This is a genomic window from Blautia segnis, assembly GCF_014287535.1.
GTDB classification, from domain to species: Bacteria; Bacillota; Clostridia; order Lachnospirales; family Lachnospiraceae; genus Blautia_A; species Blautia_A acetigignens.
Window position 1 is genome coordinate 1 of record NZ_JACOOT010000015.1, and the last position, 57,671, is coordinate 57,671.

The window sequence follows — 57,671 nt, forward strand, 5'->3', positions numbered from 1 at the left end:
ATGTTTGCTGATAATACCTACGCTGATGCGTGCCTTACACGAATCACAGATAAACATCATACATATCGTCTGGAAATGAACGGTATAAATATGCGTGAAACAGAATGATATCATCTAGCGGTACTTCGTACCGTTAAAAATGGAATAGCCGTTCCGCAGTAGCGGAACTGGCATTCCGTTTGAACGTAATTTGCAAGTCAAGTCAAGCTTCTGTTTACTTTTAGTAATATGAATGATATGATATTTAAGAAAAAATGATATCCAGCGAATATTATTTTACAGGAGGAATACTTATGTACCTGGACGGTTTAGATAAACTGGATCAGAAGATTATCCAGTTACTGATAGAAAATGCACGCATCTCTTACTCTGATATTGGTGAAGAAATCGGGATTTCCAGAGTCGCAGTAAAAGCCCGGATTCAGGCTTTGGAGAAAAAAGGCGTAATTGAAGAATATACAACGATAATAAATCCACAAAAAATCAGCGGTGCTGTGTCATGCTATTTTGAGATTGAAACAAAACCTGAGCATCTGCCACAGGTAACAAATCTATTATACCAAAATGATATAGTTACACAAATTTACCGTGTCACTGGAAGGGACAGGCTTCATGTACATGCCGTTGCTTCATCTAGTGATGAAATGGAGCTCTTTCTGCACAATGTCATTGATCCTCTGCCTGGTATTGTCAGCTGCAGCTGCAATACAATCTTATCACGTATTAAAGATATTAAAGGGTTACGCCTATAGAATATGTAAAAAAAGACACTCCCCGGCATACTGCGGACGTTTCCTTGAAGTAAAATCTATTGCAGTCACACGTCCTTGCTGTCCTTATTATAAGTCATGCCGGGGAGAATTGCCTATCTTAATTATTAAATTGTATGTCTTTTAAATACGGGCTACACCGGTTCTCTTTGCTGCCTCAGCAACCGCTTTGGCTACTGCCGGTCCTACTCTCTTATCAAATGCCTTCGGAATGATATATTCCGGAGAAAGTTCCTCATCTGTGATCAGATTAGCAAGTGCTTCAGACGCTGCCAGCTTCATCTCATCATTGATCTCTTTTGCTCTCACATCAAATGCACCACGGAAGATTCCAGGGAAAGCAAGTACATTGTTAATCTGGTTCGGGAAATCACTTCTTCCTGTAGAAACAACTTTTGCTCCGCCTGCCTTTGCGTCATCCGGGAAGATCTCCGGAGTCGGGTTTGCACATGCAAAAACAACTGCATCTTTATTCATGGTCTTAACCATCTCTGTTGTAACGGCACCTGGTGCGGAAACACCGATAAATACATCTGCGCCGACCAGCATATCTGCAAGAGAACCGGATTTTTTAGCCAGGTTGGTAACTTTAGCCATTTCATCTTTGATCGGATTCATACCTTCCGGGCGTCCCTCATAGATTGCACCCTTTCTGTCGCAGAGAGTGATATCTTTGAATCCTGCCGTCAGAAGGAGACGTGCGATAGAGATTGCCGCAGCTCCTGCTCCGTTCATAACGATACGAACATCTTCTTTTTTCTTTCCTACAACCTTCAGTGCATTGGTCAGACCAGCAAGAGTGATGATAGCTGTACCGTGTTGATCGTCGTGGAAGATCGGGATATCACATTTTTCTTTTAATTTCTTCTCAATCTCAAAGCATCTCGGTGCTGAAATATCTTCCAGATTTACTCCGCCAAAAGAACCTGAGATCAGATAAATTGTATTAACGATCTCATCCACATCATTGCTCTTGATGCAAAGAGGGAATGCATCTACATCGCCAAACGCCTTGAAAAGTACACATTTTCCTTCCATTACCGGCATTCCGGCCTCTGGTCCAATGTTTCCAAGTCCAAGAACAGCTGAGCCGTCAGTTACTACCAGACACATGTTCCATCTTCTGGTAAGATCATAAGATTTATCCACATCCTTCTGGATTTCGAGACAAGGCTGTGCAACACCTGGTGTATAGGCAAGAGACAGATCATCCTTATTTTCTACAGGTACTCTTGTTACAACTTCAATCTTACCTTTCCATTCTCCATGCAATCTTAAAGATTCTTTTGCATAATCCATTTCTATTGTCCTCCCTGATATCTTAAATTTTGTGAAAACGTATCATTCGACTCTTCTATTGTTGCTGTTCACTCCGTTCACAGTAATCTTCTAATCTATTAATAATTACCGGTAAAGAATTTGCTTTCTTTTGGAAGCTCATATCCGTCAAAATATTTATCAAAGTCAAGTTTGAGATATCCACACAGATTAGCAAGTTCGACCATCGTATTATCGTTTACAGGTAATCCATGCTCTCTTCTTTCTTTTTCTGCAAAAACTTCTTTTTCACCATGTGTATAAATACGGTCTTTGCCTTCTGCCTTCGGGCTTTCTCTCAAAGCTTCCAGGTATTCTGAAAAATGTCTGCGGATTGCCTGAGGATCACCAAATAAAGCCGGATCGATTGCCATAAATCCATGGCAGATTCCTGTTTTATCCGGGAATGTGCAGCAATGATCCGAAGTGACACCCATGGAAAGAATGGAACTGAACAGTTCACACAGCATACCATATCCATATCCCTTGTGGCTTCCTGTAACTTCTTCATTTCCACCAAGAGGCATGATTCCGCCACCCTTCTTTGCAACAATATTGGCAAGGACATCCGGTGCATCTGTGCTTGCATGACCATCTTTATCCAGCGCCCATCCATCAGGAAGCGGTTTCTCCATTTTGTTGTACATTTCGAGTTTTCCTCTTGTAACTACCGTGGTAGAACAGTCAAAGAAAAACGGATACGGGTCTGCCGGCATAGCTACTGCAATTGGGTTTGAGCCAAGCATGGCTTTTTTGCCAAACGTAGGAACCATAATAGCCTCTGAATTGGTGCAGGCCATTCCCAAAAGTCCCTCATCGCACGCCATCTTTGCATAATATCCGGCAATACCGAAATGATTGGACTCACGGACAGTTACAATTCCAACTCCGGTTTTTTTGGCTTTTTCGATGGCTTTTTTCATTGCATAAACGGAAATAAGCTGTCCCATTCCATTATGGCCGTCAATCACTGCAGATATCGGTGTTTCAAATACAACTTCAGGCTTCGCCTGCGGATGGATCGTTCCCTTTTCGATTCCCTTATGATAACGCACCATTCTCTGCATACCATGACTTTCTATTCCATAAAGGTCAGCCGTAAGAAGCACATCCTTGATCTGATTGCTTTCTTCCTCTGTAAAACCAAACGCCTTGAATACGTCTCCGCAAAAATGATTCAGTGTCTCATATGACCATTTCACATATCCCATTGTTTCGTCCCTCTTTCCGGCATTGCCAGTTTTGTTTATTGGCATTACCAATTTGTATTTTGATTATACCACTGGTATTACCAAAACGCAATAGAGGTCATATCAATTTATCCTGTAAAAATGCCCAAAATTTCTCAGGATTTTTTTTGCATTTCTTCCATATAGCGTTCAATCGTATCCATATGTTCGGACATACATCGTTCCGCCTGTTCTGCATCTCCGTTGATGATCGCCTCAACAAGCCGATGATGCTGGTCATCAACCTCTTTGGCAGAATTATTCTTTTTCATAATGTAGTCTCTCGTCCCGGAAACAATATTCTCAGTCAGCTGATCCGCTGCCGCAAGGACACTGTAAACCATCGGGTTATCTGCGATCTTTGCAATCTTCTGGTGAAGTTCGCGATCCAGTTCGCCCCGTATCTTTTCATCTTCTGCTACGTCCAGCCGTGCAAGAATCACCCTTAATTCTGCTGCATCCAGCGGTGTGCACTTTCTCGCTGCAAGAATTGCTGCTTCTCTTTCCAGTGCCGCACGGAACTGCTGATTCTGGCGCAGATATCCATGATTTAATTTAAAAAGTATGGATAAGGGTTCGATCAGCCAGGTATCCAGATCCTCCGTAATATAATTCCCGCCTCCCGGCACCGGCTTTACTATTCCCAACAGTTCCAGTGCTCTCAGAGCTTCTCTGACTGCCGGTCTGGACACTCCCATGGTCTCCGCCATTGTCCGCTCTGCCGGAAGGGCAGCTCCCGCTTTGAGATTGCCATTCTGAATGTTCTCTATGATCTGATTTAAAATCCCGTTAAAAGCCCGTTCATCCCCAATTTCTTTAAACATACTCCATGCCTCCACATCCCATTTCCGTCCGTATATTCTTACAGACGGTATTATTTTTACTGTCTTTCCCATACAATTTATTTTGGGTACAACTGCACAGTATGGCAGTTATTTCTTATTCATATACATTATCAAAATACAAAGGTGCTTATTCTTGCAACAACCAATCAGCTATGTCGTGAATCTTGATTCCTTCATAGCTATATTTTGGATGTTTGGTTCGAGCAATAATCATTTTCGGATAAGCACCTCAGATCTGAAGCAGACTGACCTTATTAGTAGAAATCAATGAAGATAATATTGATGTATTGTTTTCATATAGTCACCCACTTTCAAAAATTGAAAGTTCTTCATTTCTTGAAACTGCTCCAATGTATTTATTATATTGTCTGTTAATAACATATGCAAGATGCCTCTATAAAATAATAATACCGGTACTGGATATCAAGATCCCGCACTGGTTTATTGATTGCTCTCTGGTCTCCATTGCAATACTTCATAATCACTTCTTATTCCTGAGACAATGTTTCCAAATATATTTTTCTTATGTGAACGATTTTAAAATTATCAATATACATCAGTTTTTTTCGATTTCTCAACCAGCTTTACGGCAGAATCTCAAGCCAGTAGCCATCTGGATCTACGATGAAATAAATTCCCATTGCTTCATTTTCGAAGCAAATGCATCCCATCTCTTTGTGCTTTTTGTGTGCTGCCTCGTAATCCTCTGCCTGGAATGCCAGGTGGAATTCGCATTCACCCAGATTATATGGCTGTGGATGATCTTTAAGCCAGGTAAGTTCCAACTCAAAATCACTTACATCGTTGCTCAGATACACAATGATAAAATCATCTGTAGTCTTTCTTCTCACTTCGTGCAGCTCAAGAGCCTCGTTGTAAAATTTAATAGATCGCTCCAGATCTGACACATTGTAGTTTTCGTGAATCATCTTAAACTTCATAATTCTTCTTCTTTTGTACATTCTGTGTTTTTAATTCGTGACTTATATTGTGGGCATTCAGTAATAAACCGCTTAATTACACTGGCATCATTCCAGTAATGCATTGGAAAAATGACATTGCAATCTACATTTTTAAGGAAATACAGGATTCCGTCAGCATAGTGATCTCCCTGCCTCGGATCTAAGGGGACAAATGCAGCGTCAAAATGCATACCCTTGATTTTGCTGATCTCCGCACGATATGCTGAAGTAAGTCTCTGATTGTCAGCTTTCGGCTCACCATCCCAATACCAGTCGTTTAAGTCACCGGCATGATAAATGGTGCCTTCCTTTGTTTTAACAATAAATGCTACACCACTATCGTTAGATAGCAATGTATCGACTTGAGTGCCATTATCCAGATTATAAGTCTGATCATGATAAACATATGTGATCTTCATATCTGACAAATGTTTTCTTTTGCGTATATCTTTCGCCAAAATTGCCTGATATGTCATGCCCATATCATCAAGGATCTCAAAAATCACAGGATTAAAATGATCCTTATGAAAATGACTGCAAAAAACAATTACTTCTTTTTTCTTGTCAAGAAGTGGTAATTCACCCTTATAATAGTCAAAAATATAGTAGCAATCTTTAGTTTCAATTAAAAATCCACTGTGTTTAATGTAAGTAATTTTCATCACCTTTATAAAATAACTCCTTTTTCCCTATAAGCTTACAGACGAATACCTGGCGTTCATCCACAACCCAGAAGATGTCTAATATTCTTTTGAGATTTCCTCTGTTATCTCATATATCTCTTTGAATTTTTCTAAGTCTTCCGACGATCTGATCAGCATGATCTCTTCGATTTTTCCGGTCCGTATATCTTTAAATCCTGCTACTTCTTCTCCGGTGCAAATGCTTGCACGAATAACTGGTTTCATCTGTTCTCTGTCATATGTTTTTTTCACGATTTTCTTTTTGAATAATCCCATGCTACCTCCCCATCTCCGAATATCTTCGGTAACAAGATCAACTATTTAATTTCTGGAACATTTTTCTGCATCGATTGCCAGTACAAACATCAGCGCATCCAACGCATTTCCTGGATCCTGCACATCAATAACATATGTATCCGTCATATGAAACAGTTCTTTACTAACCCGTGCAATTGAATAACCGCTTCGATCAAGAATGCTATAGTCCCATTCCATAATGGTTCCATCAATATGCCATCCATTGTAATCAATATTATAATGTGGCGTCAGGAATGAGAATTCTTTGCTCAGGCATCCGATATAACTGCCGTTTTTATAAATTTCGAATTTAGGAAGAAAAGTAAGTACTTTCTGAACAACCATTCCCACTTCATTTCCATAGGCATCATAAATTACAAGTTTATGTCCCCAGGACAACTGACCTTTTACTACATAAACAGTGTTGCCTGCTTCATCATAGATATCATAGCTGTCAAACCATGAAAACAGCCTTTGTTTAAATAATAACTTCATAACTTTTCACCACTCTCTCCAACAGATATAATTGGTTCTTTACACTTCTTCGATATTGGCTACGTGGATTTTTCCATCAGGTTGTGTATGGCTTTTCCATTGCTCTTTTGTTATGACATTTGTATGGCCAACTCTTATCTCATTAAGCAATGGTACTGGAACCTCATCGCAAGTATGATGATAAATAAATCCAAGTTTCTCCTGTACTCTTTTGGACTTTTTATTTCCGTCATAATAGCCACACCATATTGTAGTCATTTCAAGCGTTTCAAATCCTCGTTTCATAAGCGCATATGCCGCTTCTGGCATATACCCTCTGCCCCAGAATGGTTCTCCCAACCAGTAACCAAGTTCACATTCATCATCTCTATCTGTCATATCTGTATGTCCGTTTAGTTTTAGTTCAACAGCTCCTATTGCAACATTATTCTCTTTTTCACAGATTGCATAGCATTCTGCTCCGGTGAAAACATTGTCAATAACATATTTACTTGATTCGATATCCTTGTGAGGAGGCCATCCGGCAATTGGCCCTACTTTTGGATTTTTTGCATAAGTAAACAAACTTTCTGCATCATCTTGCGTCCACTTTCTTAAAATCAATCTTTCAGTTTCTAGTATCATTTTAAAATATATCCCTTCAGTATTCAATTTCGATTTTACCTTGGTGAACAAAGTCGCGTCCCTTTAGCCGATAGCTATGGGGATTCAATTATTGCTCTTTTCCTTAAGTTTATCATACTGGGTGTTTTGGTAAAAGTTTTTTTATTCAAGAAATCAATTTCAGGCATGACAAACAAACCTCCTATGCGGAAGTCATTTATTCTATGCAATTGTAGATTTTAACATCTCACATGTGCATGAAAAGAAGAACTGTATTTATCTTTGCGGGGTGATACCATATTCCCTCCGCAAGAAGAACATTTGCATACATCGATGTGATACAAAACCTTTATCATTTCTACTGCATTTAGATTTTTTAATGTAGAAATGTATTTCTTGCATCCAAGCAGGTTTCTGCAGAGAGTTATCTTTTTTCTCTTGTTTCTACATGATAGCAGACCATAGTGCCGGATTCTGACAAATCGTTTGGGTGGAACATGCATCATGAATCGACGGATGAATTCTTCTCCTGAAATTGTTTTCTCTTTCCAGTGGCCTTCGTTTTTATAGTCTTTTACTGCATATGTAACTGTCGTATCCGTCATGGATTTGATTCGATGATTACTGATTGCTATCCTGTGGGTATATTTTCCAAGATAATTGATAACCGGCTGTGCACCATTGAAAGTTTCTTTGCAGTAAGAGACCCAGTTCTTTTCATAACACTTATCAAGAAGTTCTTTAAAACGATAGCTGTTCTGATATTTCTCTGCTGTACCATGAAATTTAAGCTTAGAATCATTCCACAGGCTTTTTAACTCATCCAGATATTTTCCGCGGAACACTTTCGAGATAACACCATATGGGAGAAAAAAATTTCCACCTGTATCTTTCCATTTATTCTCGTATGTTCTCACTATCGGAATCGTACTCTGTCTGTTCTACATAATCTGCGGAACAGTCTCGTTTGTACGGATAAAAAAATAAACTGAGCCACGGCTGTTCCAACATGAAATCAGCCGTGGCCTTATTTATATCATTTCACTCTTTTTTGAAATAGAACAACACCACAGCAACAACTCAAATCGACTTAAAATTCCAGGCTATTCGCATTCAGCAAGAAATGCTTCATTCCCATGATGACAAAACCTTCATCATTTCTCCAAGGCTTTTTGCTGCCATTTACAATGACGATCTTCTTGAAAGAGTCCGGGATATTACGCAGAGAATTGAACTCCTGCGTCTGTTTTTCTTCCGAAGTCATGTCATATGCAACCTGGATATAGTATCTCTGGTTTCCTTGATTCACCACAAAGTCAACCTCCAACTGCTTGCGAACACGTTTGCCCTCTTTATCCTTATCGAAGATATCCACGACACCCACATCAACATTGTAGCCACGGATCAGCAGCTCATTATAAACAATGTTCTCCATGATATGAGTAGGCTCCTGCTGTCTGAAATTCAGACGTGCATTTCTCAGTCCCAGATCAGTAAAGTAGTATTTCAGATTTGCACCGATATACTTTCTGCCCTTAATATCGTATCGGCTTGCCTTGGAAATCAAAAAGGCATCTGTCAAATGGTCGATATGCTTGGAGATGGTTTTATTAGCATAAGTCATCTGGCGCTCACTGGCAAAGGTATTGGCAATCTTTGAAGGGTTGGTCGGTGCGCCGATTGCAGATGCAAGCACATCAACCAGAATCCCAATCTCATCCACGTTCTGAATCTTATTTCTTTCAATAACATCCTTCAGATAGACATTTGCAAAGATGTTCTTCAGATAGTCCGCTTTCTGTCGTTCGCTCTGGAAACTTACGATCTGCGGCAATCCTCCGTAGATCATGTAGTCATCCCAGGCATCATCATAATCGCCGTCATAGACAGAATAAAACTCTGCAAAGGAGAGAGGGTAGATTCTAATCTCATCACCTCTGCCACGGAATTCGGTCACAATGTCGCTGGACAGGAACTTGGAATTACTTCCGGTGACATACACATCAATATTGCTCATGCGGAGCAGGCTGTTCAGCACTTCCTCAAATCGTGGCATGAACTGCACTTCATCCAAAAGGAGATAATACTTCCCGTCGTCTTTCATGGCATCCTTGATGTACTTGAAGCATACCTTGGGATCTCTTAATTCCCCGTTCTCAATACCATCCAATGCAATTTCAATAATATGATCAACATCAACGCCGTTCTCCAGTAAGTATCTCTTAAAGATGGTAAACAGCAAAAAGGATTTGCCACATCTACGAATGCCGGTAATCACCTTTATCATTCCATTATCTTTTCGCTCGATCAGCTGCTGTAGGTAAGCGTCTCTTTTAATCTCCATCGTTACACTCCCCATTTCCGTGCATCTACACACTTTTTAGTAATGAGATTCTATCACAGAACGACCTGAATTTCAATATGTATTCCCATTTTATGTACATCTACACACTTTTATGTAATGTTGATAAATATATTTTCAGATTTTTTTGATTGCAGTGTCTATAATCGATTACTCCAATCGTTATTATAGGTAGACAACAAAAAGAAGATGGTTCCGATGTTTCATTAAATATGTTCGTTAGTCTTTTACGCAAAGGATTCTATCTCCTCTGCGCCTAATGCTTTTCGGATTCAGTTCAACAAACTGGATTTTGTTTTTTGATACTTATTACACTTTTGCTTTTTTTCTTAATCATACATATTGCTGCTAAAGTAACTATAACATAACCTAATAGTGCAATAATTGATGATTCAATTCCAAATTCTCCACCAGTGAAAACAAAGTCTTTTGAATCAAGTACATATGTCATAACCGAATATTCATCTGCCTTTTCGCTTATTGATAAACCGCCGCCAATAATTAAAATATTCCAAAGTGAATGGACAATTCCGCTGTTCCAAACAGAACCACTTTCAATAGCAACCATTGAGAACATTATTCCCACCATTGTTCCTGCAATAAGAACCAACAGGCTACTTATAATGGAAAAATCCATTCCTATAATATGTACTAATCCAAATAAAACTGATGGAATTAATACAGCTACTTTAATATTCCATTTCTCTTTTAACAGATTTAGAATAACTCCTCGAAAAACCATTTCTTCAACAAAACCAGCGGCTATGCCTGTAAAAGCAATACCAGCACTCAGTGTTGAAAAAATCTGATTACTATTCATTCCAGAAGAAACGTACTTTCCAGAAAAGAAAAAAAGATAAACCGCTTTTACTGTCACAGGTAATAATACACCTACAATAATCCATTTAGCTTTAATTGAAAATTTTGGCATTCCCAAATTTTCTATTTTTATTTTAAGTAGTCTTTTTGAAAATAATTCACTTAAAACAAATGCTAATCCAACATATATAATTCCTGCTATAATATTGCATATACCTTCTGGAATTTTAACCAAAACAAACAAACTTGCCACTAACTGAGCTAATATTTGAGCTACTATCAATACAATGATGGCCCCCAAAGCCCCTCCTATCGTCTTTCTTGTACTCATAAAAAGCTCTCCTTTACCTTCATTATTGCAAAAATTTACTACCAACTTAACAAATCCCGATTGAACAAAATCGCTGCGCGATGGCCTGCCAAGGCTGTGGCGCAGTTTTATTTTTATTAAAAAGCAGTGGAATTACTTTTCATAATCCGTTATTGTTAAGTTACCACACGAAACAACTGAACTAAGAAAGCTCCACTGCCTATGATAAGAATAACATTTTCTAGTCTCTTCCGCAATCGGAATTATGACGCTAATGCACCTCCGAATAGGTAGATGTAATTATTAACACTACTTATTCTGGAGGTTTTATTATGTATAAAGATATTTTTGAATCCATCCGCAATGAAACGGAAAAACGTAACCTGCGTGAAAGAACTATTCAACTGTATTGCTCTGATGTCAGTTACTTCCTTCGTTGGATTGGAAAAAATGTTTCTGATCTTACACTTGAAGATGCGGAAAGTTTTCTTACTGCCAAACGTCTGGAAGGAAGGTCTCCTGAAACTCACAATCACTATCGGTCTGCAATCAAGTTCTTATATAAAAAGGTGCTGAAGATTCTCTGGGATGATGACACTGTTCCGGCTATGAAAAGAGAGCGCAATCTTCCTGCTGTTCTGTCCCGCGATGAAATAAATGCAATCATTGACGCCACTCCGAATCTGAAACATAAAGCGATTATTGCAACTATGTATTCTTCCGGATTACGTGTATCGGAGGTCGTTCATCTCCATTATGATGACATTTCCCGTACCAACATGACAATTCATGTTCGTGAAACCAAAGGCAGAATTGACAGGTATACGATTCTGTCTCAAAAAAATTTAGACCTTCTCACTGAGTATTGGTACAAATGTGGTCGCCCTAAAGATATCCTTTTTCCAAGTTCCTGGACCGGTGGATATCTTGATATAACCGGTGTTAACCAGTTCTTTAAGAAAAGTGCTAAACTCGCCGGCATTACCCGTCATGTTTCCTCTCATGCATGTCATCATAGTTTTGCCAGCCACTTATTCGAAAGTGGCACAGATATAAAATATATCCAGTCACTTCTGGGACATGTTGATCCTCGCTCTACAGATGTTTACCTTCATGTGAGCAACAAGACACTTCTTGGGATCCGCAGCCCGTTCGACAACCCGGAAGGTGGTGAATCATGAGTAAGGATTGTACGATTCAGGATGTTTTTCATCGTTTTTATTCATCTTTTGAATCCACACATGATATTTCTCCCGCTCAGAGAAAAGCCGCTTGGGATTTATGTTTTGGTACAGTCGCATGAGTACAGGGATTCTTCTCCATCAGTTCCCATTTCACTGCCTGTTCAAAACAGTTCCTGAGCAGCTTATTAACATCCCTGACCGTACTGGACGATACAAATTCATTTCGACTGGTTTTATTTAATGGATTGATAACAGCACGCCTCTTCAAAAGACTCTGATAATATCTTTCGATGAAACGGGTATTGATCTCTGAGAGTTTCGTATCACCAATGATCGGAAGAATATAGTTATTGATAAGAGAGACATTTCCTTCATATGTAGAAAGCGCCCAGTTTTCTTTGCCATAAAGTGCAACATATTCTGTAATAAGCTCGTCCAGTGTTTTGCATTTACGGACGACAAATGATCCCATCTCTTTTTTATATTCAATTTCTTTTTTTCTTCTCTTTGCTCCATCCAGTCCTCAAATTCATCCCGACGGATCCTAACTCGATTGCCAACTTTTATTACTGTGAACTTTCCTTTATCCGCCCACTTGTTGATCATGCTTCTGCTGACCTTTGCCAGATAGGAAGCTTCATCAAAAGTAAGATACTTTATATTTCCATTGCTTCCTCGTATTCCGGTCTGTGATAATTTCTTCCGCCGGAAATTAGCCAGGGTAATATTTTGTTCCTGTGCAAGTTCTTCATAATCATTCGATGGATCCAGCTTATACCGATCCTGACCTTCCAGAAATTTTTGAAAACTCTCTTTTGTGATCCTTTTCTTTTCTGCAATCACAATGAATTCAAAAAAATGACTATACTTTGGATTATCAAGAATTGTATATACTGCGCTTCTGGTTGTTCCAAGCAGCTGTGCCATCTCAGGCATCGTAATTGTTGCATCTTCCAGAAGAGCGTCTTTTTCTCTGTCTTCCTTTGTTCGATACCGGGACTGGCTTTTGTACCAGTTCTGAAAAGATTCTTTTGGTATTCGTTTCCAGTAATCGACAATAACAGCTTCCATTTGATTTTTCTTGAGTAAATCATAAACAAGATACTCATCAACACCCAACAGATCCGCAACTTCCTTAACGGAATAGGACCAGGATTTCAATTCTTTCCCTGGTTCTTCTCCGGTAACTTTATGGTATTTAATCTGATTGGCGTACCATTTTTCAAAGCTGGCAATATTGATTCGTATCTTTCCGGCAATCTCTTTAGATTCAAAAACATTTTTATGCACCAGCCAGTATCGATCTGTCTTTTTTAATCCCAGCAGCTTTCCCATTTCCGGCACGGTCATCCAGGTTCTCTTTTGTGTCGGGCGCCGTTTGTAAGGACTGTCTTCTGATATCTTTGAAATGATCTCTTCAACATCGTCCATTTCCGGAACTTCTTTTTGTTTCATAATTGCTGTTGCCATTTATTCTTCACTTCCTGTCTTTTTTAGTGTTAGTGTTTTTTCTTATATCATATCTCAAATCCAGATAAAAATTTAGGATGTCGATTGCAGACAAAATCTGCCTGATCAACACCCTGTTTTTTACTGTTCCAAGTTATCGAGCCAGTCATCGAAACTCTTCTTAGAGATGCGATACTTTCCGCCATCCAACTGGATCCACCGGAATTCCTTTTTCTTTAAAAGGTTATAAATAGTAGGTCTGCTGACTCCTAAGATTTCCTGTAACTCTTGAACTGTATAACATCTTTTCTCTGACATTTCTTTATCCTCTTTTCTTTGAAATATGAAAGAAAAATTATCCCTTCATATAACGAAACGCTCAGAGCATGTTTTACAGTGGTCAAAAGCAAATTTTTTTACTTTTTTCTTACGAGTTTTCTTTAATGCAACTCGTAACATTAGATTTTTACATTTTTCATGAAATTAAGTAAAGAAAAAGAGCATATGGAATTGAATCCATACACTCTATGATTACTGGAACTTTATTTCATTTTTAATTCAACAAACTTGAATTTGTTAATTAGAATTGCTCTCAAAGCAACAATTATCTTAACATTCCCCAAATACACTCCAGTAATGTTAGTGCAAGGATAATGTTAATAACACGGAAATGCCGTAGATAAAACTTCTGAATCAGTGCGCCCAAGCCAGTCCAAGTACAGGTTGCGATCGTTCCGATTGTTGCAATAACCAGCTCAAAAAACAGCAAAGCCGGAAAAGAGGACATATATCCTACAACATAACCCGTTAGTGCGGTAACTCCGAACATATAGATCTTCACATTGACAAATTGCAGCATGAAGCCTTTCAGAAACGATGCCGATTGCTCTGCGTTTTCTGTTGACGGCTTACTGAAAGCAATATGAATCGCAAGCCACAGGATATAGGCTGCTCCGATGTACTTCAGCACTTCCATTACATTTAGAAGCAAAGAATTAACCCCATATACAAAAATTGCGCAGTACCGCCATAGGCATAATCATCAACCACCTTTCTGCTGTTATTATATCAGCAAACAGCGGTACATACATAACACCTATTTTATATGATTATCCATAGCATACGACTATGGATTGGCTGGAGCATATTTCCATAATTCTTCCAGATAGCTTTTTCCAAGTTCATTTAATTCCTGATTTTCATTCAGCACATATCCAATATGCATTGTTTCATTTTCTGCAAGCGGAACGGAGATGATATTTTCTCCATTCAAATATTTCGGGAAAATGCCACTTGAAATAGTATAGGCATTCATTCCTTTCGGGCCGCCGTCACGGGCCTGTGATTGCCTTGCGGTAAATGACAAGGGAAATGATCGCAGTAATCGCTTCCGTGATCCAAAACGCATTCCAGACGCCAACCGCTCCGAAAAACCTGCTGAGTAAAAACGCAGCCGGGATGATGACCACTACATACCGGCAAAGGGAAATCAGTAAGGAGGGAGTTCCTTTCCCAAGTCCCTCCAATGCGCCGGAAGATGTAACAGAAACCGCCGAGACGATAAACCCAGCCCCGATGATGCGTAAGGCGGTTTCCCCGGCCTGAATCGTCGCTTCTGTGTGGGTAAACAGCCCCATCAACTGTCCGGGGATCAGCAGACATATTACTGTCCCAAACACCATAATGATACCACTCATGCACAAAACGATCTTAAAGATCTGGCTGACCCGTTGGTGTTCCCCCGCGCCGTAGTTATAGCCGATCAGGGGGCGCATCCCCTGCACAATGCCATTCGCTGGAAGATAGACAAATGTCTGCAATTTGTAATAGATTCCCAAAACCAGAATATACACTTCGGAATATGCCGCCAAAATCGCATTGAGCGCCGAAATCAAAAGAGACGGAAGCGCGAGATTCAGGGTTGCGGGAATGCCAATGGAGTACAGCTTTATTACCATCTTTTTGCTGGGGAGAATGTACTGCCTGCGGATATGCACGCGAATTGGCCGCGCAAGATAGACTACAAGGTAAATCGTCAGCGTCAGAGCCTGTCCGATGCCGGTCGCCAGCGCAGCGCCTTCGATTCCCATTTCCGGGAATGGTCCATAGCCAAAAATCAGAACGGGATCTAAGACAATGTTTGTGATGCACCCGCACATCAGGCTTATCATGGTCGTTTTCATGTTTCCTACTGCCTGGAACAATTTCTCAAACGTCATGCTGACGGTAACAATGAGTGTAAAGGCGAACGCAACGACAGAATAGCGGACGCCAAGTTCAATGACCGCTTCGGATGAAGTGAACATCCGCAGGAAAACCGGCATGATCGTAATACAGCAGACTGTCATAACAACGCCATGAATCACGGCAAGCACAAGTCCCTGCGTGGCTGCCTGATCCGCTTTTCTGTGATCCCCCGCGCCCAGATACAAGGCGATCACTGCATTGATCCCAACGCCAAATCCAATTCCGGCAGCATTGATAAAATTTTGAACCGGGTAAACCAATGATAATGCCGTCATAGCCTCCTCGCTAATCTGCGCGACAAAAAAGCTGTCCACAATGTTGTAGAGGGAGTTGACCAGCATGGATAACACCATCGGCAGGGACATGGATAAAATCAGCGGCAATATCGGTTTCTTTTTCATGAAAGTGTCGTTCATAATTCCTCCTTCGCAAAACACGTTATGAGATATTTTTGCGTCGATGCCATGCCATCATCACAAGTGCAACGAGCAAAGTGGCGGTTTCCGCAACCGGAAATGCAAGCCAGATTCCGTTCAGCTGGAACAATTTGTCCAGACACCACAGGGCAGGCACAAGGAAAAGCATTTGCCTGCATAATTGGATTGCCATGCTGGACCCTACTTTTTCTGTGGTCTGAAAATAGGTGGAAATCATCGTAGAAAGGCCGCAAAACAGATAGCTTGCCGCCATGATCCGCATGGCGGAGATTCCAAAGGAGCGCATGGCTTCCGACGCCATAAACAATCCCAGAATCTGCGCCGGAAAGAGGAGGACAGCCAACGTCCCCAGTATCATCATGCCGGTGACCAAAACAGTTCCATATCGGAAAGCTGAATGCAGCCGTTCGCTGTTGCCTGCGCCGTAGTTAAACCGCATGACAGGCAAACAGCCTTGAATCAAGCCGTTTACCGTCATAACAATCAGCTGCTGCACCTTAAAATATGCGCCGAAGAAAGCGATCGCCGTATCGGAATACGCCACCAAAAACAGATTGACAAAGGTCACCACAAACGAACTGAGGGCGTTCATGATAAAAGATGGCAGGCCAAAGGCAAAAATACGGTAGATCATCTGCTTTTTCAAATGAAAGCCTTTGATTTTTACCTGCACTTTCTGCTTTTTGCCCAGCAGTAAAGCAAATGCCAAAATCATGGACAGCAGATAGCCTGCAACGGTAGCTACCGCAGCGCCGCGGATTCCCATAGCCGGGAAAATACCAATCCCAAAAATCAGAATGGGGTCGAACACGAAGTTAACGACCACGCCCGCAATCTGGAACCACATGGGAGCGACCATGTTCCCGGTGGCCTGTATCATCTTCTGGATGGCGATATGCACCATATTGGGAATTTGCATGAAGGAGCACACACTCATATAGGCGATGCTCAGCTGATAAATTTCTTCATTATTGGTGAATGCCCGAAAATAGGGTTTCATAATCAGTAATGACATAAGGTTGAGCAAAGCACCTATTCCAAAAGCCAGTAACAATCCATGTGTGACAGTTGCATTTGCCTCATCCTGCTTTTTCTGTCCAAGATACCCTGCTATCAGCACATTCACGCCGACACCGATCCAGATAGACGCTGCATTCATCAATGTTGTAATCGGGAATGACAGAGAAACAGCGGTCAATGCATTCTCACTCAACCGCGCCACAAACGCGCTGTCTATCAGGTTATAGGAATATTGCAGGAACATGGAAATCAGCGGCGGTATCGACATTTGCCAGATGAGCTTTCCAACAGGAGCGACCGCCATTTTATTATTGGTCTGCATACTTTCCCTCCTCTCCACAAAGTGTCCGGCAGCTTCCATCCTCCGTTCTGCCAGATTTTCCAGTATGCAGACAACAAAAAAGCCACACGGCTATCACAAGATAGCTGTGTGGCAAAAAGATGACCGAATCCGGAAAAGTCCACTCAAATTTTACGCTCAGTATTATAGCATTCTTTCAGGAGACTTTCAAGCATTAATCATTACGGAATTGTGGTGGCATATTTATTGTTTTATATGTTATTTCTCTATTAGTTCTGCAAACTTGAATTTGACTTGCCTATTTTCTTAAAATCTCATGTGGAGCTTCTATTTCATTTGCCAAGGTATGCTCTGTTAATTCTGACATCAATTTCAATTTTTTATTAATCAATGGTCGCATACAATTAGGAACATGTTCTTGATGTGCTCTGTGGATTGCTACACATTCCTTACAGTTTCCGTGATAACGACAGGCTTTCAGGCAAGGACAGTGATCTTTGTCTTTATACTCCTTACGAAATTCCGCTGCAAATTCTTCTTGCAGTCTCAGCCCCTCGACACGGTTTCCCTTATGAAATTCTACCATTGCATCCAGTTCTTTCTGGTTCCCTTCAATCTTCATGTTATTATAGCGCCTCCATTTCAACTATTCCTCATTTTCTGATAAATTCCGATTTTCTCAATTCTCCAAACTTGAATTTACCTTCTGCTCATATAAAATATATCAATAGCTTTACTTGCAAACTCTGCTGTGCCAACTCCTCCAACATCATCAATATTTTCCGTAAGTTCTCCTCCACCGGCATACATTCTTCCAAGACCGCATAAAATCTTATCAGAACATGTATAAAAATGATCTGTAATGTAATCCTGAAGTTTCCTTACCTGCAACTGCACCTGTTCATCTTCTGGGTCCATTTCTTTCATTTGTCCGAATTCAACAAATAATTGCATAAACTCATTTGCAACAGTAGCTTCATCGTCTTTCGTCCAGTTCTTTGTTTTCTCTTCAAACTCCTTATACTCAGAGGTTTGTCCCCATTGTTCTTTTGCTCGTTTAGAATACTCATCAATCTTTGTTGTATCAAATACTTTAAAATCCATATATTTCACTCCTATTCCTTTTATTCCTCGAGCGAAACTAATAAGATTTTCAAGATGCTCTTTTTTCATAGTTAGCAATTCAATCTGCTGCTCTAATGCTTTGTTCCTGTCAAAGTTAGGGGCATCAATTATCTTTTTAATCTCCTTAAGCGGAAATTCCAATTCCTTAAACAGTAAAATTTGTTGCAGCCTTTCCAAGGATGTATCGTCATACAACCTATAACCTGACTCTGTATATTCAATAGGTTTTAAGAGACCAATGGTATCATAATACTGCAGAGTGCGTATACTCACTCCTGTTAATTTACTTACCTCATTCACTGTCATCATTGTCATTTCCTCCTCTCGATAAACATATCGTAAACTATTACGTTGCGTAGGAGTCAATAGTTTTTCAAAGAAATTTTCAAAATTAACAGCTTGATAAATTTAAATTTTCCTGTTATACAAACTGAAAGTTTCTTTTTCTTGATAAATGGGGATTAGTTTTCCTTTTTTCCAATCAGCAATAACCACCTATGGTCAAAGCATATTTGTCCCTCCTTGATATAGGGATTAAAACCTGTTTTATCTCCACCATTCAAATCGTATTCCATTTTATCAATAATATCTTTTTGAATATCCTCTGGTGTACTTGTCAAATCCATCCAACTTTGTAGATTTACAGGAACAAGTGTTGTTTCTTCAAGCTGAAGCTCAAAAGCATCCTCAAACAATGCTTCAAATTCTTCTCTGCTAAGTATTCTTGTATGTGAGTTATCACGCATCGTTTCAATAGCGTCATTAGTTTCACGCAATTCTTCTGTAGTCGCTACCATATCCCAAATAACAAGTTTTCCACCTTTTTTCAAAACTCGTTGCATCTCCCGAAAAGGCTTTTCAGGCTCAACAAAATGATGCAATGAAAGTCTTGTAATCACAAGGTCAAATGTTTCATCTTCAAAAGGTAAGCATTCCGCATTCCCCGATACAAATGATATGTTCTGAATACCTTCTTGCTTTGCCAGTTTTTTTCCCTGCTCCAACATTGCTTCTGTCAAATCCAAACAAGTAATGTCCTTAACATAAGGAGCCACTGCTCTTCCACATATACAGGTTCCAGCAGCAACCTCCAATGCATGTTCATTGCCCTTTGCCTGAATACTACGAATCAAATAATCGGTATATTCTGCCTTAGACATATGATATGAAGCAAATTTCTCTGCTTGTGTACCAAATGATTTTTTCACTTCATTATAGTTATTCATAAACTTTTACCTCGCTGTAAACTTCAAAGTTTCTGTTCCTTACAAACTTCGATTTTAATGTCTCTATTATACCATAATGATACTATTATAAAAAAGGAAAAAGAGCTCCTTCGAGCTCTTTTGGGTCAGTTCTGCAAACTTGAATTTCTATTTGTGTTGCCATGTCATTACATAATCTTTTTCTCCGGTAGCCTCATCTAAGCCACTATGCTGAATCTCAAATTCTTCTCTCTTATAAAAAGATATTGCCCGTGCGTTCTTTTGGTATATGTTCAAGTACAACTTATTCCTTTTATCCTTTGCATAATTCAGCAGAATTTTACCTAGACCCTGCGATTGCATTTCACCAGAAACAAAAATGCCCTCAACATATTCATCATTTAACCCTAGGGTTAAACTTAACTACTATTTTTTCTTTGCGATATAAAATACATAACTGTAATAATCTACTACTAATCTAAAATAAAGCGATTATAAGCTATCCTTTTTCCTGTGTTTGTTTTAAAGTTTTCATCTATACACTTTTTTATCTTTTCCTGTTCTTTTTCTTTATCCATAACCGTTAAATTTTCAAGCAAATCAGCTTCCCATTGTATTTGAAAATCAAGTCCATCAATTTTAGATGGAGTATGGTGGTTGCCTATTATAAAGCATATTCTATCAATATTTTTGTTATAATCTACCTTTTTTAATATTTCTTTCGCTACTTCTGGTCCTTCCTTTTCTTGATAGACACCATCAATAGAACCGTATTTTTTTTGTGCTTCAACCGCACCAATATCATGTAGTATAGCAATAATACTGATGAATTCTTTTTCTTCCTCTCCGATATTTTCTCCTTTCATTATATCTTCTGCATTTTTCAAAACTTTGAGAGTATGCTCTATGCCAAAAGGAATTTCTTTGAATACTTCTTTCATCTCTATAATAATTTTTTCTTTAAACATAAATTACCTCCATTTATACCTTATAGGTGTTTTAGTTCTATCTATCCACTTTTTTGTTCGCCGATACAATCAGCATCATGGGACGGCGCATTTCATCCTGCATCCCCGGAATATCCATCATGTATTCCGGCGGCTGCGGCTCCACAATATGATTTATTATAAAACCATTTGAAAGCAGTGTATTTAGATATGTGGTCAGTGTTCTATGATATTTTGTAACCTTTTCTCCCAAAAACACAGCTGCCCGTTTGCCCTCATAATAATAATTATCCACCGGAAAATGCAGTATTTCTCCTTTTTCGTTATAATGCCAGTCTTGTGTTCCATAGGCAGTAAAAACAGGATGTTCAACCGTAAAAACTAGCTTACCACCAGACTTCAGTATTCTATATATCTTTTTTACTAAAATCTCATAATCTGCTACATAGTGAAACGCAAGTGAACTTAATATTACATCAAAACTCTCCTCTGGGAATTCCACATCTTCTATAGCACAGCATTTATATTCAACCTGTGGAAAATGTGTTTTTTCTTTGGCTACCTCGAGCATTTTATGAGAAATATCAACACCTACAACAGAAGACGCTCCGTGTTCCATCGCATAAATACAGTGCCATCCATAGCCGCATCCTAAATCAAGCACACGCTTATCTTTAAAATCCGGCAGCAGCTTTCTCAATGTTTCCCATTCTCCTGCACCGGCTAGTCCCTGCTGTGAGCGACTCATTTGACTGTATTTTTGAAAAAATATATTATCGTCATATTTGTTTTCTTTCATCTGAATTCCCCCTCGTTTAAAAAGTTATTTATCTCCGTTGCAATTTTTTTCACTTCTTTATAAAGCTTCTCGGTCATATCGTAGCATTTAAAAATTGAAAGACCGAGTACTTCAAAAACATGATTTACCCTTTCGGCATATTTTTTAGGTTTATATTCAAAAGTTTCAAGCAGTTTTATAGCTTTCTTTTCATTAATGCAATAAAGCATTATTGCATGCAAATAGTACTTGATTTAAGCATGAAATAATACGAAAAACATGGCCTGCAAAGAATTTACACCTTATTTATAAATGTGGGGCACTTCATATTGTCCTATAAAAATATCATAAACACAGAACTTATATTTACTACCTATGCAAAGTAGAGAAACAGCTCAATTTTTTCTTATTTAAAATCAGAAAACAAGCAACTAAAATCTAATCATTATGAAGCGAGATCCCTTTTTGCGTAAATCATACCAGCTCCCACAGTCATAATCACAATCATTATCGTCCCTAAAATCAAAGCAACACAATCCCTTGATTCTCCAGCAAAAATTGATGTCGCATTTGAATAGGAAAACGGCGAAATAAAGATAGCGTCCTTTAAATCAGGAACAACTCTTGCCATCAAATCATACACATACAGCAGCATGGCAACTGAAATTCCAATTCCTAACCTGTTCTTTTTGCTTACCGCAGAGATCACAAAGCAAATAGCCGCAATTTCGATATTCATCATTAACTGAAAAAACATACACTCTGTGAATATGCTTCCAAAATCCGTTTCTCCAAGAAAAACAAACCCGACTTCATAAAGCATGCCACAAATCAATGTAAAACAAATAAGGTTTAGTAGCACTGCAAAAAACTTCATTGCTATTACCTTGCCCCGTGAAACCGGAAGTGTAAACGTATATTCCGCAGTATGCCCATCTTCTTCCTTTGAAAGAATTACTGTGGCGATGGAAGCTGCAAACATACTGCTTCCAAGTGCATGAATCGTTCCGATTTCTGTGGCAAAATATCCTTTTAATGTTGCTATACTGAGTGTACTCATTCCAAAAGCATCAGAAAACGTGCCCATTGTTGCAAAACTCTCTGCCATATCTGCCATGCTATCTTCCATACCCTTATATAAAATGATGCAGATGAGCCCCATTCCACCCACGGAAAGCGCCCATATCAAAAGACTTTTCCAACCTGATTTCCATTCGTTTTTTAATATTACCGGCATTTATTTTTCCTCCTTCAAATAATAGTGCATAAATACTTCTTCTATGGACGGTTCCTCGATAATAATATCCTCGATATGATGTCCTTCCAGTTCCTTGTATAAATTGTTTAGGTTATCCTTATAGATATAGTCAAGCTTTTCGCCATCCCGTATCATTTTGATTCTCTTTGACCGACTGCTCAAAAGATTATCGACGGTATCTGTGACAACCAACTTTCCTTCCTTCATGATTGCCACACGAGTACAGTGATTTCTCACCTCCGATAAAACGTGTGTGGAAAGCATACAGGTCGCACCCTCATTCACATACTCCTGAATCAACTCAAAGAAAACATTTTGCATCAGAGGATCAAGTCCGCTGGTCGGTTCATCAAAAACAAAAAGCTTTGGTCTATGCTGCATTGCACAGATGATGCTGACCTTTTTCCTGTTCCCAAGTGAGAGCTCATTGATTTTTCTTTTTACGTCCACCTGAAGTCTGTCGCAAAGTTTTTCTGCTTCATCGGTGCAATCAACCTTTCTGACTGCTGCCGAATACTTCAGTATTTCCCTGATTTTCATGCCCGGATAAAACCATGCTTCACTTGGCATATAGCCAATGTCTGCAAGGATTTTTTCTCTGTCCTTTACGCTGTCAAGACCATTGATTCTTATTTCGCCCTGATCATACTTTATCAATCCAAGCATTGACCGAATAGTCGTTGATTTTCCGGCACCGTTCGGTCCAAGGAACCCAAAAATTTCGCCTTCCCGAACCGAGAATGTTACATCCTCCACACCTCTGTGTTTTCCATAAGTTTTTGTTAAATTTTGAATCGTTATCATATCTTTCATTTCTCATGTACCTCCGTTTGATGATAGAATAGTACATAAAAAAGATGGGCACAATAACTGTACCCATCAGTGACACTTTTTCAACTCTAAGTTGCACTATTTATTATCTGTCCTTGTTTTAAATAATTTTAAATCAGAATTCAATATTTTGTCATCAATTCTGCGCCTGCATTTATATACCAGATAAACACAAATATATACGAATACAATATAGGCAGTGAACCCCAAAGTCACATAAGAATTTCTATCAAACCATTTTCCTATGTATGACACTGCCGTATATATTATTGTGCAGATTATTATACCAAGCAGTTCCTTCTTGCTTATTTCATCTGACTCATCAAAATTCCAAAGTACATAAACCTGAAGATACCCAACTGCATAGGTCAAAAAAATCATTTCCGCCATATGCAGTATTTCTGCCACAGTCACCCCAATGCAGAGCCGATATGTACAGTAGTAAAAAAGAACTCCGAAAAAATAAAGACATGCCTTAAACTCGATTCCAATTTCCTTTGTAAGATACCTTTCCCAGAGGGATACTTTTTTCTTATAACTTTTTTTCATGCCATTTCTCCTTTCAGAAGCTTCCTAAAATCCGATGCGTATGTACGGGAAATAATGATATGCTCACCGCTGACAAGTGTTGCATCAATCCTATTCGACGGCATACTTTTTAGCATTTCCACCTTGTTTACATTGATAATCATCGACTTGCTACAGCGGAAATAACTCTCATCGTCTAGAAATAATTCGATTGAATATAATGACATCTCTACTTGAATTTCATTATCATCTGTGTAGACAAATGTCTTATTATCCACCTTTTCTATATACAGAATTTCCTCCGGTGTAAAAACAATTGTCTCATCGTTTTTTCGTCCAATTAGTTTTCTTTGACGTTTGTCCATAAAAAGCAACACCGCCTCAACCTCAGGATTTTTCTCCTTATAATTTAAAATCAGCTCATCTTCGCCTTTATTAATCTTATTAATTGTGTATCGCATAGAACTCCTTTCTTAATCATGCAAAGCAAAGAACTTGCTGCAAAGTACTTATGGCCTTCTTTTGATCCCTTATAACCTGTATAAAAAGTTCCAAGCATTGTAATCAGTGCACCGATAGACCAATATTTATGTGATTTCATTCAGATACCTCCTGCCGTTTTTCTTAAAAATATACCTTTTAAAAGATATATACAAACTTGAATTTGACTTAATATCCATGGTCAACATGCTGCCACTTTCCGCCATCTGTTCTAACTAAAATCCACTTCCAATCACTGTATGTACTATTTGGATTCAAAGACCCGTCTCCACCAGATGAATCAACATCGAATGAAGATAATAAAACAATGACTTCATCTGCATTGTTTCTGTCTGCCCAATCTTTATGATCTTTCGTGCAGTCATCTCCGGCATAGTAAATTTCTGTGAGAGTGCATCCTTTCCAGTCACTCTTAAACTCCTTTTTTATTGTGTCAATAGCGGCTTTAATATCCTCTTCTGAATAGCTCTCAGATTCAACATTATGAGTTTTTACTTCACTGACATCTCCACCACAAGCACTCAAAACAAATAAAAGCATAATACATAGCATTGTACATACGATTTTCTTCATACAAGACCTCCTTAAATACCGATTTCTCAGTTTCAAAAACTGGAATTTCATAAACGCATTTGCTTCTTAAACGCAAACATTCCCTCATTGCCATCACCGACAAAATCGTCCGGTGTATCCGGCATAGGATGTTTTTCATTAAAAAATTCTGTAATATGAAAGCCGCAGACATTCACATAAAAATGAATGTTGCGCTTATCAAAGTACGGCGTACAGGTTTCCCATACTTTCGTGTTCGGATATATTCGTTCCAATTCAAACCATATCTTCTTACCGATACCATTGCTCTGAACTCCGTTCTTTACAAAAAGCAGGTCAAGATGGTTATGCTGTGTACTCTCATTGATAATAACAACAGCACCGCCCACCATTTCTCCATCGACAACGGCTTTATAGACAGCAGAACCCTCCGCATTCAGCGACTGGTCAATGTCCTTTTCAGGCAGAATAACAGCATCTGTTTTCCCAAAAGCATCTTCAAAACCTTTCTGAAATGCTTCCTGCATATCCGCCTTGTATTGGGTTAATTCTTTTGGTTCTATACAAACTAATTGGAAGGTCATTTTATATCTATCTCCTCAAAAATTCCGATTGAGATTTCACCTGTTTTAAAAGATTTAATAGCTGTTATATTTTGTTATTAAATTCTCCGCAAATCCTTGAAAACACTGGATTTATCGCAGGTGAGCTTTCCCTTATTGTTTCCCTTGTGTTATATCGTCCCATCAGTGTTTACGAACTCTGATAAGGGCAAATACAAGGGCAAGAAAATCATATAAAACAGTATAACACAAAATAAAAGTGACATGGTGAACTGATTGAAATGCTTCTGAGTTTTTAATTAGGGATTGATTGAATGATATTAAGGGGCTGTCGGTTAATAGCAAATTCCGGCATCCCCAGTAGTAATTGAAAGGATCCCAGCAAGGGCAAGGCTTGTTAGCTTTCTACCTTGCGAGGGATCCTTTTTTTCTATAAAAGATGAAATTTATTTTTGGCCGCAAAAATCCCTTGTCTGGATTTTTACAGCCGCACTTTTGATCAGGCTGTTTTTTCCGTTGTTTTTCCCTCAAACTTCTTTAGTTTTTCATTGAGAAAACGACAGTATTTATTTATATTCCTTCCGATTGCATACAACATGAATTCTTTGTACACTTTATCTGCAGAACGGTAATTAAAACGCCTAAAGTTTTCGTTTTCTTTGATATCACCGAAATGTCCTTCTGTCTGGATCGAACGTGTCTGCCGTTTTAGGATCCCACGCTCACTTTGGATGTTTGCATGGGATTTTTCACGCAGTTCTTCCCACTGCTCATTGATCTTCATTACCTTGTTTTTCTCAGCATCCTTTTCGGCATTATATTTATACAGACAGCGGGCTTTATGTTCGCATCCACTGCAGTCGGCGCAGGCGTACACCTCAAAGGTCTGGGTATAACCATTCTGCTCTTTGGTTTCCGTTCTTATGTGACGCAGTTCACGTCCGTCATGGCAGATATAGAACTGCTCATCTTCAAATACTTCGACCTTCATGTTGTAATATTTACTGATATTTTCGGCATATGCGCGTGTTTTGCGTTTTTCATGATCCTGCAGTTTTATATAGCTTTCTATCCCTTTTTCTTTTAAATAAAGCAGATTTTTCTCACTACAGTATCCGCTGTCAGCAGTTACCTCTTCCAGGATGCTGCCAAAAACCTGCTGGTGCTTTTCCAGGACTGGGATCAGGGTATTGTAATCCGTCCGGTCATTACTTACGTAACCGTGAATGATGAAATAATTTTCCACGGCAATCTGTACGTTGTACGCCGGCTTTAACTGTCCGTTCAGCATATGATCCTCTTTCATCCGCATAAAAGTAGCTTCCAGGTCTGTCTTGGAATAGCTGTTCCGGTCTTTTCCCATGATCTCGAAGCATTCTTTATATCCCATCAGACGCTGGCCGAGATGCTCCAGTTCCTCATACAGCTGCTGGATCTCAGGTTTTCTTTTTCCTTTTCCATAAACGAACTCTATCCCTTCTCCAGTGGCAATCGTATTAAGGTTCTTCTGCAGCTTCAGGATTTCAAGAGGAGAGCAGTTATCAATCTCAATGACTGTATTATTTGCAAGTTTCTTATGCTTTGACAGCTTCCGTTTACGGTTCTTTTCTATTACACTGCGGACTTTATCCATTCCCTCGATCACTAACATCTGTGCATTCCCTATATCATACTTTTGCCCATAACCATTCTCTTACAAAAATATATTATACCTGGCAAAGTTCAGTTCAATAGAATCTAGCAGACCAGCCAGATGGTAATTGATCGTACCACGCCAGACAAATGTATAACGGTTTGCATTGGCTTCAATCTTAGTCCCATCAATAAAAAGTTCTTTCAGTGTAACAAGGCCTTCTTTTTGAAGCCGGCGCAAAAACTGGTAATTAAGGTCATCCAGTATTTCAGAGGTCAGCTTTTTCCCTTTAAACTCATAAAAAGCGTCCCGTTTTGGTTTCTGCCCACGGGTCAGCCAGATAAAAGCCAGATCTCTTTCACATAATTCTACAATACGGTCAACAGAACGTACCCCGCGCATGTTTGCGTAAGTAACTACAGCATACATCATAATTGGGTTATACCCGGTTCTTCCCTTATCTGAACAATTGGCCAGCAGGCCAGAAAAATCTAAATCCTCCATCACTTTTTTCAGGGTATAGACTGGATCGTCGTCGGGTAAATTCAATTCGAAGAAACTAAAGTTCATTTTCTGTTGCCCAAGCTCAAAAAAGTCGTTATATAATAATTAGTCGATACTTACTATTTTTGCTTGGCTACATAATTCTTTTTCCTACAAAGTCCTGCTATAGATGTAGTTATCAAGCCCACAAACAATAAAACCATATATAATTCCAACGGTGTGTCATCTCCTGTTTTTGCCCCAGAAGCCGCTCCACTTCCAGCATGATTCACATCTGTGCTATTATCTGCACCTGTTTGTGTTGGCTGTGTTGTTGGTTCATTTGGAATATCCTGCTCTGTTTTTTCTGCCAGAATATAATAATAACTGCCATTCGCCTGAAAAATCATCTGTCCATTTCTGCTTTGCACAGATAATGTCTTCAATGTCCCTTTGCTGTTCAAAGAAAAAGCAGAAGAATTCTTCAACGCATCCGATAAAGAAATTGTCACTCCATCCACCGCTATTCTGTTTTCCTTTTTATCTGTAAAATAGATTTCAAATGGTGAAATGTTTTTCCCCTTTCCTTCCAGACATGCAGCAAACCACTCCCATGCCTCTGTATCCTGACTGGTTATCGGATAAACCACCAGCGTCAAGCTGCTGTCTGTAATTCCACTGACCACAATCCTTCTGCCATCCGGTAACTGAATCTCAGCTTTCCCATTTTGGACAGGTGATGTTAGATATTCTGTTTTTCCTGCAATATAAGTTGCATAAATGCCAAAATCTGTCTGACTCTGTTCTCCTGTCAGGGCAGAGTTCCAGGCATAGCATATCGTAGTTGAATATACTGTAAGTATGCAGATCAGAAAAAATGTTACGAACCGTTTCATTCTGCCCCTTCTTCCCTGAGTATTGTATTTAGAGTAACCGAACCGGCACTGTAATATGTATCTGGCTCATAAGCCATAATCTTTAATTTAATTGCAGTACCATCTTCCACTTCGGAAGTAAGTGATACAGATTTTACATATTCTCCAGGCCTGATAAGTCCTGTCTCTCCCAAAAGAGTTCCATTTGCAGTCAGGACACGAAGCTTCAGCCATACATCAAATTCTTCTGAATTCGTAAAATAAACATCTGCTGCATCGTCTTTCACAATCACATTTCCACAGATATATGCCCTGAATTCCATTCCATCCTGATAGATTTCCGACCATCCAAGGTCCTCCGGTACTGTCGGCATACCACTAACCGCCGCTTTTTCGAAAGGCGGTGGTGAGAACGAGCGAACATCATCCTGTTTCCCATTGTTTATTAATGCCAGTACCATAGCACACAATGACAACACACATACAATACAGGCAACAGGCAAGCTCCAATTTTTATTCATTAAAATCCCTCATTTACATTATCATCTGTCATATTTACCTCAAACAATGCGGTTTGGAGTAAATATCACAGATGATCTGCACAGACCGTTCAGCCTGCACAGATCTCTGCCAATTTTAATTTGCTTTCTATCCAGCAAACACACTCCAACATATTGTCTAAATAACTTTTACTGTCAATGTTGGATTATTTTCATCTCTCAAATCAACCGTGAGACGGATAGTCTTGCCATTCAAAGCCATTGTACTCGGTAAAGAAACACCATAACTTCCGTTTCCACTAGTTACCTTCTGCAGAGAATATGTACCCTCTGCCTTTATGTCTCCATCTTTAATGACATATTTTTCTTGTGAATTTCCTTTATTATAAATATAGAAGATGCTAGCCAAATAATTATTCCCTGGACATTCTTTCTCTACAGTGTATACACCATCTGTCAATGTAGTTTTTAAAAATCCCCAGCTTATATTGCCATTTCCATCCCACTTATAATTCGAGGAGGTACCAACATAATCCGAAATAGTCACCGTCACATTGCCAATCTCTTTCTTTTCGGCTGTTGTATCTGAAAGAGCCCCCTTCAAGGACAAGGTCGTTGTTTCACTTGGACTTTCCCCAACGTTTGTTCCTTCTGCTGATTTTAATCCTATTTTAGAATTCGTAAAAGTTCCGGTAATGTTATTGTCAGTTTTACCATAAGCCAGAGAAGCTGTAATGTCCGCATTTGAATTATTCGTTATAGTAATCTGATCAGCCCCATCCTGACAAGTCCATGAACTTGTACCGGATGTTTCCTTATATTTTAAAGTTGTTGGATCCCAGCTTTTTGTAACGCCCGAACTATATGTATATTCCAGACTTCCCCATTTCACATCAACACTATATACAGTATCTGTGTTTTCTTTTCCGGCTTGATAAGTAGCTTTAATATCCGCTGAACTATCCTCTGCTGCATATACAAAATTTCCCATAGACATGCTCAAAGTAAGAGCGAGTGTTGCTGCAATTATTTTTTTCATCATTCTTTCCGCCCTCCTTCTTATTCCTGTGATGCTGCATCTGCGATTTTTACTGTTACACTACCGATTGTTGCTTTATTTGCATTTTTATCTGTTAATGCCCCTGACAAAGAAATCGTAGTTGACGCAGTAGATGCAGTACCCGCTTCTGTGGTTGTCGCACCAATAGAGGCATCTGCAAGACTCAAAGAAGCCATATCAACTTTCGCAGTGATATCTGGATACGAATCCGACGTTGCTGCTTCAACAGTTGCAGTCAATGCCTTATTAGAGCGATTGGTAACTGTCACCTTGTTCGCTCCATCCTGATTCGACCAGCTTCCTTCTCCGACAGATTCCGTATACTGGTGTGTTGATGGATTCCATATTTTGGATACAGCTCCATCCGTATACGTGAATTCCATGCTTCCCCACGATACATCAACGGAATACACCGTTGCTGCTTCGCCTTCAGGTTGATAAGTTCCGTATACTGCATGGCTGTCTCTTCCTCCGGCTGAATTTATTGTTGCCGCCATTGCTACTGTTCCCGAGGATAACCCAAGTATAGTCGCCACACAAAGAGTTAATGCTTTTTTCTTCATCGCTTTTCTTCCTTTCTGCAAAACATTTTATTACATCTTCTTTTTGAAGTATGTTTTCTCTTAATCAGTCACTGTGATTTTAATTCCTTCGATATTTCCATTCAGGACTGCTTTCTCCCCTGAATCCGGATCATAATACAGAACATTGTATCTTCCTGTATAATCTCCCACAGAGAGTTTTGCTGCATCTTTTATCAGATCCAGCTGTTCAATTTCATATCCGGGTGACAGAGTTCCGGACTGGGCAATCACAGTTTCTGTTCCATCTTCACTGATAATAACAAGTTGAAGCACAATATCATTTACTGATTTCGATGGATTTTGAAACATCAGGTTTGCCTTATTATCAGAAAGTGAAATATGTACTTCCTTCTGATAAACCATACTGACTGCTCCCCCGCCCTTAGATACCTCCATCTTTTCTTCTGAATCACCTGTTACAGGTTCTGCATATTCTTCTTCTTTCTGTGGTGCATAGTCAGGAGCAAGTGCCGGACCGGTATTCCTGAAAAATAACGCCCAGATTGTCACTGCTAATGCAACAAATGTAACAACAAGAAGTACAGTAATGATTATTTTTGTCCTATTTGCAGATATCTTTTTTTCGGACTGTTTTCCCACTTGATCACCTCCTTACCCGGCCTGTTCATAAGATACCGTTCCGATCACCTCACCGTTTATTCCCGGATCTGGTTCCCCGTAAAGGTTAAGGTATACCGTAGCCGTATTCTCGGCAGAAATGGAAAGTTTCTGAACTGTTTCGCCTTTCTGGTCCTTGAATACTCCGGTAATTTCCTTGTGTGATTCTGACGGCTTATAAGACAGAATAAGTGTCACATCCTCATTTCCTTTATTTGTGAAACTCACTTTCCCTTCTCCCTCTTCATAAGTCCATTGCCCGGACGTCGCATTTTCATAGCAATGTGTATCTGGATTCCACTGACCTCTGGAACCCGGATGATAAACAGCATTTAGCCCAGACAATTCCATTACAATGGAATCCTCACTTTCTGTATCCGGTTCCGGTATCAGAGAACGGGAAGCAAGAGCATAGGTTCCAAACGTTCCGGTATCAAAGGCAATGATATTTTCACGGCTGTCTGCATCACCACAGATTACTGCCTGCCCATCCCTGACACAGACAAGTACCCTGTCTTCCATCTGCGCCTGTACATCGGTTGTTTCCATAATCATTGAAAGCATTTCCTGGCTTTCTGCAATTCTCAAAGGTTCCTCATCATTTTTCTGCCTGAACAGACGCAGAGAAAAATACTGCTCCACAGTGTATCCATTACTTTCTGCCCACTGTTCCAGAATAGCATTCTCCGCTTTCAGGGAATTTCTTTCTTCTTCTGAGAGTTTTTGTTCTTCTGCTTTCTCCTGCTCATCCTTCAAAAGATCATCCAGCAGGTCAGCGTATATCAGCACATTTCCATGTCCCCCCTGCCTGATCTCATCCTCCGAAAATAATGATCGTGCGAACGGTTGCTGCCCGTCTTTGAGTTTCAGCTGATTCACTCCCAAAGAAACTCTTGTAGCCAGGTCAAATGTCATTTCTGCCGGGGTTTGTGTGGAATCTTCCGTAACCGGCTCCGTAAATGTTTCATTTTCATCCCCATTTGGTTCCTTCATCTCTGTTTCGTTCTCATTCGGAACTGCCACAAAGTCCTCTGTTATAACTTCAATCGGAGTTTCCACTGGAGCCTCTGTTATAGCTTCCGTCGGAGTTTCCACAGGATCCTCTGTTATAACTTCCGTCGGAGTTTCCACTGGAACCTCCGTTATAGCTTCAGTCGGAGTTTCCACTGGAGCCTCTGTTTCTTTCTCAACCGGCAGCTCTGTTGATGACTGGAAAGATTCCGCTTCCGAAGTCTGTGTTTCCGACTCTGTTGATTGCTTCGTCATTTCAGTCTCGGCTGCAGACACTGTACCGGAAATCAGGCTAAGTGCTGCTGCAGCCGCAAGTATCCATCTGGCTTTTTTGAAGCAGAACCGATTTTTGCTTTCTTTTTTCATATCGTTATCCTCTTTTCGCCATTTGCGCTAAAGCGGGCATTGACTCAGATCAGCTTCCGCTTTCTGGCTTCTGTAATTGCTGCTGCTTTATTCCTGACACCAAGCTTCCGATAAGTTTCTTTATTGTGGTATTTCACTGTTGCCTCTGAAATTTTCAGCTCTTTTGCTATATCTGCAGATGACTTACCTTCTGACTGCAGTTTTAATATCTCCAGCGCATGTTCACTTAAAACAATATTGTTTCTGGAAGCCAGATAAGAAGGATATGATTTAGCCATCTGTCTGCATTCTGACATGATCTGGTTTCGATAACTATTGTCTTTCCAGATAAATTCGCACTTTTCAAACATTGGAAGAAGTGCTGTTCCTTCCCTGGTAAATATTCTCACAAAATGATATTCTTCTGCCTGACTGATGCTGGTTTGAAGAGTATCCTTCCACTGCTTCTGTTCCAGTTTATACTGAACAATAGAAAGCAAGATCATCGCTTCCATATGAATATAGGTGCGTTTCATAATCTCCGCATAATGCAGGAGCTGCTGCAGCAGGCAATAAGCTGCTTCCAATTTCCCAAGAGAAATATATACTCTCACTTTTGTCAGATATCGAAAACGTTCCATTGTGCAAAATTCCGCATTCTCATCTGGTGCCTGTTTCATCCAGTCTGAAACATCTTCACCCTGATACAGCTTAATCCGGCAAATAAAAGCATCAATATTGGAAATCAGATTCGGTGCTTCCTCTTCCGCACGATCACGAAATGCATCAAGAGATACAAGTGCGCCATCTGCATCATTTTTCAAAACAGACAGCCATGCAAGGATTCCTGTTCCTACAAAAACCTGTTCCAGCATACCCCCCCGTTCTGCATCCATACGGCCTTTTTCCGCCTTTGAAAAAATCTCAAAAATATCTTTTCCTTTTTCCAGATAGCTCTCCGCAAGAGCAAGATATACAAGACCCTTTCCATATTTTTCAAGAACAAATTCTACCGGTTTACCAATCGTAAGTGCCAGTTCTGTGTCCCGTTTCGACCATTCACAGAAATCTTTTCCTCCGTTCATCATAGAAGGAAGATTGCTGGTCACAGACAGCTCTGGAAGAACTGCTTTTTTATTATGAATTAACAGGTCTGCATTTTTCAGCAGATCGATCATGTTCGCTGTGCCAGTATGAGGAAGTGCTATTTTTAAATAAAGCAGCCTGCTGAGAGCTTCTTTTTTCATACTACCTGAGTGTTCTTCTGCAAATTTTTCCAGCTGATGATACCAGCGGTTGCTTTCTTCTATATTCATCAGCATAGATTGCAGCAAACTGATTCCTGCCATAAGTACCGGACTTCCCGAGATGAGTTCTTCCGGCAGTTTCAGATAGTATTTCCGCAGTTCATAAAAATGTCCACTGGAAGGATTCTTACGTGCATTGGAGATCAAAAGTCTGGAAATGCTTTCCATGTCGTTGTATTTTTCATACATGGAAAGCGCCTCAAGAGGTTTTTCCTCCAATTCATAATATAAGCCAGCTACATAATAAAGATGGTTGATCTGCTCAATGCTTCTCTTCCTCCGTAGTCTCTGCTGCATGGATTTCCTCATAGGCCATCTGCATTTCCAGATTCCATCGGTTCCTCTTATGTCAAAAAAGTTTCCAACTTCTTCAGCCCGAAAGATCAGTTTCTCCACATCACTTCGTCCTGTAAGCATGGACGCAAGTCTGACCGTAAATGTTTCTACAATGGAAATATCCATAAAAAATTCCTGCAGTTCCAGATCCCACTGATCGTATACATGGGTTTCCAGATAATCCCACTGCCGTCTCTGTGTCAGTTCCAGATTTCCTTTTTCCATTGCAAAAAATAAAAGAGATAACGCATTTCCACCGCCCAGATTCCATGCCTTCTGATGTTCTTCCCGGGTAAGATGAATATCATATTGTTCTATATATGTAATCTGCTCATCTAATGAAAGAAGAAAATCACTTTCTTCGATTTCGGCAAATATGTATTTCGTCCGAAGTGGAAGAAGCCATCTCGGAAACGGACATCTGGCGATCAGGATCAGCCATACGTTATTTAAGCTCAGTAATTTGCAGATCACTTCAAAATAACTTTCTCTTTCTGTTGTATCTGTGAGATTTTGAAGATCATCAAGTACTACTGTGTATTCCGCAGATTGTTCTTTTATTTTAATCTGGTCTGCACTTGTTTCTGATGCACTGTAATAGCTGCAGCGTTTCATGTTCAAATTGTGCATAACCAGAGAAGTCTTTCCGATGCCTGTAACTCCATACAGGTATAACGGTGTTCGAAGTTTTTTGGCAGAGCGAAATTTGCAAATAGCTTTTTGAGGGCATATATATTTATCATCAGTAAATTTGACTATTTTCTGCATATTTCCCTCCTTTGTTTTATCGTATTTATGTAAATATTGTAGCAAATTGAAGGTTGAGATGGAACTATCCAAAAGGATAGTTTCGGGCAAAAATTTGCAATAAAAACAGACCCCATTATATTTCATAATCTGCTCTATGAAATATAATGGGGTCTGTTTAATAAGGCTTTCTATTCTTCACTTCCAAGCCGATGAGCCTCTTTATAAATCTCACAGGCACTGTGATGTACACATCTTTTATATGCACAGTCCATAAATGTGAGAATTCGTCTGCCATCCTTTTCCCGGTATTCACAGCATACTGTCTGGCTTCCGTTGCAGGTGCGGCAAAAGCCGGAAATAAATTCTTCTGTCTCCATAGCTCACCTCTGACACAGCTTATGTATAAAAATACCACTTCGAAGCTTGGGCTCAAACCAGGTGGATTTGGGCGGCATCAACTTGTTCTCGTCTGCAATCTGCATCAGATCTTCCATAGAAGTGGGATACAGTGCAAAAGCAATTCCGCGGCTCTTATCTGCCATAGCCTGAAGCTCTCTTAATTTATGGCTTCCTCCCACAAAGGAAATCCGCTTATCCGTCCTTGAATCTCCGATCCCAAGTATAGGTGCAAGCACCTGTTCCTGCAAAAGCTGGGAATCCAGCTGTCCCACTACGTCCTTGCCCTCATAAAGCTCCGGCTTCGCTTTCAGCAGATACCAGAAGCCATCCAGATACAGTCCGAAGCAGTGCTTCTCCACAGGCTTGGCCGGAAAGCCCGGAACTATGGTCATGTCAAACTTCTCCTTGATCCGGGAAAGTACCTGCTCCGGTGTCTGACCATTTAAATCCTTCACCACACGATTATAGGCCAGAATCGTAAGCTGGTCATAGGGGAAAACAACGGACAGGAAAAAGTTAAACTCCTCGTCTCCTGTATACCCCGGATTCTCTTCTCTTCGTTTCAGGCCAACCTTCACCGCAGAGGCAGCTCTGTGATGTCCGTCTGCAATGTAAAGCGCCGGAATCTTCTCCATCTCCTCCCGGATCAGGGCAATTGCCTCGTCCTCATCGATCACCCACACACGATGTGTAATCTCATCTTCCTCTGTGAAGTCATATTCTGCCAGATGATCCTTTTTCCACTGCGCAAGAAGACCGCTCAGTCTGTCGGTGTAGCGGCATGCCAGGTAAATAGGGCCTGTGTTTGCATCGCACACATCCACATGATTGATGCGGTCCAGTTCCTTATCCGATCTGGTAAGCTCATGCTTCTTCACCACATTGTTCAGATAATCGTCAATGGAAGCACAGCCTGCAATTCCAGTCTGTACCTTCCCTTTGCGAACCAGTTCATATATGTAATAACAGGGCTTATGGTCCTGGGAAAGAATCCCCTTCTCTTCCATCTGAAGCAGATTCTCCTTTGCCTTCTTATATACCTCAGGGTCATAAAGACCGGCATCTGCCGGAAGATCCATCTCCGCTCTGTCCACATGCAAAAAAGAATCCGGATTCTCTTTTCCGATTGCTGCGGCTTCCTCCCGGCTCACCACATCATAAGGAAGTGCTGCTACTGCCGCAGCCTTTTCCCTGGCAGGTCTTAAAGCCTTAAATGCCCGAAATACTGCCATAGTTTTATACTCCTTTCAAATCTGCCTGCCTCTTTTTAAAGTGCTCCAAAGGCGGTCTTTTTCTTTGACGGCAGACTATTTTCCTCTGTTTTTACAGGTGTCGTAACTTATATTATATCACAAATAATGCGGCTTCGCAATGAAACTAAATAATTTTTGAGAAAGCTAAATTTTTTTGTATTTTTCTATTGCAAATTGTTTTATTTATGTTATTATACTATTAGAAAAACAAAAACGTAATGCAATATAACCAAATAAATCAAACACCACAAAGGAGGTTTTCCCCATGACAGAAGGACTGAAATGGACGGTCAATCATGTTCCGGAATCTGATGATAAGTTTCTGGATCTGATGTCCGAAGAAAACGTAACCAAAGCAAATGAATTTCACAAGAGTTTCCCACAGTATTCCGTTACACCTCTGCAGAAGCTTTCCGCACTTGCTTCCTATCTTGGAGTAAAGGGAATCTACTGCAAGGATGAGTCCTATCGTTTCGGACTGAACGCATTCAAGGTTCTCGGAGGCTCTTACGCCATGGGTCGTTACATTGCAAAGGAGCTTGGCCGCGACATCAGCGAGCTTCCCTATAATGTCCTCTCTTCTGACAAATTAAGAGAAGAATTCGGACAGGCTACCTTCTTTACTGCCACAGACGGAAACCACGGACGTGGGGTTGCATGGGCTGCCAACCGTCTTGGACAGAAGGCTGTAGTAAGAATGCCGAAGGGCACCACCAGAACCCGTTTTGATAACATTGCCAAAGAGGGTGCTGAGGTAACCATCGAGGAAATGAACTACGACGACTGTGTAAGAATGGCAGCTGCAGAGGCAGCTAAGACCGAACACGGAATCATTGTTCAGGATACTGCATGGGACGGCTATGAGGAGATTCCTTCCTGGATCATGCAAGGATACGGTACTCTTGTTCTTGAAGCTGACAAGCAGCTGAAGGAGAACGGTGTTGAGCGTCCTACCCATGTATTTGTACAGGCTGGTGTTGGTTCTCTTGCAGGTGCAGTTGTAGGATATTTCGCTCACAAATATAAAGAAAATCCTCCTGTAATGGTTGTCTGTGAAGCAAGCGCAGCTGACTGCCTCTATCGCTCTGCTGCACAGGCTGACGGCAATCTGGTAAATGTTACCGGCGATCTTCAGACTATTATGGCAGGTCTTGCATGCGGTGAGGGAAATACAATCGGATGGGATATCCTGAAGAATCATGTTACTGTATTTGCTTCCTGTCCGGACTGGATGAGTGCAAAGGCAACCCGTATCTATGCAAACCCGCTTGAAAGTGATCCACATATCGTATCCGGTGAATCCGGATCTGTACCGCTTGGGCTTGTATACACAGCACTTCACGATGAAGATGCAAAAGATCTTAAAGAAGCCCTGAAGCTGGATGAAAATTCCAACATTCTGGTAATCTCCACAGAAGGAGACACCGATCCCATCCGCTACCGCGAAATTGTATGGGACGGATTATACGGAACAGACAAATCATTAAGCGAATAAATATAAATTTTACGGAGGTAAATTACAATGGATTACAACAAAATTAAAGAAGCGGCTCAGAATTATGAAGCAGACATGACCAGATTTCTTCGCGAACTGGTTCACTTCCCCGGCGAGAGCTGCGGTGAGAAGGATCATGTAATGCGCATTAAAGAAGAGATGGAGAAGCTTGGCTTTGATAAGGTTGATATTGACCCGATGGGAAATATCCTGGGCTACATGGGAAGCGGAAGCACACTGATCGGCTTTGACGCACACATCGACACAGTAGGTATCGGAAACAGAAGCAACTGGGAATTTGATCCATACGAGGGCTTCGAGACTGAGACTGAGATCGGCGGCCGTGGAACATCTGATCAGATGGGCGGTATTGTATCTGCAGTTTACGGTGCTAAGATTATGAAAGACCTTGGTCTTTTAAATGACAAATATCAGGTAGTTGTTACCGGAACTGTTCAGGAAGAGGATTGCGATGGTCTTTGCTGGCAGTACATTATCAACGAAGATAAGGTTCGTCCGGAATTCGTAGTTTCCACAGAGCCTACAGACGGCGGTATCTACCGCGGACAGCGCGGACGTATGGAAATCCGCATCGATGTAAAAGGTGTTTCCTGCCACGGATCTGCTCCGGAGCGCGGTGACAACGCAATCTACAAAATGGCTGACATCCTTCAGGACGTTCGTGCATTAAACGAGAACGATGCAGCAGATGAGACCAAGATCAAAGGTCTTGTAAAAATGCTGGATAAGAAATACAATCCTGAGTGGGAAGAGGCAAACTTCCTTGGAAGAGGTACTGTTACCACATCCGAGATTTTCTTTACTTCCCCAAGCCGCTGTGCAGTAGCTGACTCCTGTGCAGTTTCCCTTGACCGTCGTATGACAGCAGGTGAAACCTGGGAGAGCTGCCTGGATGAGATCCGTGCACTTCCTTCCGTTAAGAAATACGGCGATGATGTTAAGGTTTCCATGTATGAGTACTCCCGTCCATCCTGGACAGAGCTTGTATATCCAATCGAGTGCTACTTCCCAACATGGGTAATCCCGAAGGATCACAAGGTTACTGCTGCTCTTGAGGAAGCTTACCACAATCTGTATGGAACAGAGCGTATGGGAAATGCTGAGACAGAGGCTATGAGAAAGGCTCGTCCTCTTACTGACAAATGGACCTTCTCAACCAACGGTGTTTCCATTATGGGACGTAACGGAATTCCTTGCATCGGCTTCGGACCTGGCGCAGAGGCACAGGCTCATGCTCCGAATGAGAAGACCTGGAAAGATGACCTTGTAAGATGTGCAGCTGTTTACGCAGCACTTCCTACTGCATACTGCAAATAAGAATCAACAGCAATATACGCCATGGAGCGGATAGCTTGACAATGTATCTGCTCCATGACCTCCACTTTATCTGTCTTTTAAATATTTCAAATATAAATTATAAGGAGAATAACTCATGAAAACATTACAGGATTACATTGACAAACTCAACAGCCTTAACTTCAAGGAAATGTACAACAACGATTTCTTCTGGACCTGGGACAAAACAGACGATGAGCTTGAAGCTGTATTTACAGTTGCTGATGCTCTTCGCTTCATGAGAGAGCACAACATTTCCACAAAAGTATTTGAGAGCGGTCTTGGAATCTCTATTTTCCGTGACAATTCCACCCGTACCCGCTTCTCCTTTGCTTCTGCCTGCAACCTTCTTGGACTTGAGGTACAGGATCTGGATGAGAAGAAATCCCAGATTGCTCATGGCGAGACTGTTCGTGAGACCGCTAACATGGTATCCTTCATGGCTGATGTAATCGGTATCCGTGACGACATGTACATCGGAAAAGGCCACACCTACCAGAAAGAATTTATGGATGCTGTAACAGAGGGAAATAAAGATGGTATTCTTGAGCAGCGACCAACTCTTGTAAACCTTCAGTGCGATGTTGACCATCCTACACAGTGTATGGCAGATATGCTCCACATCATCCATGAGTTCGGCGGTGTTGAGAATCTGAAGGGCAAGAAGCTTGCTATGACATGGGCTTACTCCCCATCCTATGGTAAACCGCTTTCTGTTCCACAGGGCGTAATCGGACTTATGACACGTTTCGGTATGGATGTTGTTCTTGCTCATCCGGAAGGATATGATGTAATGCCTGAGGTTGAGGAAATTGCTAAGAAGAACGCCGAAAGCTCCGGTGGTTCCTTTACAAAGACAAACAGCATGGAAGAAGCTTTCAAGAATGCTGATATCGTTTATCCAAAGAGCTGGGCTCCATTTGCAGCAATGGAAAAACGTACCAACCTTTACGGCGAGGGCGATTTCGACGGAATCGACAAGCTTGAGAAGGAGCTTCTTGCTCAGAATGCACAGCATAAGGATTGGGCTTGCACAGAAGAGCTTATGAAGACAACCAAGGACGGAAAAGCACTTTACCTGCACTGCCTGCCGGCAGATATCACAGGCGTAAGCTGTGAGACAGGTGAGGTTGATGCAAGCGTATTTGACCGCTACCGTATCCCGCTTTACAAAGAAGCTAGCTTCAAACCATATGTAATTGCAGCAATGATCATGCTCTCCAAATTTGAGAACCCACAGGATATCCTGAAAAAACTGGAAGTAAAAGCTGCTCCGAGAATTATGGAATAATGCTTTTTTTGGGGCTGTAGGAATACAGCCCTTTTTTGTTCTCATTTTTCGGGATAAACAGCTTTCTGACTATATTGAATGGAGGTTTTTACAATGTATAAAAGAAAACGAATCGTAGTTGCCCTTGGCGGAAATGCTCTTGGAAATACACTTCCGGAACAGATGATTGCTGTAAAATCCACAGCAAAAGCACTCTGCGATCTTATTGAAGAAGGGCATCAGGTGGTTGTAGTCCATGGAAACGGACCACAGGTTGGCATGATCAACAATGCCATGACAGCTCTTACCCATGAGGATGAGACGCAGCCAAATACCCCTCTCTCTGTTTGTGTTGCAATGAGCCAGGCTTATATTGGATACGATCTTCAGAATGCTCTTCGTGAGGAGCTTCGCAAACGCGGCTTTATGAGAACTCCGGTTGTTACCGTTGTGACACAGGTACGTGTAGATCCTGATGATCCGGCTTTTGAGAATCCAAGCAAGCCGATCGGCAAGTTTCTTACCAAGGAAGAGGCAGAGTATCAGGCAAAAGCTTACGGACATGTTATGAAAGAGGATGCAGGCCGCGGCTACCGCCGTGTGGTTGCTTCCCCGAAGCCTGTTGAGATCGTGGAGCAGGATGCCATCAACAGTCTGGTAGATGCCAATAAGATCGTGATCTGCTGCGGCGGCGGCGGTATTCCGGTTACCTTAGAAGGCCATCATCTCAAAGGCGCTTCCGCGGTTATCGACAAGGATTTCGCAAGCTGCCTTCTGGCGAAACAGCTGGATGCGGACATGCTGATCATTCTTACTGCAGTAGAAAAGGTTGCTGTCAATTTCGGCAAAGAAAATGAGAAATGGCTGGATGACCTTACCGTCTCCCAGGCAAAGAAATACATCAAAGAAGGACAGTTCGCCGCTGGCTCCATGCTGCCAAAAGTCCAGGCCTGTGTAGACTTCGCCAGCTCCGGTGCCGGCCGAACCGCCATGATCACCCTCCTGGAAAAAGCCAAAGACGGCATTATGGGAAAAACAGGAACACAGATTCATCTGTAAGAAAATCTTTTATAACGAAAAAAGCACGAGGCAGTCCATGGAGACTGCCCTTGTTTTATAAAAAAGACCTTCCGCATTTCACTCACTGAGCTGCAGAAAGTCCTTTTTTTATCATTTGTGATGTTTCTCTTCCTCTTCTTCCACCAGTCTTGCGGTTTCACCAGAGGGAGCGGAGATTACAGCTGCTGCAATGATCTCGCAGGGCGGATTCTCCTTTACACTATCAACTGCTGCCTTCACAGCTGCCACATCACCGCTGAGAAATACGGTCGCATGGCCTCCGCACTTGGTATGCCAGGTACGAAATTCCACATTTGATGTTTTCAGCATCTGGTCAAGGACAACTACTGCATTGCAGCTTCCCAGAACCTCTACTAATCCTAATGCTCCATATGACATCCTCTTATTTCCTCCTGACATATTCTATTTGTTGATGGTCATCTTTAGTGCAACTTCTGTGTCTGCAGTAGGGGATGCGATCACTGTGTGGGATACCACCTTGCCCAGGGGCTTCGCTGTCTCCAGTGCCACTTCCATTGCTGCATTTACATCTGCTATGCTGCCTCGCATTTTCACACAGGCTCCGCTTTTCAGTCGGTTTCGCTCTACACTCTGGATCTTCACGTTCGCAGCCTTGGATGCTGCGTCCAGAGCTACAAAGCAGGCTACCAGGTTATCCAGCTCAAATACCCCAACTGCCATGCCGTTATAGTTTTCTGCCATTTTATCCTCCTTACGAGACGGGAAAAGGGGCTGCCCTTTCACGACAGCAAAAAAAGGATCTCCCGACTGCTTTCTTTTTTACCAGTATACCTTGTTTTTCCTGTAATTACAAGTAATTTCTGCCTGTAATCTCACACAAATTCACAAAATACAACACAATCCCACATTTTTTTCACAATCTAATCCCCATTCTACAAATGTCGCGATAATTACATCTGCCCTCTGCCAGCTTCCGCTTTAACATCTATATCCGTAAGTTCCTTCCCATCCTCTACCTTCAGAACAGCTGTATCGTCTCTGTGCGCGGTTATGACGGATTTTCCGCCACGGTCTCCGGTGATGGAGAGAAGCTGGTCATAATATTTCTTTGTAAAAATACAGGGATTGCCAAGCCTGCCCTCGCTGGAAACGCAGGCAATTCCTTTTCCTGTGGTTTCCAAAAGCGTGATAAGCTGGCGGATCGTCCCGGCTGTAAGCCAGGGCTGATCGGATACAGTAAAAAGACAGGCGTCCGCATCCAGGTTGGCTTTCAGGCCAATTTTCAAGGAGGAAGAGATTCCCTCATCCGGATGGGGATTTATATATACCGGAACTCCTAATGCTCTCGCTTCCTCCTCAATTTCCTCATACTGAGTTACCACCGTTACCGTCATCTCCTGCTTTATGTTTTTTAAACTGCCTGTTTCCAAAACACAGCTGGAAACCTCTTTTCCCTGTCCCCCGGCCCCAGCCACCGCTATCAGCCTCTCCAGAATATATCGGTACATAGGATTTCCGTCAATTTCGTACAGCAGCTTGTTGCCTCCAAAACGGCGGCTGTTTCCGGCGGCCAGCATGATCAATGCAATCCTCATAATTTCTCTGCCTCTCTTAAACTGCCGTAAGCAGCGACAGTTCCCTGTTTTGCCAGATCTTCCACAATGTGCTCTGCCGGAGCCGGATCCGATAATACATCTGCTTTGTTTAAATAAACCCGATAGATTTTGTGGTCCACGTTCTTATATAATCCGTGGACGGAAGTGGCGATTTTCTCAATATCTTCTGCCGTTACCGGTGCATCCAGATTTTTTTTGAGGAAAGCACTGGTGTATTCTGCACGGTGGGAGGTCTCACAGATAGGCTTGCCAAGGCAGTCCAGACCGATCACGCTTACTACAATATCCGCAAATTCCGGTATCACCGGCTCCCAGTCTGCAGGAACCTTCAAAGGTTTGTGCTTCGCACCGTCCGCTTCGATCAGCATCACATCACAAAGGGAAGCCAGTTTCTGCAGTTTCCCCGCTTCTATGGAGCACATTTTCCCGGAGGCTTCCTCTATATCGGCAACTGCCACAAATCCATGGTTCTCCAGCATTTGGGGAAGCTTATCAAGCTCATCGCTGCCAATTCTTGGCAGCATCGGATCGAAGGCCATATGGGTAGTAGTCGAAATGATCACCTTCTTACCCAAGACCTGCAGCTCTTCGTTCAGACGATAGATCAGACTGGTTTTCCCGCCTCCTCCAACAACAGCGATCACCGGGTATTTCTCGATATCCAGCTTTAATAAATCTAAAAAATATCCACTTTCTTTCATCCGGCCTCCTACTTCGGCAAAATACCGTTGCTAAGCAAAATTTCTACAACGCTTCCCGCAATGCATCTTGCCTTGTCTGAAATGGTAAAGCAGTTCTTTTTTTCCTCTTTTCTGGGGTCTATATCGGCAATTTTCATTCCAAAGGGAACATAATAGCCATCCTTTATAATTCCGCGCAGAACACCCGTTATAGAGGCTTCTACGGGCACATCTCCCACATAGGCAAGTATCTGCCCCTTCTCCACAATATCAGCAATATGGGCAATACCACGGATTGTACCGGTGCCAGGAGAGTGAATGACCCTTTCTTTGCTTACGCCGCCTACCATGCCCGGAATACCGGTATTTGGAATTGCACAGCCCTCTGTGATAATTCTTGCCAGATCATGTCCGCGCATAGTCTCCACCACATAATCCACATCCAGCCCTGCTGTAAAGCCAGGTCCTAACCCAATGGTAAGAGGTGCCATCTCTTTGGTAGTTCCCAGATTTTTTTTTGCAAGGATAGCATCTATAAGGGCAGCCACTTTTCCCTGTTCATGAAGTGCCCCGATACACGTTCCGGTTGGGTCTACTATAAGAGGGATTTCACCTGCCTGCCATATTTTGTCACATTCTTCCAGAGCATTTGCCCGCCTGCACAAAACACCCTCTACTTCTGCTGTTTTGTCATATACAGCCTCACAAAAGGCTACTTTCCTGCGAATTGCGCTTGGCTTCTCACATTCTAAGATCAGTACACGATAACCGCAGCGATGCAGCCTGTGGATTACACCACTTGCCAGATCTCCCCCGCCGCGGACGATCACACAGTTGTTATTCATGATTTTGTCCTGCCCGTTTTTTTATTTTGTAATGATAAAGCATATTTGAAAAAGCTGCAAAGGCGGGGATGTCCCCGCCTTCTTACAGCCGCTGTCATTTATCCTGTGCAGCCATATTTTCTTTATTTACCTTCTCCACTGCATTTACAATATTCTCATAGCCTGTGCAGCGGCAAAGATTTCCTGCCATGTGCTTGCGGATCGCATCCCTTGTCAGCTTCTCGCCGCGCTCCAAAAGTACTGTGGCAGACATAACAAAGCCAGGTGTACAAAATCCGCACTGAATGGCTCCCTCTTCAATAAAAGCCTCCTGAATACGAGTCAGCTCTCCGTCTTTCTCAAGGCCTTCCAGGGTGCGGATATTCTTGCCCTCTGCCCAGACAGCCAGATAAATGCAGGAATCAATAGTCTCACCGTCAATGATTACCGTACAGGCACCACATTCGCCTACCTCACAGCCTTTTTTTACAGAGGTAAGCCCGAGACGGTTGCGCAGCATATCGAGAAGGGATTCTCTTACATCCACATACTCAGCAACCTGTCTTCCGTTTACAGTACACTGTACCAGCCGCATATCCTTTTTCATGACTGCTCACCTCCTGCTGCATTTTCATCATCGACCATGCCGCGGCGAATACTTTCTTTTAATGCTCTTTTTGCAATCTCGCCGCCAATCTGAAGCCTGAAGGCCTTCGATGCTCTCCAGGAATCTCTTGGATTGATTTCCTCCCGTACAAGCGCCTCCACTTTTGCAAACAGCTCATCACCGATTTCCATGCCCTTCAATGCTTCTTCTGTTTTATGGCAGCGATAGGGCACAGGTGCCGCTACACCAAAGGTAATCCGCACATCCTCCAGTACCTTCTTCTGCGGATCGATCCTGCTTACCACACTGCAGCTTAAGGTTGCAATATCCATGGCATTTCGCATGGAATATTTAATATAAAAGCCATGATATCCCTGATAATCCTTTCCCGGAATCACAATATGGGTAAGTACATCTCCCTGGTGAAGATCTACCCTTCCAGGTCCCAGATAAAAGTCCTGGATCGGAACCATTCGTCCGCCGGTTCCATCCGCGATCCGAAGCATTGCATTCAGGGAAAACAAGGTAGGTGCACTGTCTGCGCTGACTGCACCGTTGCATACATTTCCGCCGATAGTCCCGATATTGCGGACCTGAGGACCTCCAACCTGATCCACAGCCTCGCCCAGAACCGGTATCAGCTTCTGAATCACCGGGTCTTTGGTAACATGGGAAAAGGTGGTAGCTGCTCCGATGAAAATGTCACCGGAATCCATCAGCCGGATCCCCCGGATTTCCTTAATATCCCGGATACTTACCAAAGATGTTCCTGCCATTTTCCCTTCACGTATTTTGATCAGAACATCACTTCCGCCGGAGATTATCCTTGCATCAGGATGCTCCTTCAAAAGCAAAACTGCCTCTTTTATAGTTTCTGCATTATAATAATTTTCGATATCGTACATTCCTCATGCCCCCTTTCTCAGATCAGTCCGGCTTTTGTAAAGCCGTCTATCAGTCTTTGCGGTGTCAGAGGAATTTCAGCAAACCCAATTCCTGTTGCATGTAAAACTGCATTACGAATTGCCGGCGCCCCCGGAATTGCCGGCGGCTCTCCAAGAGCCTTGTTTCCATAAGGTCCCATAGGGTCATTCAGTTCTACAAATTCTGCTGTAAGATCCGGTGTATCCATAGTTGTCATCAGCTTATAGTCAAGCAAAGTACCGTTTAACGGTCTTCCTGTTTTCTCATCCAGAAGAAGCTGCTCGGAAAGTCCACAGCCCATACCCATGGACATACCGCCGTGAACCTGCATAGCTGCAAGCTGTGGGTTCAAAAGAATTCCGCTGTCATGTACATTGACAATATCCAGAACCTTGATTTTACCAAGCTTCATATCTACTTCCACCTCTGCGAAGCAGCATCCGGTTGCAACCGTATTCTTTTTCACTTGTCTGGAAACCTCAGCTGTAAGAACGGAAGAATTGCCCAGACTGTAATAGCTCTCCATTGCAAGCTCTTCCAGAGAAATGGCCTGCCTGCCGTCTGCCAGAATATATCCGTCCTCCAGCTCCAGGCGATCCACATTACCAGGCACAAGAGTTCTGGCATAATCCAGAATCCTCTGCTTCAGCAGCTGGGCACATTCCTTCACTGCAGTTCCTGTAACAAAGGACTGTCTGGATGCATAAGCACCTGTATCAAAAGGTGTCACATCTGTATCCTGCATCGTCACAATATGCACTCTGGAAATATCCATATGTAAAGTTTCTGCTGCCATCTGAGAGAAAACAGTATCTGCACCCTGCCCGATCTCAGTTGCTCCCACCTGAAGCTGTACGCTTCCATCCTGGTTCAGTGACAATCTGGCACCTGCAATTTCCAGAGAAATAGGCCATACACCTGTCTTATAGGAGAAAAGTGCCATACCTACGCCGCGGCGGATATCTCCTGTCTGGTCTGCATATGCCTTTCTCTTTTCATCCCAATGTATATAAGCAGCGCCCTTATCCAGGCACTCAAAAATACCATTTGAATTCGCTGCAATCGGTTTCAGATAAGCATCCTCATAATATCCATGAATCAGATTCTTTCTTCGGAATTCCAGAGGATCCATTCCAATCTCATAAGCAATATCATCCATAAAGCTCTCTGTTGCATAGCAGACCTGAGGAATGCCATAGCCTCTCATGGCTCCTGCAGTAGGACAATTGGTATAAACCGTATATGCCTCACCTCGGATATTCGGGCAGGCATACTGAAGACGGCTTGCAGTCAGGCCGTTAGCTGCAATGGCATGTCCGTGGGAAGCGTAAGCTCCCTGATTGGAATAAGTAATCATCTCTTTTGCCAGAAGATGCCCCTCCTGATCTACTCCTGCTGTCATTTCGTATTCAATGGAATGACGGGTTCTGGTATTGGTAAAGGTCTCCTCACGGGTAAGCTCGATCTTCACCGGGCGTCCGCCAACCTGCATGGTAAGAAAGGCATTCAAAGGCTCATAAAGCACTTCCTGCTTATTTCCAAAGCCGCCGCCTACATATGGCTTAATGACACGCACCTGTCCCCATGGGATTCCCAGTGCCTGACCAACTACACGGCGGACAATGTGAGGTATCTGTGTGGAAGAAACCACAACAATTCTTCCCTTTTCCATATATGCATAAGAAATATTATTCTCAATGTGACAGTGCTGAACAATAGGGGTCTTATAGCTTCTGTGGATCTGTACAGCAGCATCCTCCAATCCCTTATCCACATCACCGATAGCAAAGCTGGAACGCGCAAGAATATTATCCTTCTTATCAAGATGAATGGGATGCTCACTTCCCCGCATAGAAAGCCTGGGGCTTAGCACAACCGGATATTCTTCATATTCTACCTTGATCAGCTTCAATGCCCGTGATGCAGTCACTTCATCCTCTGCTACAACTGCTGCAATATCATCTCCATAATAACGTACTCTTCCGGTCAGAAGATTACGGTCAGCCACATCCTGATGTGCCAGTTCCACAGACCAGGGATGTCCCGGTGTGGGATAGCAATGATTCGGTACGTCCTTAAAAGTCACTACTTTTACCACGCCGTCCAAAGCTTCGGCCTCACTGGTATCAATGGACTTCACAATACCATTACCGATTGTGGCATGACAGACCTTTGCCACCAGACACTTGTCCAGGATCATATCATCTGTAAACTTCGCTCTTCCTGTTACTTTTTCATAAGCGTCTACTCTTGGAACACTCTTTCCAATCATATGCTTCACCTTCTTTACATTTACTTAGTTTGTTTAAAAAAGCCGACGCCGTTCAAAAAACAATATCACGGTTCTTCTTTGAACTGGCTGTCGGCTATGGGCTCATTGCCTTGTGTCTCAAAAATATTGTCTAAAATATCTCTTCTGCATAAAGCAATTGTACCACATTTCTCAGATGTTTTGCAATATTTTTATGCATAATGCAAGAATTTTGTACAGTTATTTTTGAAACTTTCACATATTATTCTTTTAATGTCTGATTAATTGATAATACCTCGCAGGTCATAGATAGCATGTCTTGGGCATTTCACCACACACATACCGCAGCTTAAGCACAAGTCCTCGTTGATCACAGCGCAATTGTCTGTGACCTTAATGGCTTCTGCAGTACATGTTTTCTGGCAGATGCCGCAGCCGATACAGCTGACCTGACACTGTTTTTTTGCCTCCTGACCCTTACTTTTGTTAGAACATTTCACAACCATCCAGTTGGCACATTCATGAATATGAATTACCTTCTGGGGACATACCTTTACACACGCTCCACAGCCAATACATTTCTCTTCATCTACTTCTGCCACACCATATTCATTAAGAGAAATGGCACCAAACTTGCATTTGCTTACGCAGGCTTTACAGCCGATGCATCCGTCCTTACAGCCTTGCTCACCTGATGTGGCTCTGCACCCTCCATTACATGCCACAAAAGCTGCTTTATATGGGAATTTCTTTTTTACAGCCATATCATCCCTTCCTTTCATATGGTGTCCCGCTAAGAGGAAGGCTGTACCGCCTTACACCATCTCTTCGGAAATATGCATCTGCAATTGCAGGTGCTGTCGGAATTGATGTGATCTCACCGATACCAATCGCGCCACAGGCAACCTTAAGTCCCGGCTTATCGACTACAATGGCATCGATCTTTGGAATTTCGTGGGAACGGAATAAACCAAGAGAACCATATTTCTCAATTGGCTTACAATTTTCATCAATCGGATATTTTTCTCTTAAAGCAAATCCCATGGACATTACTACGCCGCCTTCAATCTGGCCTTCACAGGATAAAGGATTCACTGCTTTGCCAACATCATGAGCCGCAACGATTTCCTCCAGCTTGCCGGTTTTGGAATCCAGGATACAGACCTGGGTAGCATAGCCATATGCCACATGAGATACCGGATTTGGCACATCTGCTCCAAGAGGGTCTGTTTTTGCAAGATATTCTGCGTAATAAACCTTGCCGATCATTTCCTCTACTGTTTTTCCGGCACGCTTATCTTCCATCAGCTTCTCACAGGCTCTTCTGCATGCTTCTCCGGTTATCAGAGTCTGTCTGGAGCCGGAGGTTGTTCCGGAATCAGGTGAAATCCAGGTATTGCTCCGCTCATAAACAATATCCTCTCTTTTAATATCTGTGTTGGTAACGATCATCTGAGTCAGCACAGTGCCAAGTCCCTGGCCAATACAGGATGCACCGGAATAAATATGAAGCTTCCTGTCTTCCTCGAAAATCAGCTTCACACGGCCGGTATCCGGAATTCCTACACCGACTCCGGCATTTTTCATGGCACATCCAAGGCCCACCGCTTTGCCAGCCTCTAATGCTGCGTCATATTTCTCTTTCACTGCCTCCAGGGTTTCCACAAGACCGGTGGAATCATCTACGATCTGTCCATTAGGGAGAACTTCTCCCGGACGGATAGCATTTCGATAGCGAATCTCCCATGGTGTAATTCCCACTTTATCTGCCATCATGTTCAGTAAGGTCTCTGTTGCAAAGCAGGTCTGCGTAACTCCAAAGCCCCGAAAAGCTCCTGCCGGCGGATTATTAGTATAATAAGCAGTTCCTTCAATCTCAAAGTTCTGATAATGATAGGGACCGGCTGCATGAGTGCAGGCACGCTCCAGAACCGGACCTCCAAGAGATGCAAACGCGCCGGTATCAGCCTTAACCTTTGCCTTAACACCCATAATATTTCCGTTCTCGTCACAGCCCATTGTCATATCCATATAAAATGGATGACGTTTTGGATGAACCAGCAAAGATTCTGCCCTTGAAAGCTTCATTTTAACAGGCTTCTTAGTCACATAAGTAAGAAGCGCTGCAAGGTGCTGCACGGTCATATCCTCTTTGCCCCCAAAGCCTCCGCCTACCAGGGCATTCTGAACCTTCACCTTATCTGTTCCAAGAAGCAAACTGCATTCATGCAATGTCTGATGTGCAGACTGGTCTGTGGAATATATGAAAATATCTCCATCCTCATCGTAAAATGACACTGCACACTCCGGCTCCAGAAATGCATGCTCGGTCCATGGTGTTTCAAAATGCTTGGAAATCACGTATTTAGAGCCTTCAATAGCTTCTGTGGCATTGCCGCGGCTAATGTGCTTATATGCACAGATATTATTCTCTTCCTCATCAAATACCCTTGGTGCGTCCGGTGCAGCAGCTTCCTCAATGGTATGGATGTGAGGCAGCACCTCATATTCTACCTTGATCAGCTTCTTCGCCTTCTCTGCAGTTTCTCTATCTTTTGCTGCGACAAGTGCAATGGCGTCCCCCAGATAATGAGTCAGGCCGCCAACCGGAATCAGGGTATACTGATCGTGCTTCAAATGGCCGATCTTATTCTCACCCGGAATATCCTTAGCTGTAACAACAGCCTCCACCCCCGGAAGCTGTTCTGCTTTTGTTGTGTCAATAGAAAGGACACGTGCCCGCGGATATTTGCTTCGGAGAGCCACTCCGTAAAGCATGCCTTCCGGGTAGAAATCATCAGGATATTTTCCGGTGCCAAGAACCTTTTCCCCCACATCAATTCTTGCCACACGGGATCCAAGCTCCCAGTTTTCATCCTCCTGTGGAATTACGCCCTCCCGCATAATTCCTGCGGCAATCCGCACTGCATCTATTATTTTTACATACCCTGTACAGCGACAGTAATTGTTGCGCAGGGCATACTTGATTTCCTCATCAGTTGGCTCTTTATTTACATCCAGAAGAGCTTTGGTACACATAATCATACCCGGAATGCAAAAACCGCACTGTACAGCTCCGGCTTTGCCGTACGCATAGGTATATACTTTTTCTTCCCAATCGGTCAGGCCTTCTACTGTGATCACGTTTTTCCCTTCCAGGGAATCCGTGTCCGGCACACAGGCTTTGCAGGTCCTGCCATCAATGATCACGGTGCAGGATCCGCAGGCGCCCTCACTGCAGCCGTCCTTTACAGAGGTCAGATGCAATTCATCACGCAGAAAGCGAAGCAACTTCTGGTTTTTCCCGGACTCTACGGTCTGTCCATTGACTGTAAATGCTGCCATATTGGACTCTCCTTTCTTGCGGGTTCTCCCGGTCAGGCATACGCTTTGCCATTTTTCCGGAAGCTTTTACATTATATAGATACTGTCCACAGCCCGGATAAAGCTGTGGACAGCATTTGCCTTGTTTGTCAAGCGGATATTCGCAATCCGCTTCGCTGCTTGCTCATAACCAAATGCTGCTTCGCAGCTTGATTCGGTTAAATCACAGATCAGATCATATATCCATAATCATCGATCACTGCACAGATCAGCTTCTTCAGACCATCATACAGCTTATCAGCAGGATCATCTGCCTTGCAATCTGTAATCTGGCCTACAAATCTTACCTTGCAGGTCTTTGCTTTTTTATCAAGCACAACAAATCCGTCGTTTGTGCTGTCTGCCATATCTTTTTCATTTGCAAACAGAGTGAATTTGTCTTTGTATGGTGCACTTGCGTATGGACAGAAGCTCTTGCAGTTACCGCACTCATTACACATGTAATCTACATGGATCACCTGATTCATTGCCATTCCCGGAACCTTTACGGAAATATTTGCACGGTTCGGACAAACATCCACACAGTTCTCGCAGACCTTATTACAGGTAAGACATCTTTCTTCCTCTGTCTTCACTTCTTCGCTGTGCTTTAAGATTCCCTTCTTTGCATAGCAGTCTGCTTCCTTGCCGGTTACAGCTGCATCCCTTGTGATCTCTTTGCCAAGGATATCTTTAACTGCAAGCTGCGCATCGCGGATTCCCTCTACAATCGTAGCAGCACCCTTTGCTCCGTCTCCGGCAACATAAACGCCGCTTACACTGGTTTCAAGAGTCTTGTCGTTGACCTTTGCTCTTCCTCTTTCGTCCACTGCAATCTGGTTTGCAGTATAGAAGTCTGTATCAAGCTTCTCACCAACTGCCACGATTACAGTATCAGCAGGAACCTCTTCTACGTCTGCTGTCTCAGTAACACCGGCACGTCCGGATGCATCCATCTGTCCAAGCTCCATCTTTTGGCAGATCAGTCTTCCGTTCTCAAGACTTACCGGAGAAAGAAGCTCTTTAAACTCAACGCCCTCTTCCAGAACCTCCAGAAGCTCATCCTCTGCTGCAGGCATGTAGCGTTTGGTTCTTCTGTATACAAGATATACATGCTCTACGCCTTTTGTGCGCTTTGCTGCTCTTGCAGTATCCATGGCTGTGTTACCGCCGCCGATAACTACCACATTCTTTCCGATATCCAGACTGCCATCATTTGCCTTGAAATCACGAAGGAATTTCAATGCGTTTACAGTCTCACCCTTCTTAAGCTTCAAGGTACCTGGCTTGCCGGCTCCGATCGCAAGAATCACTGCATCATAGCCCTGTGCTTTCAGCTCTGCTACAGATGTAATTTCTGTATTGGTGCAGATCTTTACTCCCATCTTTTCAATAAAGGAAATATCTTTGTCAATGGCATCATCTCCAATACGGAAGCCCGGGATCACGTAGCGGATCACACCGCCTGCTTTTTTCTCTTTTTCAAAAACAGTTACAGCTACGCCCTCTCTTGCAAGGAAATAAGCTGCAGCAATACCGGCAGGACCGCCGCCTACAACAGCAACCTTCTTACCGTTTGGTTCTCCGGCTTTGATCTGACCGATCAGCTCCTCATAGCCCTTCTGTGCTGCAATCAGCTTAGTTCCGCGGATATTTACAGATTCCTCATAGAAATTACGGGTACATTTATTCATACAGTTATGCGCACATAAGGTTCCTGTAATAAATGGCAGTGCATTTTTCTCAAGGATCACTTCCAGAGCTTCTTTGTATTTGCCCTCACCTGTAAGAGCCACATACTGCGGAATATCCTGATGAATAGGACATCCCTCTGCACATGGAGCATAGAAGCAGTCCAGAAGCGGAACCTCTTTTGTGCTCTTTCTGTTTGGAATCGGTTTGATATTCTTTACATGATGTGCATCTGTGATGGCATCCGCAGCCAGCTTTTTCAGTGCATCCACATCAATTCCATCCCATTTCTTCGGAGCAATTCCGTCAGTCTTAGCTGCAACCTGAGAAAATCTCTGATAACCGCCGGCCTTCAGAAGAGTAGTTGCCATGGTTACAGGCCAGATTCCGCAGCCTACGATCCGATCGATGTTGTAATAATCAGCACCACCGGAATAGGAAATTCTCAGCTTTCCTGCAAATTCTTCAGAAAGCTTGGCTGCAAGAGAAATGGACAGAGGGAATAAGGATTTACCTGACATATACATTTCTTCGCTTGGAAGCTCATTTCTTGTAACGTCAACAGGGAAGGTATTGGTGATCTTCACACCGAATTCCAGTCCCAGCTCCTCTGATAATTTCATCAGGCGGGTAAGCATAGGAACTGCATCCTCATACTGCAGGTCATCTCTGAAATGGAAATCACCGAATACCATATAGTCGTATCCCATTTCATCCATAGTCTTTCTTGCAAAATCATAGCCCAGAAGAGTAGGATTGCATTTTACAAAGGTATTCAGATGCTTCTCGGTAAGAAGGTAGTTTGCAATGCTCTCGATTTCCTGTGGCGGACATCCATGTAAAGTGGAAATCGTTGCAGAATTACAGACATTAGATGGAATCGCCTCAATATCTTCTCTGGTGAAATTGTGGAATCTGTCTGCATTGTCCAGAAGCCATTTCTTACATTCCTGGAAAACAGCAGTATCCTTGGCTTCCATCATTCCATCAATAAAGGTGTTCACCTTGTCACCTTTGATTCCCTCCAGATCATAGCCTACGGAAATATTAAACTGGAAGCCATCCTGTGCTCCAAGATTAAATTCCTTCGCCATAACATGAAGGATAAACCATGCCTTGATATATTCGCTCATTGCATCCGGAACGGTAAGCTCTGTAGACCATTCACAGTTATAGCCTTCGTCATCAGCAAGAATACATGGTTTATTTACACATGCGGAAAGCTCTGCACCATCCATTTTCTGAACGGTCTTCAGCTCAAAGAAACGTGCTCCTGCATAATAGGAAGCAATAATATTCTGGGCAAGCTGTGTGTGTGGACCTGCTGCAGGTCCCACAGGTGTCTCCAGATTTCTTTCAAAGATTGTCAGATTATGATCTGCATTTATTGTATATGGGCGATGTACCCCAAATACTGTATCTTTCCCGCTTTTTTCCTGAAGGACCCATTCCATCAGCTGCCCGAAAGGCATACATGTCATAATATCGCTCATATTTATTTTCCTCCGTTAATATCATCAGCCAGTTCCTTGGCAGACTGTCTGCAGTCAGCCATAACCTTATCTACATCACATACCAGTACTTCTCTGTCCTTCATAAGAATCTTTCCATTGCAGACAGTCGTTACTACATCATGTCCTGTAGTACCGAACAGCAGATGTCCGTTTACGTTATCAGCTCTCATAGGTGTCAGCGGGTTGTAATCCATTACGATCACATCAGCTGCAGCACCCTCTCTTAATACGCCAAGAGGTTTCTTAAAGTAACGGTTTGCAATAACAGCATTATTCTCAAAGAGCATCTTCGGAACTTCTCCCCATGCAGCATTAGGATCGCACAGATGATGCTTATGAAGAATATTGGCAACCTTCCAGGATTCCAGCATATCATGGGTATAACCATCTGTTCCAAGTCCGGTCACGATTCCCTTATGAACCAGCTCCATAGTAGGAGGACATCCGCAGGCATTTCCCATATTGGATTCCGGATTATGGACAACCATTGTATCTGTTTCCTTAATCAGATCCATCTCATGCTCATTGATATAAATACAGTGTCCCAAAAGAGTCTTCGGTCCAAGAATGTTCCAATCATAAAGCCTGTCTACAATTCGTTTGCTATGCTCCTTCAGGCACTGATGAAGGTCATAGATTCCCTCAGCTACATGAATATGATAACCTACGCCCTCTGGCTTCAGTTCATTGCACAGCTCCATGGTCTTATCAGAAATTGTGAAGGATGCATGCATACCCATCATAGCTGCCAGCATATCACTGTCATCATCCAGTGCATGTTTAATAAAATTCACATTCTCCATTACGGACTCTCTGGACTTGTCCATGCCGTCACGGTCAGAAATCTCATAGCAAAGACAGGTTCTTACGCCCAGTTCCTTAGCAGCGGATTCAATAGCGCTAAGGGAGCCTGTAATATGTCCAAAGCTTGCATGATGGTCAAATACAGTAGTAACACCGTTCTTAATACTGTCAATATAGGTAGCCATTGCAGAAAGTCTGGTCTGCTCCAGAGTCAGATGGCGGTCGATGGTCCACCACTGTCCATCCAGAATATCAAGGAATCCCTTGGGATTGTATCCCTTAATACTTAAGCCTCTGGCAAAAGAGCTGTAGATATGCTCATGAGTATTGATAAATGCAGGCATGATTACTCCGCCTCTGACATCCACAAATTCTCCATCCGGATATGCTCTCTTCACCTCATCTGTAGTCCCCACCATTACTATGGTGTTACCATCCATTGCAACTGCGCCGTTCTCTATAAATGCATTGGATGCGTCCCGTGTGATCATTCTTCCGTTACCAATAATAAGCATATGGAGTCCTCCTTTACTTGTTAAAATTGTTGAATCAAAATGCACAATTCAACATTTTTTAGGATATTTTATACAGATAATGTAACATATTCTCATCCGAATTTCAATAGTATTTCAAAAAATATTTTTGGCTTTCTTAAAATTTTTGTAGTCTAACTTTTGTTGCCTGGGAGCAAACCTGGTATTTACAGGAAAAAGGGCGCAAAAAAAGCAGCCCGTTTTTATGCGAACTGCTCTTTCTGCCACTTGCTTATTCTATTTTTCTGATTTAAGTTGTTCCGAGTACATTTCCCTACAGTTCTCTGACCACATGCAGGCTTCTGCGCTCCTTTTTCCAGAGTTCTGTGTCGATTTCCACTTCGTAGCCTTTTCCATTCTTCACATGCCAGTCATAAAAGGACCGTTCCTCATCTGCATATTCTTCCATAATATTCATAATGGTGCCGCCATGTACCACCAGTGCGGCGCTGGAAATATTTTTGCGGATGCAGCTGCCAACTGCCATCTGAAATCCGGTGATGTTTCTTCGCTTAAATTCTTCCCGGCTCTCCCCTCCCGGGAATGGAAGAAGTCCGCCGGAATCGATCCATGCCTGGTAATTTGCATTGCCGTCCAACTCCAGATAATTTTTGTTCTCAAATTCCCCGAAATCGCACTCTGCAAGCTCATCGATTATGTTCAGTGGTTTTCCCGGAAAAAGAATAGACGCAGTCTGGGTGCAGCGCAGCATGGGACTTGCATATACTGCCTGGGGTTCTCCATAGTCCAGCTGCTTCAGCACTTCCTGAGACTGAGGTAAAAGAGGCTCATCGGTTCTTCTTCCTATATATCTTTGTTTTTGATTGCCAGCGGTTTCTCCGTGACGAATAAGCATCAGCTTAAGCATCCTTGATCACCGTCCCAATTCCGCAGACCACACGGGTCACTTTTTTGCTTTTGGAAGCAAG

57 protein-coding genes and 6 pseudogenes (1 of these 63 running past the window's edge) are annotated in these 57,671 nt (G+C 42.1%); 7 read left to right on the top strand and 56 right to left on the bottom strand.

From position 1 onward, the window contains the following. A pseudogene (locus H8S54_RS19540) lies at positions 1-108 on the top strand (DNA replication protein); the annotation flags it as partial. A gap of 185 nt (positions 109-293) precedes the next feature. Further along, the gene (locus H8S54_RS06950; protein ID WP_186901171.1) at positions 294-752 is read left to right on the top strand and encodes an Lrp/AsnC family transcriptional regulator; all 459 of its coding nucleotides are present in this window, start codon (positions 294-296) and stop codon (positions 750-752) included. Positions 753-893: 141 nt separating this feature from the next. Here H8S54_RS06950 and H8S54_RS06955 read toward each other — a convergent pair whose 3' ends face one another. The 12 genes and pseudogenes from H8S54_RS06955 to H8S54_RS07005 form a co-directional block, all read right to left on the bottom strand. After that, positions 894-2,069: an NAD(P)-dependent malic enzyme gene (locus H8S54_RS06955; protein ID WP_173766339.1), complete on the bottom strand. Its 1,176-nt coding sequence runs from the start codon at positions 2,067-2,069 to the stop codon at positions 894-896. A 98-nt stretch (positions 2,070-2,167) separates the two neighbouring features. After that, on the bottom strand, positions 2,168-3,298 hold the full coding sequence (locus tag H8S54_RS06960; protein ID WP_186901172.1) for an Ldh family oxidoreductase: 1,131 nt from the start codon (positions 3,296-3,298) through the stop codon (positions 2,168-2,170). A 134-nt stretch (positions 3,299-3,432) separates the two neighbouring features. After that, positions 3,433-4,140 carry a FadR/GntR family transcriptional regulator gene (locus H8S54_RS06965; protein ID WP_173766343.1) on the bottom strand — a complete coding sequence of 236 codons (708 nt, stop codon included), beginning with the start codon at positions 4,138-4,140 and terminating at the stop codon, positions 3,433-3,435. A gap of 148 nt (positions 4,141-4,288) precedes the next feature. Continuing rightward, positions 4,289-4,387 (bottom strand): annotated as a pseudogene (locus H8S54_RS18895) (ATP-binding protein); the annotation flags it as partial. Between the two features lie 358 nt (positions 4,388-4,745). Next, positions 4,746-5,102: a VOC family protein gene (locus H8S54_RS06970; RefSeq protein WP_186901173.1), complete on the bottom strand. Its 357-nt coding sequence runs from the start codon at positions 5,100-5,102 to the stop codon at positions 4,746-4,748. Continuing rightward, on the bottom strand, positions 5,099-5,785 hold the full coding sequence (locus H8S54_RS06975; protein WP_186901189.1) for an MBL fold metallo-hydrolase: 687 nt from the start codon (positions 5,783-5,785) through the stop codon (positions 5,099-5,101). Before H8S54_RS06975 ends, H8S54_RS06970 begins: the two co-directional genes overlap by 4 nt. A gap of 78 nt (positions 5,786-5,863) precedes the next feature. Next, positions 5,864-6,082: an aspartate dehydrogenase gene (locus H8S54_RS06980; RefSeq protein WP_117853974.1), complete on the bottom strand. Its 219-nt coding sequence runs from the start codon at positions 6,080-6,082 to the stop codon at positions 5,864-5,866. Between the two features lie 45 nt (positions 6,083-6,127). Next, positions 6,128-6,598 (bottom strand): LURP-one-related/scramblase family protein, encoded by a 471-nt coding sequence (locus H8S54_RS06985; protein ID WP_015514812.1) that lies wholly within the window; start codon positions 6,596-6,598, stop codon positions 6,128-6,130. Positions 6,599-6,637: 39 nt separating this feature from the next. Then, on the bottom strand, positions 6,638-7,273 hold the full coding sequence (locus tag H8S54_RS06990) for a GNAT family N-acetyltransferase (protein WP_330600129.1): 636 nt from the start codon (positions 7,271-7,273) through the stop codon (positions 6,638-6,640). A gap of 167 nt (positions 7,274-7,440) precedes the next feature. Beyond that, positions 7,441-8,106 (bottom strand): annotated as a pseudogene (locus tag H8S54_RS06995) (IS91 family transposase); the annotation flags it as partial. Positions 8,107-8,291: 185 nt separating this feature from the next. Beyond that, entirely contained in the window at positions 8,292-9,545 is a 1,254-nt protein-coding gene (locus H8S54_RS07000; RefSeq protein WP_117853977.1) for an ATP-binding protein, read from the bottom strand. A gap of 295 nt (positions 9,546-9,840) precedes the next feature. After that, positions 9,841-10,713, bottom strand: coding sequence for a CPBP family intramembrane glutamic endopeptidase (locus tag H8S54_RS07005; RefSeq protein WP_117853979.1), 873 nt, complete (start codon positions 10,711-10,713; stop codon positions 9,841-9,843). A gap of 311 nt (positions 10,714-11,024) precedes the next feature. On the opposite strand from H8S54_RS07005, the gene H8S54_RS07010 reads away from it, so the two are divergent. After that, positions 11,025-11,873: a tyrosine-type recombinase/integrase gene (locus H8S54_RS07010; protein ID WP_186901174.1), complete on the top strand. Its 849-nt coding sequence runs from the start codon at positions 11,025-11,027 to the stop codon at positions 11,871-11,873. A gap of 76 nt (positions 11,874-11,949) precedes the next feature. Here the strand turns inward: H8S54_RS07010 and H8S54_RS07015 are convergent, their stop codons facing one another. The 30 genes and pseudogenes from H8S54_RS07015 to H8S54_RS07165 all read right to left on the bottom strand — a co-directional run bounded on the left by H8S54_RS07015 (position 11,950) and on the right by H8S54_RS07165 (position 36,751). Continuing rightward, positions 11,950-12,348 carry a tyrosine-type recombinase/integrase gene (locus H8S54_RS07015; protein WP_243000487.1) on the bottom strand — a complete coding sequence of 133 codons (399 nt, stop codon included), beginning with the start codon at positions 12,346-12,348 and terminating at the stop codon, positions 11,950-11,952. 92 nt (positions 12,349-12,440) lie between these two features. Next, positions 12,441-13,346, bottom strand: a pseudogene (locus H8S54_RS18560) (helix-turn-helix domain-containing protein); the annotation flags it as partial. Positions 13,347-13,466: 120 nt separating this feature from the next. Then, on the bottom strand, positions 13,467-13,643 hold the full coding sequence (locus tag H8S54_RS07025; protein ID WP_003864535.1) for a helix-turn-helix domain-containing protein: 177 nt from the start codon (positions 13,641-13,643) through the stop codon (positions 13,467-13,469). A 286-nt stretch (positions 13,644-13,929) separates the two neighbouring features. Beyond that, positions 13,930-14,340, bottom strand: a complete 411-nt coding sequence (locus H8S54_RS07030) for a LysE family transporter (protein ID WP_278286633.1) — start codon at positions 14,338-14,340, stop codon at positions 13,930-13,932. A gap of 111 nt (positions 14,341-14,451) precedes the next feature. Beyond that, positions 14,452-14,643: pseudogene (locus tag H8S54_RS07035) on the bottom strand (LysR family transcriptional regulator); the annotation flags it as partial. 13 nt (positions 14,644-14,656) lie between these two features. Then, positions 14,657-15,988, bottom strand: coding sequence for an MATE family efflux transporter (locus H8S54_RS07040; RefSeq protein ID WP_186901175.1), 1,332 nt, complete (start codon positions 15,986-15,988; stop codon positions 14,657-14,659). A gap of 22 nt (positions 15,989-16,010) precedes the next feature. After that, positions 16,011-17,351 carry an MATE family efflux transporter gene (locus H8S54_RS07045; RefSeq protein ID WP_117854928.1) on the bottom strand — a complete coding sequence of 447 codons (1,341 nt, stop codon included), beginning with the start codon at positions 17,349-17,351 and terminating at the stop codon, positions 16,011-16,013. A gap of 277 nt (positions 17,352-17,628) precedes the next feature. Then, the gene (locus H8S54_RS07050; RefSeq protein ID WP_004613237.1) at positions 17,629-17,952 is read right to left on the bottom strand and encodes a hypothetical protein; all 324 of its coding nucleotides are present in this window, start codon (positions 17,950-17,952) and stop codon (positions 17,629-17,631) included. A gap of 77 nt (positions 17,953-18,029) precedes the next feature. Then, entirely contained in the window at positions 18,030-18,764 is a 735-nt protein-coding gene (locus H8S54_RS07055; protein WP_004612415.1) for a MerR family transcriptional regulator, read from the bottom strand. A 152-nt stretch (positions 18,765-18,916) separates the two neighbouring features. Then, positions 18,917-19,681 carry a class I SAM-dependent methyltransferase gene (locus H8S54_RS07060; RefSeq protein WP_023924069.1) on the bottom strand — a complete coding sequence of 255 codons (765 nt, stop codon included), beginning with the start codon at positions 19,679-19,681 and terminating at the stop codon, positions 18,917-18,919. Positions 19,682-19,828: 147 nt separating this feature from the next. Next, a complete protein-coding gene (locus tag H8S54_RS07065) occupies positions 19,829-20,041 on the bottom strand; it encodes a GNAT family N-acetyltransferase (protein WP_330385761.1) in 213 nt (70 codons plus the stop codon). Positions 20,042-20,133: 92 nt separating this feature from the next. After that, positions 20,134-20,628 carry an HD domain-containing protein gene (locus H8S54_RS07070; RefSeq protein WP_173768562.1) on the bottom strand — a complete coding sequence of 165 codons (495 nt, stop codon included), beginning with the start codon at positions 20,626-20,628 and terminating at the stop codon, positions 20,134-20,136. Positions 20,629-20,665: 37 nt separating this feature from the next. Beyond that, positions 20,666-21,406 (bottom strand): class I SAM-dependent methyltransferase, encoded by a 741-nt coding sequence (locus H8S54_RS07075; RefSeq protein ID WP_119981914.1) that lies wholly within the window; start codon positions 21,404-21,406, stop codon positions 20,666-20,668. A 424-nt stretch (positions 21,407-21,830) separates the two neighbouring features. Next, the gene (locus H8S54_RS07085; protein WP_117854934.1) at positions 21,831-22,622 is read right to left on the bottom strand and encodes an ABC transporter permease subunit; all 792 of its coding nucleotides are present in this window, start codon (positions 22,620-22,622) and stop codon (positions 21,831-21,833) included. Continuing rightward, entirely contained in the window at positions 22,623-23,456 is an 834-nt protein-coding gene (locus H8S54_RS07090; RefSeq protein WP_117854936.1) for an ABC transporter ATP-binding protein, read from the bottom strand. 96 nt (positions 23,457-23,552) lie between these two features. Next, entirely contained in the window at positions 23,553-24,023 is a 471-nt protein-coding gene (locus tag H8S54_RS07095; RefSeq protein ID WP_186901176.1) for a DUF3021 domain-containing protein, read from the bottom strand. Continuing rightward, on the bottom strand, positions 24,020-24,463 hold the full coding sequence (locus H8S54_RS07100) for a LytTR family DNA-binding domain-containing protein (protein WP_117854941.1): 444 nt from the start codon (positions 24,461-24,463) through the stop codon (positions 24,020-24,022). The genes H8S54_RS07095 and H8S54_RS07100 overlap by 4 nt, the downstream gene beginning before the upstream one ends. After that, complete coding sequence (locus H8S54_RS07105) at positions 24,418-24,603, bottom strand: DUF6219 family protein (protein WP_117854944.1); 186 nt, start codon at positions 24,601-24,603, stop codon at positions 24,418-24,420. The genes H8S54_RS07100 and H8S54_RS07105 overlap by 46 nt, the downstream gene beginning before the upstream one ends. 68 nt (positions 24,604-24,671) lie before the next feature. Next, positions 24,672-25,076, bottom strand: coding sequence for an LptM family lipoprotein (locus tag H8S54_RS07110; protein WP_004853444.1), 405 nt, complete (start codon positions 25,074-25,076; stop codon positions 24,672-24,674). A 47-nt stretch (positions 25,077-25,123) separates the two neighbouring features. Next, positions 25,124-25,639 carry a GNAT family N-acetyltransferase gene (locus tag H8S54_RS07115; protein WP_009244780.1) on the bottom strand — a complete coding sequence of 172 codons (516 nt, stop codon included), beginning with the start codon at positions 25,637-25,639 and terminating at the stop codon, positions 25,124-25,126. 478 nt (positions 25,640-26,117) lie between these two features. Continuing rightward, positions 26,118-27,821, bottom strand: a pseudogene (locus tag H8S54_RS07120) (IS1182 family transposase). 53 nt (positions 27,822-27,874) lie between these two features. After that, entirely contained in the window at positions 27,875-28,630 is a 756-nt protein-coding gene (locus H8S54_RS07125; protein WP_186901177.1) for a hypothetical protein, read from the bottom strand. Further along, positions 28,627-29,130 (bottom strand): hypothetical protein, encoded by a 504-nt coding sequence (locus H8S54_RS07130; protein WP_186901178.1) that lies wholly within the window; start codon positions 29,128-29,130, stop codon positions 28,627-28,629. The genes H8S54_RS07125 and H8S54_RS07130 overlap by 4 nt, the downstream gene beginning before the upstream one ends. A 157-nt stretch (positions 29,131-29,287) precedes the next feature. Next, positions 29,288-30,151 (bottom strand): hypothetical protein, encoded by an 864-nt coding sequence (locus H8S54_RS07135; protein ID WP_186901179.1) that lies wholly within the window; start codon positions 30,149-30,151, stop codon positions 29,288-29,290. Positions 30,152-30,168: 17 nt separating this feature from the next. Beyond that, positions 30,169-30,732: a hypothetical protein gene (locus tag H8S54_RS07140; RefSeq protein ID WP_186901180.1), complete on the bottom strand. Its 564-nt coding sequence runs from the start codon at positions 30,730-30,732 to the stop codon at positions 30,169-30,171. A 60-nt stretch (positions 30,733-30,792) separates the two neighbouring features. Next, positions 30,793-31,353 (bottom strand): hypothetical protein, encoded by a 561-nt coding sequence (locus H8S54_RS07145; RefSeq protein WP_173768087.1) that lies wholly within the window; start codon positions 31,351-31,353, stop codon positions 30,793-30,795. Between the two features lie 12 nt (positions 31,354-31,365). Continuing rightward, positions 31,366-32,748: a hypothetical protein gene (locus tag H8S54_RS07150; RefSeq protein WP_186901181.1), complete on the bottom strand. Its 1,383-nt coding sequence runs from the start codon at positions 32,746-32,748 to the stop codon at positions 31,366-31,368. A 44-nt stretch (positions 32,749-32,792) separates the two neighbouring features. Then, positions 32,793-35,138, bottom strand: a complete 2,346-nt coding sequence (locus H8S54_RS07155; protein WP_186901182.1) for a response regulator transcription factor — start codon at positions 35,136-35,138, stop codon at positions 32,793-32,795. Between the two features lie 170 nt (positions 35,139-35,308). Then, positions 35,309-35,497 carry a hypothetical protein gene (locus H8S54_RS07160; protein WP_021926923.1) on the bottom strand — a complete coding sequence of 63 codons (189 nt, stop codon included), beginning with the start codon at positions 35,495-35,497 and terminating at the stop codon, positions 35,309-35,311. Between the two features lie 3 nt (positions 35,498-35,500). Next, entirely contained in the window at positions 35,501-36,751 is a 1,251-nt protein-coding gene (locus H8S54_RS07165; RefSeq protein WP_021926922.1) for a DUF1015 domain-containing protein, read from the bottom strand. Positions 36,752-37,037: 286 nt separating this feature from the next. On the opposite strand from H8S54_RS07165, the gene dpaL reads away from it, so the two are divergent. The 4 genes from dpaL to arcC all read left to right on the top strand — a co-directional run bounded on the left by dpaL (position 37,038) and on the right by arcC (position 41,952). Further along, on the top strand, positions 37,038-38,267 hold the full coding sequence (gene dpaL / locus H8S54_RS07170; RefSeq protein ID WP_117854969.1) for a diaminopropionate ammonia-lyase: 1,230 nt from the start codon (positions 37,038-37,040) through the stop codon (positions 38,265-38,267). Between the two features lie 27 nt (positions 38,268-38,294). Next, positions 38,295-39,605 carry a YgeY family selenium metabolism-linked hydrolase gene (locus H8S54_RS07175; RefSeq protein ID WP_021926920.1) on the top strand — a complete coding sequence of 437 codons (1,311 nt, stop codon included), beginning with the start codon at positions 38,295-38,297 and terminating at the stop codon, positions 39,603-39,605. A gap of 115 nt (positions 39,606-39,720) precedes the next feature. Continuing rightward, positions 39,721-40,914: a knotted carbamoyltransferase YgeW gene (gene ygeW / locus H8S54_RS07180; RefSeq protein ID WP_186901183.1), complete on the top strand. Its 1,194-nt coding sequence runs from the start codon at positions 39,721-39,723 to the stop codon at positions 40,912-40,914. A gap of 93 nt (positions 40,915-41,007) precedes the next feature. Beyond that, complete coding sequence (arcC, locus tag H8S54_RS07185; protein WP_021926918.1) at positions 41,008-41,952, top strand: carbamate kinase; 945 nt, start codon at positions 41,008-41,010, stop codon at positions 41,950-41,952. A gap of 111 nt (positions 41,953-42,063) precedes the next feature. On the opposite strand, the gene H8S54_RS07190 is transcribed toward arcC, so the two are convergent. The 14 genes from H8S54_RS07190 to H8S54_RS07255 all read right to left on the bottom strand — a co-directional run. Beyond that, entirely contained in the window at positions 42,064-42,351 is a 288-nt protein-coding gene (locus H8S54_RS07190) for a BMC domain-containing protein (RefSeq protein WP_021926917.1), read from the bottom strand. Between the two features lie 24 nt (positions 42,352-42,375). Then, entirely contained in the window at positions 42,376-42,675 is a 300-nt protein-coding gene (locus tag H8S54_RS07195) for a BMC domain-containing protein (RefSeq protein ID WP_021926916.1), read from the bottom strand. A gap of 209 nt (positions 42,676-42,884) precedes the next feature. Next, entirely contained in the window at positions 42,885-43,529 is a 645-nt protein-coding gene (locus tag H8S54_RS07200; protein ID WP_021926915.1) for a nucleotidyltransferase family protein, read from the bottom strand. Further along, positions 43,526-44,251 (bottom strand): selenium cofactor biosynthesis protein YqeC, encoded by a 726-nt coding sequence (gene yqeC, locus H8S54_RS07205; RefSeq protein WP_173768079.1) that lies wholly within the window; start codon positions 44,249-44,251, stop codon positions 43,526-43,528. Before yqeC ends, H8S54_RS07200 begins: the two co-directional genes overlap by 4 nt. An 8-nt stretch (positions 44,252-44,259) precedes the next feature. Next, complete coding sequence (gene yqeB, locus H8S54_RS07210; RefSeq protein WP_173768077.1) at positions 44,260-45,075, bottom strand: selenium-dependent molybdenum cofactor biosynthesis protein YqeB; 816 nt, start codon at positions 45,073-45,075, stop codon at positions 44,260-44,262. A 94-nt stretch (positions 45,076-45,169) separates the two neighbouring features. Then, the gene (gene xdhC / locus H8S54_RS07215) at positions 45,170-45,661 is read right to left on the bottom strand and encodes a xanthine dehydrogenase subunit XdhC (RefSeq protein WP_173768075.1); all 492 of its coding nucleotides are present in this window, start codon (positions 45,659-45,661) and stop codon (positions 45,170-45,172) included. Next, positions 45,658-46,566 carry a xanthine dehydrogenase subunit XdhB gene (xdhB, locus tag H8S54_RS07220; RefSeq protein ID WP_021926911.1) on the bottom strand — a complete coding sequence of 303 codons (909 nt, stop codon included), beginning with the start codon at positions 46,564-46,566 and terminating at the stop codon, positions 45,658-45,660. The genes xdhC and xdhB overlap by 4 nt, the downstream gene beginning before the upstream one ends. 17 nt (positions 46,567-46,583) lie before the next feature. After that, positions 46,584-48,857: a xanthine dehydrogenase subunit XdhA gene (xdhA, locus tag H8S54_RS07225; RefSeq protein ID WP_186901184.1), complete on the bottom strand. Its 2,274-nt coding sequence runs from the start codon at positions 48,855-48,857 to the stop codon at positions 46,584-46,586. 260 nt (positions 48,858-49,117) lie between these two features. After that, complete coding sequence (locus H8S54_RS07230; RefSeq protein WP_186901185.1) at positions 49,118-49,600, bottom strand: 4Fe-4S binding protein; 483 nt, start codon at positions 49,598-49,600, stop codon at positions 49,118-49,120. 1 nt (position 49,601) lies between these two features. Beyond that, the gene (gene xdh, locus H8S54_RS07235; protein WP_186901186.1) at positions 49,602-52,181 is read right to left on the bottom strand and encodes a selenium-dependent xanthine dehydrogenase; all 2,580 of its coding nucleotides are present in this window, start codon (positions 52,179-52,181) and stop codon (positions 49,602-49,604) included. A 209-nt stretch (positions 52,182-52,390) separates the two neighbouring features. Continuing rightward, positions 52,391-55,384, bottom strand: coding sequence for a putative selenate reductase subunit YgfK (ygfK, locus tag H8S54_RS07240; RefSeq protein WP_186901187.1), 2,994 nt, complete (start codon positions 55,382-55,384; stop codon positions 52,391-52,393). Between the two features lie 2 nt (positions 55,385-55,386). Next, positions 55,387-56,724, bottom strand: a complete 1,338-nt coding sequence (ssnA, locus tag H8S54_RS07245; protein ID WP_186901188.1) for a putative aminohydrolase SsnA — start codon at positions 56,722-56,724, stop codon at positions 55,387-55,389. Between the two features lie 292 nt (positions 56,725-57,016). Continuing rightward, positions 57,017-57,610 (bottom strand): histidine phosphatase family protein, encoded by a 594-nt coding sequence (locus H8S54_RS07250; protein WP_117854996.1) that lies wholly within the window; start codon positions 57,608-57,610, stop codon positions 57,017-57,019. Beyond that, on the bottom strand, positions 57,603-57,671 hold the final stretch of the coding sequence (locus tag H8S54_RS07255) for a bifunctional adenosylcobinamide kinase/adenosylcobinamide-phosphate guanylyltransferase (RefSeq protein ID WP_021926904.1). The gene runs 312 nt beyond the window's last position; the window shows 69 of its 381 coding nt (coding positions 313-381); its start codon lies beyond the right edge, outside the window; its stop codon occupies positions 57,603-57,605. Before H8S54_RS07255 ends, H8S54_RS07250 begins: the two co-directional genes overlap by 8 nt.

What these genes read in the sequence shown, in the direction of transcription:
- H8S54_RS06950 (WP_186901171.1), top strand. Translation starts at nt 294, where the DNA reads ATGTACCTGGACGGTTTAGATAAACTGGATCAGAAGATTATCCAGTTA.
- H8S54_RS06955 (WP_173766339.1), bottom strand. Translation starts at nt 2,069, where the DNA reads ATGGATTATGCAAAAGAATCTTTAAGATTGCATGGAGAATGGAAAGGT.
- H8S54_RS06960 (WP_186901172.1), bottom strand. Translation starts at nt 3,298, where the DNA reads ATGGGATATGTGAAATGGTCATATGAGACACTGAATCATTTTTGCGGA.
- H8S54_RS06965 (WP_173766343.1), bottom strand. Translation starts at nt 4,140, where the DNA reads ATGTTTAAAGAAATTGGGGATGAACGGGCTTTTAACGGGATTTTAAAT.
- H8S54_RS06970 (WP_186901173.1), bottom strand. Translation starts at nt 5,102, where the DNA reads ATGAAGTTTAAGATGATTCACGAAAACTACAATGTGTCAGATCTGGAG.
- H8S54_RS06975 (WP_186901189.1), bottom strand. Translation starts at nt 5,785, where the DNA reads ATGAAAATTACTTACATTAAACACAGTGGATTTTTAATTGAAACTAAA.
- H8S54_RS06980 (WP_117853974.1), bottom strand. Translation starts at nt 6,082, where the DNA reads ATGGGATTATTCAAAAAGAAAATCGTGAAAAAAACATATGACAGAGAA.
- H8S54_RS06985 (WP_015514812.1), bottom strand. Translation starts at nt 6,598, where the DNA reads ATGAAGTTATTATTTAAACAAAGGCTGTTTTCATGGTTTGACAGCTAT.
- H8S54_RS07000 (WP_117853977.1), bottom strand. Translation starts at nt 9,545, where the DNA reads ATGGAGATTAAAAGAGACGCTTACCTACAGCAGCTGATCGAGCGAAAA.
- H8S54_RS07005 (WP_117853979.1), bottom strand. Translation starts at nt 10,713, where the DNA reads ATGAGTACAAGAAAGACGATAGGAGGGGCTTTGGGGGCCATCATTGTA.
- H8S54_RS07010 (WP_186901174.1), top strand. Translation starts at nt 11,025, where the DNA reads ATGTATAAAGATATTTTTGAATCCATCCGCAATGAAACGGAAAAACGT.
- H8S54_RS07015 (WP_243000487.1), bottom strand. Translation starts at nt 12,348, where the DNA reads ATGGGATCATTTGTCGTCCGTAAATGCAAAACACTGGACGAGCTTATT.
- H8S54_RS07025 (WP_003864535.1), bottom strand. Translation starts at nt 13,643, where the DNA reads ATGTCAGAGAAAAGATGTTATACAGTTCAAGAGTTACAGGAAATCTTA.
- H8S54_RS07040 (WP_186901175.1), bottom strand. Translation starts at nt 15,988, where the DNA reads ATGAACGACACTTTCATGAAAAAGAAACCGATATTGCCGCTGATTTTA.
- H8S54_RS07045 (WP_117854928.1), bottom strand. Translation starts at nt 17,351, where the DNA reads ATGCAGACCAATAATAAAATGGCGGTCGCTCCTGTTGGAAAGCTCATC.
- H8S54_RS07050 (WP_004613237.1), bottom strand. Translation starts at nt 17,952, where the DNA reads ATGAAGATTGAAGGGAACCAGAAAGAACTGGATGCAATGGTAGAATTT.
- H8S54_RS07055 (WP_004612415.1), bottom strand. Translation starts at nt 18,764, where the DNA reads ATGATGACAGTGAATGAGGTAAGTAAATTAACAGGAGTGAGTATACGC.
- H8S54_RS07060 (WP_023924069.1), bottom strand. Translation starts at nt 19,681, where the DNA reads ATGAATAACTATAATGAAGTGAAAAAATCATTTGGTACACAAGCAGAG.
- H8S54_RS07070 (WP_173768562.1), bottom strand. Translation starts at nt 20,628, where the DNA reads ATGTTTAAAGAAAAAATTATTATAGAGATGAAAGAAGTATTCAAAGAA.
- H8S54_RS07075 (WP_119981914.1), bottom strand. Translation starts at nt 21,406, where the DNA reads ATGAAAGAAAACAAATATGACGATAATATATTTTTTCAAAAATACAGT.
- H8S54_RS07085 (WP_117854934.1), bottom strand. Translation starts at nt 22,622, where the DNA reads ATGCCGGTAATATTAAAAAACGAATGGAAATCAGGTTGGAAAAGTCTT.
- H8S54_RS07090 (WP_117854936.1), bottom strand. Translation starts at nt 23,456, where the DNA reads ATGAAAGATATGATAACGATTCAAAATTTAACAAAAACTTATGGAAAA.
- H8S54_RS07095 (WP_186901176.1), bottom strand. Translation starts at nt 24,023, where the DNA reads ATGAAAAAAAGTTATAAGAAAAAAGTATCCCTCTGGGAAAGGTATCTT.
- H8S54_RS07100 (WP_117854941.1), bottom strand. Translation starts at nt 24,463, where the DNA reads ATGCGATACACAATTAATAAGATTAATAAAGGCGAAGATGAGCTGATT.
- H8S54_RS07105 (WP_117854944.1), bottom strand. Translation starts at nt 24,603, where the DNA reads ATGAAATCACATAAATATTGGTCTATCGGTGCACTGATTACAATGCTT.
- H8S54_RS07110 (WP_004853444.1), bottom strand. Translation starts at nt 25,076, where the DNA reads ATGAAGAAAATCGTATGTACAATGCTATGTATTATGCTTTTATTTGTT.
- H8S54_RS07115 (WP_009244780.1), bottom strand. Translation starts at nt 25,639, where the DNA reads ATGACCTTCCAATTAGTTTGTATAGAACCAAAAGAATTAACCCAATAC.
- H8S54_RS07125 (WP_186901177.1), bottom strand. Translation starts at nt 28,630, where the DNA reads ATGAAACGGTTCGTAACATTTTTTCTGATCTGCATACTTACAGTATAT.
- H8S54_RS07130 (WP_186901178.1), bottom strand. Translation starts at nt 29,130, where the DNA reads ATGAATAAAAATTGGAGCTTGCCTGTTGCCTGTATTGTATGTGTGTTG.
- H8S54_RS07135 (WP_186901179.1), bottom strand. Translation starts at nt 30,151, where the DNA reads ATGATGAAAAAAATAATTGCAGCAACACTCGCTCTTACTTTGAGCATG.
- H8S54_RS07140 (WP_186901180.1), bottom strand. Translation starts at nt 30,732, where the DNA reads ATGAAGAAAAAAGCATTAACTCTTTGTGTGGCGACTATACTTGGGTTA.
- H8S54_RS07150 (WP_186901181.1), bottom strand. Translation starts at nt 32,748, where the DNA reads ATGAAAAAAGAAAGCAAAAATCGGTTCTGCTTCAAAAAAGCCAGATGG.
- H8S54_RS07155 (WP_186901182.1), bottom strand. Translation starts at nt 35,138, where the DNA reads ATGCAGAAAATAGTCAAATTTACTGATGATAAATATATATGCCCTCAA.
- H8S54_RS07160 (WP_021926923.1), bottom strand. Translation starts at nt 35,497, where the DNA reads ATGGAGACAGAAGAATTTATTTCCGGCTTTTGCCGCACCTGCAACGGA.
- H8S54_RS07165 (WP_021926922.1), bottom strand. Translation starts at nt 36,751, where the DNA reads ATGGCAGTATTTCGGGCATTTAAGGCTTTAAGACCTGCCAGGGAAAAG.
- dpaL (WP_117854969.1), top strand. Translation starts at nt 37,038, where the DNA reads ATGACAGAAGGACTGAAATGGACGGTCAATCATGTTCCGGAATCTGAT.
- H8S54_RS07175 (WP_021926920.1), top strand. Translation starts at nt 38,295, where the DNA reads ATGGATTACAACAAAATTAAAGAAGCGGCTCAGAATTATGAAGCAGAC.
- ygeW (WP_186901183.1), top strand. Translation starts at nt 39,721, where the DNA reads ATGAAAACATTACAGGATTACATTGACAAACTCAACAGCCTTAACTTC.
- arcC (WP_021926918.1), top strand. Translation starts at nt 41,008, where the DNA reads ATGTATAAAAGAAAACGAATCGTAGTTGCCCTTGGCGGAAATGCTCTT.
- H8S54_RS07190 (WP_021926917.1), bottom strand. Translation starts at nt 42,351, where the DNA reads ATGTCATATGGAGCATTAGGATTAGTAGAGGTTCTGGGAAGCTGCAAT.
- H8S54_RS07195 (WP_021926916.1), bottom strand. Translation starts at nt 42,675, where the DNA reads ATGGCAGAAAACTATAACGGCATGGCAGTTGGGGTATTTGAGCTGGAT.
- H8S54_RS07200 (WP_021926915.1), bottom strand. Translation starts at nt 43,529, where the DNA reads ATGAGGATTGCATTGATCATGCTGGCCGCCGGAAACAGCCGCCGTTTT.
- yqeC (WP_173768079.1), bottom strand. Translation starts at nt 44,251, where the DNA reads ATGAAAGAAAGTGGATATTTTTTAGATTTATTAAAGCTGGATATCGAG.
- yqeB (WP_173768077.1), bottom strand. Translation starts at nt 45,075, where the DNA reads ATGAATAACAACTGTGTGATCGTCCGCGGCGGGGGAGATCTGGCAAGT.
- xdhC (WP_173768075.1), bottom strand. Translation starts at nt 45,661, where the DNA reads ATGAAAAAGGATATGCGGCTGGTACAGTGTACTGTAAACGGAAGACAG.
- xdhB (WP_021926911.1), bottom strand. Translation starts at nt 46,566, where the DNA reads ATGTACGATATCGAAAATTATTATAATGCAGAAACTATAAAAGAGGCA.
- xdhA (WP_186901184.1), bottom strand. Translation starts at nt 48,857, where the DNA reads ATGATTGGAAAGAGTGTTCCAAGAGTAGACGCTTATGAAAAAGTAACA.
- H8S54_RS07230 (WP_186901185.1), bottom strand. Translation starts at nt 49,600, where the DNA reads ATGGCTGTAAAAAAGAAATTCCCATATAAAGCAGCTTTTGTGGCATGT.
- xdh (WP_186901186.1), bottom strand. Translation starts at nt 52,181, where the DNA reads ATGGCAGCATTTACAGTCAATGGACAGACCGTAGAGTCCGGGAAAAAC.
- ygfK (WP_186901187.1), bottom strand. Translation starts at nt 55,384, where the DNA reads ATGAGCGATATTATGACATGTATGCCTTTCGGGCAGCTGATGGAATGG.
- ssnA (WP_186901188.1), bottom strand. Translation starts at nt 56,724, where the DNA reads ATGCTTATTATTGGTAACGGAAGAATGATCACACGGGACGCATCCAAT.
- H8S54_RS07250 (WP_117854996.1), bottom strand. Translation starts at nt 57,610, where the DNA reads ATGCTTAAGCTGATGCTTATTCGTCACGGAGAAACCGCTGGCAATCAA.